This window comes from Sulfophobococcus zilligii, assembly GCF_055398255.1.
The window spans coordinates 1,268,775-1,326,445 of sequence record NZ_AP042406.1 but is presented as its reverse complement, the minus strand read 5'-3'; the positions used below and the strand labels follow the sequence as shown (position 1 = coordinate 1,326,445).

General features: G+C 38.7%; 55 protein-coding genes and 1 pseudogene (2 of these 56 cut by a window edge). 29 read left to right on the top strand and 27 right to left on the bottom strand.

Annotated features, from left to right (window positions below):
- The 4 genes in view from ACZ5YP_RS07500 to ACZ5YP_RS07485 are tightly spaced (at most 59 nt apart) and all read right to left on the bottom strand, a layout consistent with a single transcriptional unit that may run on beyond the window.
- Positions 1–1,479, bottom strand: the 5' portion of a protein-coding gene (locus ACZ5YP_RS07500; protein WP_464835122.1) for a glycoside hydrolase family 57 protein. 69 nt of this gene lie to the left of the window's left edge; only the first 1,479 of its 1,548 coding nucleotides appear in the window; it begins with the start codon at positions 1,477–1,479; its stop codon lies beyond the left edge, outside the window.
- A gap of 59 nt (positions 1,480–1,538) precedes the next feature.
- Entirely contained in the window at positions 1,539–2,969 is a 1,431-nt protein-coding gene (locus tag ACZ5YP_RS07495) for an alpha-amylase (protein ID WP_464835121.1), read from the bottom strand.
- Between the two features lie 18 nt (positions 2,970–2,987).
- The gene (locus tag ACZ5YP_RS07490; RefSeq protein ID WP_464835120.1) at positions 2,988–4,229 is read right to left on the bottom strand and encodes an ABC transporter permease; all 1,242 of its coding nucleotides are present in this window, start codon (positions 4,227–4,229) and stop codon (positions 2,988–2,990) included.
- Positions 4,226–4,948, bottom strand: coding sequence for an ABC transporter ATP-binding protein (locus ACZ5YP_RS07485; RefSeq protein ID WP_464835119.1), 723 nt, complete (start codon positions 4,946–4,948; stop codon positions 4,226–4,228). Before ACZ5YP_RS07485 ends, ACZ5YP_RS07490 begins: the two co-directional genes overlap by 4 nt.
- A gap of 67 nt (positions 4,949–5,015) precedes the next feature.
- On the opposite strand from ACZ5YP_RS07485, the gene ACZ5YP_RS07480 reads away from it, so the two are divergent.
- The 4 genes from ACZ5YP_RS07480 to panB are packed head-to-tail and all read left to right on the top strand — an operon-like array spanning position 5,016 to position 8,329.
- The gene (locus tag ACZ5YP_RS07480) at positions 5,016–5,714 is read left to right on the top strand and encodes a hypothetical protein (protein ID WP_464835118.1); all 699 of its coding nucleotides are present in this window, start codon (positions 5,016–5,018) and stop codon (positions 5,712–5,714) included.
- Positions 5,650–6,528: a thiamine-phosphate synthase family protein gene (locus tag ACZ5YP_RS07475; protein ID WP_464835117.1), complete on the top strand. Its 879-nt coding sequence runs from the start codon at positions 5,650–5,652 to the stop codon at positions 6,526–6,528. The genes ACZ5YP_RS07480 and ACZ5YP_RS07475 overlap by 65 nt, the downstream gene beginning before the upstream one ends.
- Positions 6,521–7,450: a ketopantoate reductase family protein gene (locus tag ACZ5YP_RS07470; RefSeq protein WP_464835116.1), complete on the top strand. Its 930-nt coding sequence runs from the start codon at positions 6,521–6,523 to the stop codon at positions 7,448–7,450. Before ACZ5YP_RS07475 ends, ACZ5YP_RS07470 begins: the two co-directional genes overlap by 8 nt.
- Positions 7,451–7,510: 60 nt before the next feature.
- Positions 7,511–8,329 (top strand): 3-methyl-2-oxobutanoate hydroxymethyltransferase, encoded by an 819-nt coding sequence (panB, locus tag ACZ5YP_RS07465; protein WP_464835115.1) that lies wholly within the window; start codon positions 7,511–7,513, stop codon positions 8,327–8,329.
- A gap of 2 nt (positions 8,330–8,331) precedes the next feature.
- Here the strand turns inward: panB and ACZ5YP_RS07460 are convergent, their stop codons facing one another.
- The 6 genes from ACZ5YP_RS07460 to ACZ5YP_RS07435 form a co-directional block, all read right to left on the bottom strand.
- On the bottom strand, positions 8,332–9,609 hold the full coding sequence (locus ACZ5YP_RS07460) for an ABC transporter permease (protein WP_464835114.1): 1,278 nt from the start codon (positions 9,607–9,609) through the stop codon (positions 8,332–8,334).
- A gap of 6 nt (positions 9,610–9,615) precedes the next feature.
- Positions 9,616–10,215 carry a phosphoribosyltransferase gene (locus ACZ5YP_RS07455; protein ID WP_464835113.1) on the bottom strand — a complete coding sequence of 200 codons (600 nt, stop codon included), beginning with the start codon at positions 10,213–10,215 and terminating at the stop codon, positions 9,616–9,618.
- Between the two features lie 29 nt (positions 10,216–10,244).
- Positions 10,245–11,663 carry an NAD(P)/FAD-dependent oxidoreductase gene (locus ACZ5YP_RS07450; RefSeq protein ID WP_464835112.1) on the bottom strand — a complete coding sequence of 473 codons (1,419 nt, stop codon included), beginning with the start codon at positions 11,661–11,663 and terminating at the stop codon, positions 10,245–10,247.
- On the bottom strand, positions 11,660–12,673 hold the full coding sequence (locus ACZ5YP_RS07445) for an adenylosuccinate synthetase (protein ID WP_464835111.1): 1,014 nt from the start codon (positions 12,671–12,673) through the stop codon (positions 11,660–11,662). The genes ACZ5YP_RS07450 and ACZ5YP_RS07445 overlap by 4 nt, the downstream gene beginning before the upstream one ends.
- A gap of 13 nt (positions 12,674–12,686) precedes the next feature.
- Positions 12,687–14,252, bottom strand: coding sequence for a glutamine-hydrolyzing GMP synthase (gene guaA, locus ACZ5YP_RS07440; RefSeq protein WP_464835110.1), 1,566 nt, complete (start codon positions 14,250–14,252; stop codon positions 12,687–12,689).
- A 114-nt stretch (positions 14,253–14,366) separates the two neighbouring features.
- Positions 14,367–15,110 (bottom strand): ABC transporter ATP-binding protein, encoded by a 744-nt coding sequence (locus tag ACZ5YP_RS07435; RefSeq protein WP_464835109.1) that lies wholly within the window; start codon positions 15,108–15,110, stop codon positions 14,367–14,369.
- Positions 15,111–15,202: 92 nt separating this feature from the next.
- Here ACZ5YP_RS07435 and ACZ5YP_RS07430 point away from each other — a divergent pair, with 92 nt between their 5' ends.
- The 5 genes from ACZ5YP_RS07430 (at position 15,203) to ACZ5YP_RS07410 (ending at position 19,381) form a co-directional block, all read left to right on the top strand.
- Positions 15,203–16,474, top strand: a complete 1,272-nt coding sequence (locus ACZ5YP_RS07430) for an alkaline phosphatase family protein (RefSeq protein ID WP_464835108.1) — start codon at positions 15,203–15,205, stop codon at positions 16,472–16,474.
- A 37-nt stretch (positions 16,475–16,511) separates the two neighbouring features.
- A complete protein-coding gene (locus ACZ5YP_RS07425) occupies positions 16,512–17,384 on the top strand; it encodes a pantoate kinase (RefSeq protein WP_464835107.1) in 873 nt (290 codons plus the stop codon).
- Positions 17,335–18,111: a 4-phosphopantoate--beta-alanine ligase gene (locus ACZ5YP_RS07420; protein WP_464835105.1), complete on the top strand. Its 777-nt coding sequence runs from the start codon at positions 17,335–17,337 to the stop codon at positions 18,109–18,111. The genes ACZ5YP_RS07425 and ACZ5YP_RS07420 overlap by 50 nt, the downstream gene beginning before the upstream one ends.
- 144 nt (positions 18,112–18,255) lie before the next feature.
- Positions 18,256–18,384, top strand: coding sequence for a hypothetical protein (locus ACZ5YP_RS07415; protein ID WP_464835104.1), 129 nt, complete (start codon positions 18,256–18,258; stop codon positions 18,382–18,384).
- 67 nt (positions 18,385–18,451) lie between these two features.
- The gene (locus ACZ5YP_RS07410) at positions 18,452–19,381 is read left to right on the top strand and encodes a hypothetical protein (protein WP_464835103.1); all 930 of its coding nucleotides are present in this window, start codon (positions 18,452–18,454) and stop codon (positions 19,379–19,381) included.
- Positions 19,382–19,424: 43 nt separating this feature from the next.
- Here ACZ5YP_RS07410 and coaBC read toward each other — a convergent pair whose 3' ends face one another.
- Positions 19,425–20,675, bottom strand: a complete 1,251-nt coding sequence (gene coaBC, locus ACZ5YP_RS07405; protein ID WP_464835102.1) for a bifunctional phosphopantothenoylcysteine decarboxylase/phosphopantothenate--cysteine ligase CoaBC — start codon at positions 20,673–20,675, stop codon at positions 19,425–19,427.
- A 42-nt stretch (positions 20,676–20,717) separates the two neighbouring features.
- Here coaBC and ACZ5YP_RS07400 point away from each other — a divergent pair, with 42 nt between their 5' ends.
- The 8 genes from ACZ5YP_RS07400 (at position 20,718) to ACZ5YP_RS07365 (ending at position 28,607) form a co-directional block, all read left to right on the top strand.
- Positions 20,718–21,257 carry a GNAT family N-acetyltransferase gene (locus ACZ5YP_RS07400; protein WP_464835101.1) on the top strand — a complete coding sequence of 180 codons (540 nt, stop codon included), beginning with the start codon at positions 20,718–20,720 and terminating at the stop codon, positions 21,255–21,257.
- 232 nt (positions 21,258–21,489) lie between these two features.
- Positions 21,490–22,248, top strand: coding sequence for a phosphoribosyltransferase (locus tag ACZ5YP_RS07395; RefSeq protein ID WP_464835100.1), 759 nt, complete (start codon positions 21,490–21,492; stop codon positions 22,246–22,248).
- A gap of 200 nt (positions 22,249–22,448) precedes the next feature.
- The gene (asnS, locus tag ACZ5YP_RS07390) at positions 22,449–23,747 is read left to right on the top strand and encodes an asparagine--tRNA ligase (RefSeq protein WP_464835099.1); all 1,299 of its coding nucleotides are present in this window, start codon (positions 22,449–22,451) and stop codon (positions 23,745–23,747) included.
- 87 nt (positions 23,748–23,834) lie between these two features.
- Positions 23,835–24,521, top strand: a complete 687-nt coding sequence (locus ACZ5YP_RS07385) for an endonuclease III domain-containing protein (RefSeq protein WP_464835098.1) — start codon at positions 23,835–23,837, stop codon at positions 24,519–24,521.
- Complete coding sequence (locus ACZ5YP_RS07380) at positions 24,518–25,375, top strand: class I SAM-dependent methyltransferase (RefSeq protein ID WP_464835097.1); 858 nt, start codon at positions 24,518–24,520, stop codon at positions 25,373–25,375. Before ACZ5YP_RS07385 ends, ACZ5YP_RS07380 begins: the two co-directional genes overlap by 4 nt.
- 95 nt (positions 25,376–25,470) lie before the next feature.
- Positions 25,471–26,862, top strand: coding sequence for a transglutaminase-like domain-containing protein (locus ACZ5YP_RS07375; protein WP_464835096.1), 1,392 nt, complete (start codon positions 25,471–25,473; stop codon positions 26,860–26,862).
- Positions 26,863–26,890: 28 nt separating this feature from the next.
- Entirely contained in the window at positions 26,891–27,604 is a 714-nt protein-coding gene (locus ACZ5YP_RS07370; RefSeq protein ID WP_464835095.1) for an ERCC4 domain-containing protein, read from the top strand.
- The gene (locus tag ACZ5YP_RS07365) at positions 27,597–28,607 is read left to right on the top strand and encodes an MraY family glycosyltransferase (RefSeq protein ID WP_464835094.1); all 1,011 of its coding nucleotides are present in this window, start codon (positions 27,597–27,599) and stop codon (positions 28,605–28,607) included. The genes ACZ5YP_RS07370 and ACZ5YP_RS07365 overlap by 8 nt, the downstream gene beginning before the upstream one ends.
- Here ACZ5YP_RS07365 and ACZ5YP_RS07360 read toward each other — a convergent pair.
- Complete coding sequence (locus ACZ5YP_RS07360; RefSeq protein WP_464835093.1) at positions 28,570–29,826, bottom strand: MFS transporter; 1,257 nt, start codon at positions 29,824–29,826, stop codon at positions 28,570–28,572. The two genes, ACZ5YP_RS07365 and ACZ5YP_RS07360, sit on opposite strands and share 38 nt — an antisense overlap.
- Before the next feature lie 22 nt (positions 29,827–29,848).
- Positions 29,849–31,135 (bottom strand): hydroxymethylglutaryl-CoA reductase, degradative, encoded by a 1,287-nt coding sequence (locus tag ACZ5YP_RS07355; RefSeq protein WP_464835092.1) that lies wholly within the window; start codon positions 31,133–31,135, stop codon positions 29,849–29,851.
- 57 nt (positions 31,136–31,192) lie between these two features.
- Here ACZ5YP_RS07355 and hypA point away from each other — a divergent pair, with 57 nt between their 5' ends.
- The 4 genes from hypA to ACZ5YP_RS07335 all read left to right on the top strand — a co-directional run bounded on the left by hypA (position 31,193) and on the right by ACZ5YP_RS07335 (position 34,777).
- The gene (gene hypA, locus ACZ5YP_RS07350; protein WP_464835091.1) at positions 31,193–31,585 is read left to right on the top strand and encodes a hydrogenase nickel incorporation protein HypA; all 393 of its coding nucleotides are present in this window, start codon (positions 31,193–31,195) and stop codon (positions 31,583–31,585) included.
- Complete coding sequence (locus tag ACZ5YP_RS07345) at positions 31,578–32,309, top strand: P-loop NTPase (RefSeq protein WP_464835090.1); 732 nt, start codon at positions 31,578–31,580, stop codon at positions 32,307–32,309. The genes hypA and ACZ5YP_RS07345 overlap by 8 nt, the downstream gene beginning before the upstream one ends.
- 20 nt (positions 32,310–32,329) lie before the next feature.
- Positions 32,330–33,301, top strand: coding sequence for an alpha/beta fold hydrolase (locus ACZ5YP_RS07340; RefSeq protein ID WP_464835089.1), 972 nt, complete (start codon positions 32,330–32,332; stop codon positions 33,299–33,301).
- Positions 33,302–33,580: 279 nt separating this feature from the next.
- On the top strand, positions 33,581–34,777 hold the full coding sequence (locus ACZ5YP_RS07335; RefSeq protein WP_464835088.1) for a PLP-dependent cysteine synthase family protein: 1,197 nt from the start codon (positions 33,581–33,583) through the stop codon (positions 34,775–34,777).
- A 317-nt stretch (positions 34,778–35,094) separates the two neighbouring features.
- On the opposite strand, the gene ACZ5YP_RS07330 is transcribed toward ACZ5YP_RS07335, so the two are convergent.
- From ACZ5YP_RS07330 to ACZ5YP_RS07270, 13 genes and pseudogenes are all read right to left on the bottom strand, one after another.
- A complete protein-coding gene (locus ACZ5YP_RS07330) occupies positions 35,095–36,369 on the bottom strand; it encodes a hypothetical protein (protein ID WP_464835087.1) in 1,275 nt (424 codons plus the stop codon).
- 73 nt (positions 36,370–36,442) lie between these two features.
- Positions 36,443–37,810 (bottom strand): adenylosuccinate lyase, encoded by a 1,368-nt coding sequence (gene purB / locus ACZ5YP_RS07325; RefSeq protein ID WP_464835086.1) that lies wholly within the window; start codon positions 37,808–37,810, stop codon positions 36,443–36,445.
- Between the two features lie 19 nt (positions 37,811–37,829).
- Positions 37,830–38,945 carry a formate--phosphoribosylaminoimidazolecarboxamide ligase family protein gene (locus ACZ5YP_RS07320; protein WP_464835085.1) on the bottom strand — a complete coding sequence of 372 codons (1,116 nt, stop codon included), beginning with the start codon at positions 38,943–38,945 and terminating at the stop codon, positions 37,830–37,832.
- Positions 38,923–39,939, bottom strand: a complete 1,017-nt coding sequence (locus tag ACZ5YP_RS07315) for a phosphoribosylformylglycinamidine cyclo-ligase (protein WP_464835084.1) — start codon at positions 39,937–39,939, stop codon at positions 38,923–38,925. The genes ACZ5YP_RS07320 and ACZ5YP_RS07315 overlap by 23 nt, the downstream gene beginning before the upstream one ends.
- Positions 39,940–39,945: 6 nt before the next feature.
- Positions 39,946–41,355 (bottom strand): amidophosphoribosyltransferase, encoded by a 1,410-nt coding sequence (purF, locus tag ACZ5YP_RS07310; protein WP_464835083.1) that lies wholly within the window; start codon positions 41,353–41,355, stop codon positions 39,946–39,948.
- A 3-nt stretch (positions 41,356–41,358) separates the two neighbouring features.
- Positions 41,359–43,542 carry a phosphoribosylformylglycinamidine synthase subunit PurL gene (purL, locus tag ACZ5YP_RS07305; RefSeq protein ID WP_464835082.1) on the bottom strand — a complete coding sequence of 728 codons (2,184 nt, stop codon included), beginning with the start codon at positions 43,540–43,542 and terminating at the stop codon, positions 41,359–41,361.
- Between the two features lies 1 nt (position 43,543).
- The gene (gene purQ / locus ACZ5YP_RS07300; protein WP_464835081.1) at positions 43,544–44,236 is read right to left on the bottom strand and encodes a phosphoribosylformylglycinamidine synthase subunit PurQ; all 693 of its coding nucleotides are present in this window, start codon (positions 44,234–44,236) and stop codon (positions 43,544–43,546) included.
- Positions 44,214–44,486, bottom strand: a complete 273-nt coding sequence (purS, locus tag ACZ5YP_RS07295; protein WP_464835080.1) for a phosphoribosylformylglycinamidine synthase subunit PurS — start codon at positions 44,484–44,486, stop codon at positions 44,214–44,216. Before purS ends, purQ begins: the two co-directional genes overlap by 23 nt.
- Positions 44,487–44,901: pseudogene (gene purE, locus ACZ5YP_RS07290) on the bottom strand (5-(carboxyamino)imidazole ribonucleotide mutase).
- A 5-nt stretch (positions 44,902–44,906) separates the two neighbouring features.
- Complete coding sequence (gene purT / locus ACZ5YP_RS07285) at positions 44,907–46,136, bottom strand: formate-dependent phosphoribosylglycinamide formyltransferase (protein WP_464835079.1); 1,230 nt, start codon at positions 46,134–46,136, stop codon at positions 44,907–44,909.
- The gene (purD, locus tag ACZ5YP_RS07280; RefSeq protein WP_464835078.1) at positions 46,133–47,641 is read right to left on the bottom strand and encodes a phosphoribosylamine--glycine ligase; all 1,509 of its coding nucleotides are present in this window, start codon (positions 47,639–47,641) and stop codon (positions 46,133–46,135) included. The genes purT and purD overlap by 4 nt, the downstream gene beginning before the upstream one ends.
- Positions 47,638–48,897 carry an amidophosphoribosyltransferase gene (locus ACZ5YP_RS07275; protein WP_464835077.1) on the bottom strand — a complete coding sequence of 420 codons (1,260 nt, stop codon included), beginning with the start codon at positions 48,895–48,897 and terminating at the stop codon, positions 47,638–47,640. The genes purD and ACZ5YP_RS07275 overlap by 4 nt, the downstream gene beginning before the upstream one ends.
- Positions 48,898–48,909: 12 nt before the next feature.
- Positions 48,910–49,620, bottom strand: coding sequence for a phosphoribosylaminoimidazolesuccinocarboxamide synthase (locus ACZ5YP_RS07270; protein ID WP_464835076.1), 711 nt, complete (start codon positions 49,618–49,620; stop codon positions 48,910–48,912).
- 102 nt (positions 49,621–49,722) lie between these two features.
- Between ACZ5YP_RS07270 and ACZ5YP_RS07265 the strand changes: the two genes are divergently transcribed.
- Both ACZ5YP_RS07265 and ACZ5YP_RS07260 read left to right on the top strand, forming a co-directional pair.
- Positions 49,723–50,790, top strand: a complete 1,068-nt coding sequence (locus tag ACZ5YP_RS07265) for a formate--phosphoribosylaminoimidazolecarboxamide ligase (protein WP_464835075.1) — start codon at positions 49,723–49,725, stop codon at positions 50,788–50,790.
- 115 nt (positions 50,791–50,905) lie between these two features.
- Positions 50,906–52,051, top strand: coding sequence for an MFS transporter (locus tag ACZ5YP_RS07260; protein ID WP_464835074.1), 1,146 nt, complete (start codon positions 50,906–50,908; stop codon positions 52,049–52,051).
- Positions 52,052–52,135: 84 nt separating this feature from the next.
- Here ACZ5YP_RS07260 and ACZ5YP_RS07255 read toward each other — a convergent pair whose 3' ends face one another.
- Positions 52,136–52,771, bottom strand: coding sequence for a hypothetical protein (locus ACZ5YP_RS07255; RefSeq protein ID WP_464835073.1), 636 nt, complete (start codon positions 52,769–52,771; stop codon positions 52,136–52,138).
- A 59-nt stretch (positions 52,772–52,830) separates the two neighbouring features.
- Between ACZ5YP_RS07255 and mpgS the strand changes: the two genes are divergently transcribed.
- From mpgS to ACZ5YP_RS07225, 6 genes are all read left to right on the top strand, one after another.
- Positions 52,831–53,997: a mannosyl-3-phosphoglycerate synthase gene (gene mpgS, locus ACZ5YP_RS07250; RefSeq protein WP_464835072.1), complete on the top strand. Its 1,167-nt coding sequence runs from the start codon at positions 52,831–52,833 to the stop codon at positions 53,995–53,997.
- Between the two features lie 189 nt (positions 53,998–54,186).
- Positions 54,187–54,381, top strand: a complete 195-nt coding sequence (locus ACZ5YP_RS07245; protein ID WP_464835071.1) for a hypothetical protein — start codon at positions 54,187–54,189, stop codon at positions 54,379–54,381.
- On the top strand, positions 54,368–54,745 hold the full coding sequence (locus tag ACZ5YP_RS07240) for a hypothetical protein (protein WP_464835070.1): 378 nt from the start codon (positions 54,368–54,370) through the stop codon (positions 54,743–54,745). Before ACZ5YP_RS07245 ends, ACZ5YP_RS07240 begins: the two co-directional genes overlap by 14 nt.
- Before the next feature lie 302 nt (positions 54,746–55,047).
- Positions 55,048–55,485 carry a hypothetical protein gene (locus ACZ5YP_RS07235; protein ID WP_464835069.1) on the top strand — a complete coding sequence of 146 codons (438 nt, stop codon included), beginning with the start codon at positions 55,048–55,050 and terminating at the stop codon, positions 55,483–55,485.
- Positions 55,486–55,600: 115 nt separating this feature from the next.
- Positions 55,601–56,572, top strand: coding sequence for a DHH family phosphoesterase (locus ACZ5YP_RS07230; RefSeq protein ID WP_464835980.1), 972 nt, complete (start codon positions 55,601–55,603; stop codon positions 56,570–56,572).
- A 14-nt stretch (positions 56,573–56,586) separates the two neighbouring features.
- Positions 56,587–57,671 carry the 5' portion of an amidohydrolase gene (locus ACZ5YP_RS07225; protein ID WP_464835068.1) on the top strand. Its footprint extends 487 nt past the window's final position, so only the first 1,085 of its 1,572 coding nucleotides appear in the window; the start codon lies at positions 56,587–56,589; its stop codon lies beyond the right edge, outside the window.

Genomic DNA, 57,671 nt, shown 5'->3' with positions numbered 1-57,671 from the left:
TTTTCTAATTTCTTCTATTGCTAATGCTAGTTCATCTAGGAAGAATACGTTTCTAATCCATGCTTCAATATCTCCTCTATTCAAGTGGAATAATATTGACTCTAATGGTGCTTTATCTAGTGTATTTAGAAACTCTATTATTGACCTAGCTGATAAACCAGTGTATTCCCCTGTTGATAGATTGAAGTGGAAGGCTTTGTTTTCTGGTACTACTAGTCTAGCTAGGATTTCACGTGGTTTCTCCTTGATCTTCTCGGCTATTTTAACTATTAATGCACTAAGAGCCTCCATGAATAATCCATGAGCTATTGCAGCGTTTTTATATGGTGAGAAATACGCGTGGACTTCTCCAATACTTCCAAATTTTGTCGCCATATAGTAGAAGTGGTCGCTTATCGTTAATAGCTTCCATAGTTTTGTTATCTCTGGATCATTTAGTGCTTTTACAAAGGGTCTGAGCTCGGTTAGTGCTTTAAAGGCCTCCCACTGCAACTCGTTGCCAAGCCATGCCGAGATATCTCTTTCATCCGCCCAGCTAATAGTAGCCCATGGAGGTACATCATATACGTCTCTTGGAGGATATTTCTCGACTACTTCACGTGGCGTTGAAAACTCTAGGTTTTGGTGTTTTCTTATCTCGCCTGGTAGCCACTTGAGAAACTCGTAAATACCTGTTTCAGGCCAGTGGTGTTCACCAAAGGTTTCATAGTCTATAGCTATAAATACTACATCTCCTGGTGTTGCAGAAAGCCATGAAGCATATTTATCGGCTGTTAACGGGTATTGATCCCACTTTCTATCACTAAATCTAAATCCAACATCATCACTCAATCTATAGTTTCTCGTTAAAACCCTTATGTCGCAGTCTCGTGTTTTATACACGTAGTTCGGGCTTCTCCAGCCTAAAACCCAGTCAACACCCTCTGTTAACATTACTTTATAACCCATGTTGTTAAAGAAACATGCTATATCGTTGTTATATGTGAACTCGGTGTTTTCTATTGAAACAGGGTTGTAGTTGAATAATTCCTGTATTATTTTTCTATGCTCTAATACTTGCTCTCTGAGCTCGTCAAATCCATAACCAGGCATGAATGCAGCTATACTATGATAGTATGTTTGCTCGGCTAGTTCAACCATACCTGTATCTACTGCTCTCTGAAATACTTCTACTACATCTCTCCTCCACTTTAACGCCTGTTCGAGGAGAACGCCACTAATACTAAATGTTACTTTAAAGGGTTTTTCTGTGTTTTTATATCTCTCGATATTCTCTGTTATTATCTTTGTAGCAGGTATATAGCATCGATCTGCTACTCTATTTAAAACATACTTGTTTAATTCCTCGTCGAATATAGCTTCTTCAACGTCTTTAACTTCCAATCTACCCTTTAACGCTTTTTCAACTAGTTTAACATGAATGTTTTTTCTAAGTCTATATGGCTGGTGAACCTCAAAGAAAAATACAAGACTGGGCATTTACTCACCAAGTTGCTTCACGTATAAAATTAGAAGACTTTTCTAAAAATACTTTATTGTTAAATCTTCAATTTAGTATAGATTTTTGCTTCATACAGCCCAGTAATGGGTATTGAAGACCATAGAGGTCTGTATAGGGATTCATAATAGAATTCATAGACAGCTCTTTCAACAATCCACGGGTAGAGGTAGAACCATATTGTTTTAGGAGATGAGGCTTCCTGGGGCATTAATATTGTTTTTAAGACTCTGGCATAGTAGCTATAAGTCATTGCTTTAACGTGTCTTATTCTCCATTCAAGTGAAGGATCGTTTTCCATCATTAAAAGAGATGTTTTATGTCTAGTGAGTGATAGTGCATTCATTATTCCAGCATGTGATAAATAGTGGAAACTCCTAATCATTGAAGCAATATCTCTTAAAACGGGTTCTTTTTCCAATCTCTCCTCGTTTGTTCTGCCCGGCTCGCCCTCGAAATCTGTAATTACAAAGTCTACTTCTCCATCTCCAGTATATATCATTTGACCTAGGTGTAAGTCTTGGTGGATACGTGCTTTCACCGCGTCTTTGTATAGTTTGGATAGTAAGTCTAATGCTTCTTCCACTATGGGCCTAGCCTCTTCTGCTTTTCTACGCCAGTATTCTAGTTCTTCTCTCTCTGTTTCTCCTAGAGATGCTTCAACTTCATCTAGTCTTTTTAGACCATTACTATACATTTTCTCTATTCTAGCCTCCCAATTAGATAGGTCTCTGCCAGTAGTGTTTTCTACTCCAAAAAATGAATCCTCGCTCTCTCTATTTAAATACAAGTGGAGCTCTCCGATAATCACTCCTAGCTTTGAGGCTAATCCTATTTCACCAGCATTTCTATTTCTCTCTAAGTATTCGAGTAGAGAATAATAGAATGGCGTTCCACCATCCCCCCTACCAGCCACATAGTCCATTATAATACTCGTTGCACGTCCTTCATAGAACAATAGGCCGTGGATCCTGGGAATGTATCTGTAGCGTAGTCGACCAAGATGCTCTAGTATTTTAACCTCGATGTTTACACCTGGTAGCAACCTATAACTCTTAAGTACTAGTTTACCATAATTGGATTCATAGACTGCAATTGTATTCGTAGATTCTAGTGTTAAAGGTTTTGAATTGTAAACACTGATTTTCTCTATTGGAGTCGTTATCTCTCTATAACTCGTCTTAGATAGTTTTCTAATTAAATCGAGGAATATAGTTGTATACTCGGCTTCTACATAGCATTTTCCACTAGTACAAAAACCCCTATTCTCCAAGCTGGATGGCACATTGTCTACTTCCACTAGTGGGAGTTGAAAGACTAATCCATTGCTTTCTATTAACAGGTAGTGCAATCTATCGACGTGGTCGTAAACCAATATGTTTACTTCTTGCCTCGTGTTTTTCCAGGGCCACCATCGAGCTCTAAGAAGATATTCTTCTAATTCATTTTTGAATTCTAAAGTTGATTCCAATTCAATCTCCATATTCTACTATTTTTCACTAGCTAATAGTATTTTCTCTCTGTCGAGGAGTTTAAGCGAGATATATAGTATGGCGATTGATACCAGTGTCAATACTAGTATACACTGTGCTGTTAAAGCGTAGTCTCTATATACATAGCTTTGAATAGCTAGAATACTGTGTGTATATGGTGAAACATACAGTATAGTTAGAATATTTGGCGGGAGTTTGTAGAAGTCTACTATCCAACCCGACACGAAGAAGGCCAAGCTGATTATTGAAATCAAGCTGGCGATACTCCCAGCTGATTTAATGCTCTTAGCACGGGTTACAAATGGTAGAGAAATAGAGACTGTTACCAGTATTGATAGAAATGCCGTGAGCGCGTGGAGTACAATGAGTATAACATCTAGTGCTCCACTAAACCACCCGCCAAGAACTACTACTAGTAGACCATAATATACTAGTAAACCAGCAATGTCTGATATAGACGCAATTAACCCTATAATCGAAGAAGCAATGATTTTAGAAATAACTGCATCTCTAATTCCAGCGGGTGAAGAGAGTAGCATTTCAATGGTTTTTCTCTCTCTTTCACCAACAATACCATCTACAATATATGTTGCTGCTGGTGTAACAATAAATGTAAATGTTAAAATTAAAAGTCTAGCTATAAAAGGCCTTAAAATATCTTCTGGTTTAGCTGGTTCACCAGTAGGTGCTATGTATATAGGTATTTTAATTTGAATAGGATCTCTTATAGCATTTGGATCTATTTCCTCCATACCAGCTCTAGAAGCCAACTCTTTAATTCTCTCAAGTGATAACACAGTAGATAACCATGATATAATGCTTCTAACATCTCCTTCAGCTCTAGAAACCCTTTCTTCTGACACGCCAGCTCTCTTAACGATTTCTACATACATAACTCTATAATTCGTATAGTTCTCTGTAAATCCACGTGGTACAATAACTATTAAGTCGAAAGATAGGTTTCTCGCCACTAGTTCATAATTGCTTGTCTCATATACAATATATCCTTTTTCTACAAGTGATTTCCCCAGGGCTTCAATAAACCAGTTTGACACATCTCTATTATCCATATCTACTAGTGCAATATTTACTGGTTGATAAGAGAGTAGTATAGCAGTTAGAAATGCAATTGCTGTTAGAGACAGTATTGGTGATAGTATAGTTGTTGCTAGTAGTTTTCTATCTCTAGTTATCTCTTTAAACTCCTTCCATAAAACAGCATTTAACGTCTTCTTCATACATATCCACTCGTTGCTTTCTCAAAGACCTCTTCTAGGTTTTCAGCACTATATTTTTCTAGTAGTTCTCCAACTGTTCCCTCTGCAACTATTCTACCATTGAAGATCAAGCCAACTCTATCACATAAATACTCTATTTCCAGCATATTGTGGCTACTAACAATTACAGATGCTCTGGTTTCCTCAACGTACTTCTTTATCACTCTTCTAACATTGAGACTGGCATGGACATCTAATCCAGCTGTTGGCTCGTCGAGGAGTGCCAGTCTCGGTTTTCTCATTAATACAAGTGCTAGTAAGAGCCTCCTCTTCATTCCCTTACTATAACTCCTTGTGTAATCTCTAAGTCTCTCTCCCAGTCCAGATAGTTCAATACCATACTCAATACTCTCTTTTTCCAATCCATATAGTTTTGAATAGAAGTAAAAGTGTTCATAACCAGTTAGAAAATCATATGTTCCAGCTTCCTCGGGGAGATAACCGATAATTCTTCGTGTTTCACTGAAGTTTACATAGGGGTCTAGTCCAGCTACCCTGACTGTTCCACTAGTTGGTTTTACCAGTCCAGCTACAATTCTAAGAAGAGTTGTTTTACCAGCTCCATTAGGGCCTACAAGACCATAGATTTCTCCTTCTCTAACTCTAAGTGTAATACCTTTAAGTGCTTCTAGACGCCCATATACTTTTCGAACACCTACGACTTCAACAATAAAACTCATACTATCAACCACTATGTAAAAAAATATTTAACTGTAATACCCTTATACTTAAACTCCGGGTGTACTATTGCCACTAGTAAACCCTAGCGAAGCGCTACGATTATTCATTGAGAAATATGGTGAAAAAGCCCTCTTTATTTTAAGGGCGATGTATGAACTCTCACAAGACCCTACTATAGACCACAGACTTGGAGACTTCAGCTATAAACACTTGGTTTTAAAACTTGGATCCATGGGTTTAGTCTATAATCCAATAAACATGCTTAGACTCCTCGAGAAAGAATTAGGGATAATCGAGAAATCCTATGTTTCAAGTAATCAAACATGGTGGAGAATAGTAGATTTAGAAGCGGTTAGAAGCGTTCTCGGAGAATACTTTGGAGTAGAGGTTGAAGACCCCCGTGTAAAAGCACTACTCATCAAATATCGTAGCCTGGAACCTAGAAGCATACTCGAGTCTTTGAGACGAATGGCACTTAAAGAAAACCTTTCGAGACATGAGAGAGAGGAATTCAAGAAATTTGTCTTTAACACACTCGACAAAATCATTGAACTACTAAGTGAAATGGAGAACTATGAAGAAGTATTTACAGCTGAAATCACCGTGTTAAAGGAAATCCTTGGATTAGCTGACATTGTATCTAGTAAAATAGATAAACCAAGAAGTAGAATAATAATGAAGAAGACCGGTGAAACTCTAGATGCTGATACACGAATTAATACAGTCGAAAATCCTACCAGCACTGAGAGGGATTATAGCGCATAGACTAAACGAACACGGTATAAGCCAGCGTAGAATAGCCCGCTATCTAGAAATAACGCAACCCATGATTAGCAGGCTATTAAAGACTAGTATAGACGAGTACTATAGAATACTATTGGAGTTAGGGATACCACGAAGCATTCTAGACCACTATGTAAACATACTCGTTGATTTAATAGTAAACGACCAATATGAGAGATATATTACAACATCATTTACAATAATAAATCAGTTGGCAATGAAGGCAGCGTGTATAAACTATAAAGAGTTAACTAGTATCTGTCTAGAAGGCGATTTAAGAGACCCAGATATAGAGTACTATAGAAGTATACTTTATAGAGTTCTCTCAATACCAAACCTTGCATCTTTAATTCCCGAGGTAGGGAGTAATCTAGCATATGCTCCACGCCCACCTAGAAGTCTAAGTGATATAATTGGATTAACCGGTAGAATAGTAAAATCAGGGGGTGGAGTATCATTCTATGGCTTCCCCATGTATGGTGGAAGTAGACACGTCGGACGCATTCTCTTATTGGTTTCAAAATACAAGTCAAACACGAAATTCTGTATTAATATAAAGTATGATAGGAGAATACTGGGCAAACTAGAATCACTTGGATTAAAACTAGTTAAAACAGGGCCTCATCAAAACGAAGATGAGTATTGGACTGCTATTGAAAACAGTAGCGTGGAAAAACCAGATGTAATATGTGATGCCGGCGGGCTGGGACTTGAACCAATGATCTACATTATAACAGAAACACCCAGCCAGCTAATTGAATTACTCGAAAAGATAAGGGTGGAGGTAGTTGAATAGCGAGATATGTATTATTGGTGGAGGAGCTGTTGGAGGTGTATTAGCTTATTACTTATACAAGAGCGGAGTAGACTACATACCCGTCTACTACTCTAATATCGACTCGGTAAAAGAAGTATCTAGAAATAAAGGCATTAATGTAGTAGATAGAGTGCATGGTTTCGAAGTAGTGGTTCCCATAACACCAAGATGGATTCAAAACCCCATAGACAAATGCAGGTTTATATTCAATGCTGTTAAAGCATACCAAGTTCCAAGCACTCTAGCCTCAATGAAGAAACTCTTAGAACCAGGTGGAGTAGTATTAATGCTTCAAAATGGATTTGATAGTTTGGAGTTAGTAGAAGAACAAGTAGTACATGGTAAAGTAGCTGGTGGAGTAGTATACTATGGAGCAGAAAGAATTTCACCGACAACTATCGCATATACTGGTGGAAACACTATTATAGCTGGCTGTAGAAAAACAATATGCCCCGAGATAATAGAACTCAGCAGATTACTGAGACTTGGTGGATTAGACTTCAGATATACAAATGACATAGACTACTATAGATGGCTTAAACTAGCATTAAACTCCGTTGTAAACTCAATAACAGCTATTACAAGCTCTAAAAACAAAATAGTCCTGGAAGTAGAAGCACAAGAACTAGCTAGACAAATACTAATAGAGTTTATTGAAGCAGCCAGGTTGAAAGGCTACAACTTCGAACTAGACAAACTACTAGAATACATTAATCGAAATGTTAGAATAGTTGCTGAAAACACTTCGAGCATGCTACAGGATTTAACCCGTGGTAGTAAAACAGAAATAGACTATCTCAATGGATACATTGTATCTCTTCTAGGAGAAAAAGCACCCGTTAATAAAGCCATTACACTCCTAGTTAAACTACTGGAAAAAACACGGCAGAGTAGGCACTAACATATACTTCTGATAATAATTATTACTTTTATTATTCAATACTAAAACCTGGGATTAAAAATGAAAAATAAGATTACGGTAAGAGACATTTTAAAAATGAAGGGCGTTGAAAAAATAGCGATGATCACTGCTTACGACTATACAATGGCTAAACTCGTCGACGCTGCAGGTGTAGATATAATCCTCGTAGGAGACAGTGCTGGAATGGTTGTCCACGGTTTTGAATCAACACACCCAGTTACAATGGAAATAATGCTTTTTCATGTTTCAAGTGTAGCGAGAGCTAGGCCGAGGGCACTAGTAGTAGGCGATATGCCATTTCTAAGCTATGAAACCAGTATCGAAGAAGCCGTGAAAAACGCTGGTTTATTTATTAGAGCTGGAGCAGACGCCGTTAAACTCGAGGGTGGATTAGAATACGTGGACGTGGTTAAAGCACTTGTTAGAGCTGGTATACCAGTAATGGGGCATATTGGTTTAAACCCGCAGAGAGCACTACTCATTGGAGGCTATAGAAAAAGAGGCGTTAGCGACGTCGAAAGAGAAAAGATAATAGAAGATGCAAAAGCACTAGAAAAAGCAGGAGTATTCTCTATTGTAATAGAGTATACAGCCGCAGATGTCGCCGAAGAAGTAACAAGAGAAGTCAGTGTTCCCACAATATGTATTGGTAGTGGACCATACTGCGACGGCCAAGTATTAGTTTTACACGATGTTCTAGGATTAACCGAGAATCCACCACCATTCGCGAAGAAATACGTTGATTTATCACAAATCATTAAATCTAGTATTGAAAAATACGTAGAAGAAGTAAAGAAGGGAGTGTTTCCAAGTAGAGAACACTACTTCTATTCATATGAGAAAAAACAAAAACAATAAATCTACGGTGCTTCCCGCCTCCCAATTTTTATTTTTACACCGAGTATCACTATATCTCTATTAAATATCATTATGGCTACAATAACTAGCAAAACAGTAATTAATACATTTAACGCTACTGGAATCAATAGATTGATAATAGAGCCTGTAATTAACGAGACTAAATATATTGCTGGTAGAATTAGAGGGACGAAGCCGGCCAGTATACTCGTATAGATATTTACTTCTAGACCAATATACATCGTTATCATGGCAATAGCGATATATACAAGAGTAATAGGCGTAGAGAGCACACTAGCCGTTCTCTCATCTTGAGATAGAGAGCCGAGAATTATACCCATCGCACCCGACTGGAAGAGCCCCAATAAGAGTGGAATTATAAATGAAACAGCTAGGTGTAGACCCACATCAAATCCTAGTTCTCTACTCATATCCTCGAAGACCGATCCTATTTCAACGCCTTGTTCTTGCTGTATAGGCATTGAACTATAGATCATTCCAAATATTCCTCCGAAATACACGAGTCCAAATATAATAGTGGCTACAGAGGCCCCAATAATCTTGGCAGCCACTATTCTACTCCTCTTAATTGGCTGTGCCAAGAGCATTTCAAATGCTTTTTCTACTTTTTCATATGCAACTAGTTGTGACGCGTAACCAGCGTTTAAACCCATAACTAGTCCTAGAATAAACGGTATAAAAGAGCCGAGTACAAATAATCCAAACAATATTTGTTGACTCACTTCTCTCCCGTAAAATAGGACTCTATTGTATCTAGTAGCAACTTTGATTTGTAGGGGTTGCTCCACTCCATATAATTGAGCAGTTACTATTGGTATTAACGATTCAAATGCTTTAACTACTCCATCTACTAGGGCTGCTTTAGCTTGTATACTACTCTGTGAGAAAGAGTCTACTTTAAACATAGCATCTAGAAATACTATTGGTTGCCCCGTAGTAGAGTTCTCTGTAAAGCCCCTTGGTATTGAGATCCCGATTCCATATTTTTCCACTGCTTCAACTAGACTACTACATTGTTTAATCCTCCCGTTAAAAGACTGATTTAAGTAGAGTATAAGGGTCTTTGTAAACTCTGTTTCTTCCTCTAAAACAACTCCAACTTCACTTGTTAAAACGAGTTTTTGTGTTTGTTCTATACTAGTCCTAGTCACCGAGCCTATAAATACAAACATTACTAGTAAGAGAACTATTGAGATTATAAAAGCAGGGTTTTTGAGAAAAGCCTTTATTTCTCTTTTAACGAGTTTAATAAAGACCATTAATCACTACCTTTCTGTATTGTATCTCTCTAGTGATAGTTTTATTCTCAATGGGTCTAAATATATTTCACTAGCATTTATTTCTCTGAGAATAGTAAAAGCGTTTTCAACAATGTTTTCTCCTCTCATTTTTGCTAGACTATATAGTGTTTCACTAAAAGACCATGGATAAAATATCCAAACCCATCTATCTAGTTTCTCCACGTAGTAGTCTGGTTTAAACGCACTTGTAGATTTATAGTGGAGAACAGCTGTTTTAACCTCTACAGCTCCATAATCATAGAGTATTCTTACTATTTTACTCATAGTTGAACCTGTATCAACTACCTCGTCGACAACGAGTATTTTCTTGTCTTTAAATCCATGGCTTTTAAACGACTCTACGACTGGCTCATTATGTATTCTTCCCCCTATCCCCCAAAACCTTGATCTTACAACGACTAGTTCATCGACTCCTAGAATATCACTTACTATTCTAGCTGGAATTAATCCACCTCTAGATATAGCAACTATGACTTCGGGTGATTCACCAGCATCCAAGAGAAGAGAGGCTAGTTTATAACAGTATTCTATTGCTTTACTCCAAGAAATATAATGTATCTCCATGATCCCCCCGGAAGCATTGATTAAAGTAATCATAAGGTAGCCGCTATACTACGAGCGGCAATAATGCCTGTTGCCGCTGCTCCATTTATTCCACGTGATAGCCCTGCTCCATCTCCAGCCACGTATAATCCCTCAATATTGGTCTCCATATCTCTATTTACTTCTACAGCCACACTATAGTATTTGATCTCGGGAGCGTAGATTAGTGTTTGTGGTGAGGCTATTCCAGGGTAGATAATGTCCAATCTACTAATTGCTTCTAAGATATTTGCCAATACTCTATGTGGCATAACAAGGCTTATGTCACCAGGTGTTGCATCTCGCAGTGTTGGTGTAATAGTGCTTCTAGCTATTCTCTCCCATGTACTCCTCCTACCTTTTTCTAGGTCGCCTAGTCTCTGTATTATTGGTTTTCCAACTCCTACTCGAGTAGCCATTCTAGCAATAGATTTACCTAGTTCCAATACATCTGTATATGGATCTGTAAGTCTGAGCCTAACGAGTAGTGCGAAATTAGTGTTTTTTGTCTTTATCTCTCTATAGCTCTCGCCGTTTACTCCGACTGTTCCATCAGCATAGTATTCTTTTATTACAAATCCCTGTGGATTAGTACAGAATGTTCTAACCATGTCGTCGTATGTTTTAGTATACATTATTATCTTGGGGTCGTAGTTTATACTTGTAACGTGTTCTGTAATATAGTGTGGAACCTCTACTCTCACACCAGCATCTAGAACTCCTGGCTTAATGTCAACACCTAGTTTCTCAGCTATTTTCCTCAACCAGTCTGCTCCACCCCTACCCGGCGCGATCAATAATTTCCTAGCGTGGAATTCACCCCTATTCGTTTTTAGTTTAAAACCGCCTTCTCCGCGTTCAACGTCTTCCACGCTTGTAAAACTATATATTTTAACGCCTTTGTCTTCGAGGTAGCTGGTTATATTGTCAACGATTTTAATTACGACTTCTGTTCCAAGTATTCGTTGAGGTGTTGGAATATATTTTGCTCCAGCTTTAGCGGCTAGTTTTTCTATATGTTTCGCCCTCTTGGGGTCTGGTGTAAAGAGGCTGTCTTGTGGTGCACCGAACTCCAAGAAGAATTCGTCTACTCGTTTAATGACTTCTTCAGCGGCCTCCCAACTACCCAGTAGTTTATCTAGGTCTCCACCTACGTCTGGTCTTAGATTAATTATTCCACTACTAAATGTACCAGCTCCTCCAATACCGTGGAGTACATGGCATATACCACACGTTTTACAATTGACTACGTTTGCCGGCGATCTCCACCAATCTGGTGATTTAATTGCAATTGGACACTTTCTCTCAGTTACCCTTCCACCCTTTTCAAATAAAGCTATTTTCAAGTCGTTTCTCAATTTTGTTAATTCAATTGCTGCAAATAGTCCAGCTGGGCCTCCACCAATAATTGCAACATCATAATCTCTCATAATTCCACACCTAGATCACGCGTTCTATCAACGACATCTTCTAAAAACTCACCTGTACCAATTAAAACCACTGGTTTCTTCAAAACCGACTCCACTTCTTCAATCCATTTCTTGGCTTCTCCTGGTAGTTTATCCCAGCTTCTAACATGGCTCGCCTCGGGGAATAAAGCGTCGAGTTTAGTAATCGCTATACATGTAGCAGAATTCAACATCACCGCTCTCTCAGCTAGTTTAAAGTTAAATGGAGCCGCTCTCCTTAATCTACCGGTTACAGATGCTTTTTCAACCCACCCTCTCTTCTCCGCCTCTTCGGGTTTTAACTCGCCCTCCAAAGGACCCTCACCAACTCTCGTTACATATGCTTTAAAAACAACTACTATGTTGTCTACGCGTTTTGGTCCAATACCGATCTCTGAGAGTATACCTGAAGCAGTTGTATCTCTACTCGTTACATATGGATATGTTCCATGATAGAGAGATAGATATGTTCCCTGTGTACCCTCAACCAATATTTTTTCTCCATTATCTAAAGCCGTATTCAATAATAACGCTGTATCAACAAGGAATTCTCTCAGCTCTACAAAGTCTCTTGCTAGTTTTAATCTACGTGCTACTCTATCCATCATTGCTGCTCCAACTCCTTGGAGAGTAGAACCAATACTCTTTAAAACAGCGTCTTCTCGCTCTCTTACCACGTGCTGTTCTTCTATTACACCTGTTTGATAATCAATAAACACTCTGTTTCTCGTATTTGTCTCTTCTATTTCTTTAGAGAACACGTCGAGCCGTATGAGTGCTCCTGGTGGTATTACTAGCTTAGTTGATGGATTAATAAAACTAGTTGGAATACACCTTAACTTATAGGTTTTTCCATTATAGACAATTGTGTGTCCAGCGTTAATAGCTCCTGTTCTAACAGCGTAATTATAGTTCTTGGCTAATCCAATATACCCAGCTATCTTGCCCTTTCCTTCATCACCAAAGAATCCTCCAACTACAACCGTGAGCACTTCCACCACCTCTTTAACATGGTTCTATTGTACTAGGTGGTTTAGTCGTCACAGCATATGTAACCATTGTAACTTCATCTATTTCCCTGGTAATTCTACTCGAGATCTCGTCTAGTACATAGTATGGTATTTTCGAGTAGTCTGCAGTCATGGCGTCAGTGCTTTCAACTATTCTTATTGTGACAATGTAGCCGATTCTCCTCGAGTCTCCTTTAACTCCAATCCACTTGTCATCTCCAACCACGGCGAAGGCCTGCCATACCTTGTCATATAACCCGTGTTTTCTGAGAGCTTCTTCAACTATGTATGTGGCTATCCTACAAATCTCTAGCTTCTTCCTGTTGAACTCGCCAATAACTCTCACTGCTAGTCCTGGGCCTGGAAACGGGTGTCTCTTTACAAAGTAGTCTGGTAGTCCGAGCATTCTCGCTATTTCCCTTATTTCATCTTTATAGAGGTATTTCAATGGCTCGACTACAACATACTTTTCTCTAAACCAACCGGGTAAACCAGCAACATTGTGGTGGCTTTTAATCTTGTCTGCTACACCAGTCATTCCACTCTCTACGATATCTGGGTACGTAGTTCCCTGAATAAACAACTCTGCGTTTTCCTCCTCCATTATTTCATCAAATATTTTTGCGAATTCCTCGCCTATAATCCTCCTCCTCTCTTCACAGTCTCTAACACCCTCTAGTCGACTGAGAAAGCTCTCGGAGGCATCTACTACCATTGGATTTAATCCAATTCTACTCAGCATTTCAACTACTTCTTCTGGTTCATTATACCTGAATAACCCGTGATTTACAAATACTGGTATTACTCTATCACCCAGTACTCTTCTAGCTATATAGGTGGCTATTGTTGAATCTATTCCACCACTAATAGCCGATATCACTGGGCCGTCGACAGACTTGTATTTTTCTAGTTCACTCACTACTGTGTTAAAGTAGTAGTCTCGTGTCCACTCTCTCTTTAAACCAGCTATATCAATAAAGTTGTTTAGTAAATCTAGTCCTTTAACAGTGTGAGAGACCTCGGGGTGGAATTGAACAGTGTAGACTGGTCTATTGTTTACAGTGTATTTAACGGCTGCAATATAGTTGTTTTCAGAATAAGCCAATACCACTCCATTGTCTGGAACTTCTTCTACACAATCTCCATGACTCATCCAAACATATTCACTTCTACTCCAATTTCTAAATAATGCGTCATCTACAACTATTTTTACTAGTACTCTTCCATACTCTCTACAACCACTTTTAACTCGTCCACCAAGTATTTTGGCAATTAACTGGTGTCCAAAGCAAATCCCTAGAACAGGTGTGTTTGTGTCGAAGAGTATTTTTCTAGCTACTTCTTCGACTAGTGGATCGCCTTGTAAGCTACTTCTGTGACTACCCGATAATATAATAGCTGAATACTTCGAGAGATCAGTGTTGAATATGTTTGTATATGGTTCTATAAAGGATAAAACGCCCAGTTCTCTTAGTCTCCTCGCTATTAAATGAGTGTATTGCCCTCCGTAATCAACTATTAGCGCAGTTCCTCCTTTTATATAAATTGTGTTGTGTTTCATATGTAGGTTAATGTGGGGTGGGGTTAAAATAATTATTGTGGTGGAACGAATTTCCCACTATATAAAACAAATAGAATGAATTATATGTTACTCCAAAATCTATATTTTTAAACATTACTTTGTTTCTGCAGTGGATTTTAGCTTTATGAATACTTCTTCGAGGTTTTGTGATCGTGTTTTTTCTTTTAGTTCTCCTGGTGTTCCCTCGCCTATGATTTTCCCCTTGTATATTATGCCTACTCTGTGTGCCAGGTATTCTACTTCTAGCATGTTGTGGCTACTTAAAAGTACTGTGATACCGTATTCCCTATTGTACTTCTTGATTAATTCTCTTATGTAAACAGATTTCTCTACGTCTAATCCAGCTGTTGGCTCGTCGAGTATTAGTAGTTTTGGCTTGCTTGCTAATACCACGCTTAGTGCTAGTATTCTCTTCATACCCTTACTATATGTTCTCACAGGCCTCTTCAAGTCTCTACCGAGCCCGCTTATCTCGACTGCTTCACTAATTGTTTTTTCTAATTCTCTTCCTTTAAACCTCGTTGACAACATGAATTCTATAAAGTCTTCGCCCGTGAGGTCTCTGTATGCACCCGCCTCCTCGGGGAGATAATTTATTAACTCTCTGACCTTCAATGGTTCTTTTACAACGTCATAGCCGAATACAAGTGCTTTACCACTTGATGGTTTTATCAGTGTTGCTAGTATGCGTAGAGTAGTTGTTTTGCCAGAGCCATTAGGCCCTATCAACGCATATATTTCTCCTTGTTTAACACTAAATGAAAGACCATTCAATGCAATAGTTGATTTAGCATAGACCTTGTAGAGGTTTTCAACATACACGGCCAGTGTATCCAACTATACCCCCATTAACCACTATAGAATACTATAATACTTAGACTATATATAACTCTAGAGTAGTTTGAATTCAAAGGAGAGGTGTATTTAGAGTGAAGTATAAACTAGTATATCTCGTAATAGATGGTGCTCCAGACAGCCTCAACGACCCTGCAACAACACTAGAACTAGCTGTAAAACCAGGACTAGATGAAATAGCTCGTAGAGGAATATGTGGAGCAATGTATACAGTGGGTAAGGGTATAGCCCCTGAAAGCGATGAAGCTGTAATCTCGATACTAGGCTATGACCCACATGAAGTCTACACGGGGAGAGGCCCTCTTGAAGCACTTGGTGCTGGATTAGAGTTTAGAGAAGAATACGAGGTCGCGTTTAGAGCCAACTTTGCAACAATAGACCCTGAAACAATGAAGATTATTGATAGACGTGTTGGTAGAAATCTCTCTACACAAGAAGCACGAGAACTAGCCAAAGCCCTTGATGGATTAGAACTCGGAGTATACGATGGATATGCAAGAGTAGTAGCCACTATTGGTCATAGAGCAGTAGTTGTAATCGGTAGTAGGAGTAGAAAGCTATCCCCTATGGTTAGCAACAACGATCCCGCATACGAGAGAAAAGGCCTCGCGAGTATTGCAGTTCCAAATCCAAAACCATATGTTGAACCAATAAAGCCATTGGAAAACACTGAAGAAGCTAGAATAACAGCTGAACTAGCAAACGCGTTCTTTAAAAAAGCAGTTGAAATACTTGTAAACCACCCAGTAAACATTGATAGAACAAGAAAGAACATGCTACCAGCTAATGCACTGCTCCTCAGAGATGCTGGTGGAAAACTACCACACGCTACACCACTAGGAGAAAAATACAAGTGTAAATTCGCTGTTCTAGCTGAAATGCCAGTAGAAGTAGGTATTGGTAGAGCTTTTGGAGCACACGTAATACCACTAGAACCACCCACTGGAGACCCCAGAAAAGACTATGAAAAGAGACTAGAAGCAACACTAAAAGCACTTGGAAACTACGACATAGTATACGTCCACTTAAAGGGGCCAGATGAACCGGGACACGATGGAAATGTAGAGTTGAAAAAGAAGAAAATAGAAGATATAGATGCATACTATGTACAGCCACTACTAGACTACTTAAATAAATATGCTATACTAGTAACATCAGACCATGCTACACCACCCAGTAGAAAATCACACACCGACGACCCAGTACCACTAGCCTTCTACGCGCCGGGTATACAGGGCGATAGTGTATCGAGATTCACTGAGAGAGAGTGTTTAAAGGGATCAATAGGGCTATTAGAGCATGGATGGCAATTACTACCAATGCTAGTAGAGAAATACCTGTCTTAACCACTACACGTAATTAAATCTTAAATTGATGGTTTTTATGAAGATACTTACACCACTACATGTCTCTGGTGTTTGGATACCTAGATATACCAGCAACCCCCTTGAAACGGGGAGTATTGGTGTAGGATTAAACCTAGCATTATACTCTATTGGCGAGTCTAGACCTGGGCCTTGTAGAATAGTATTCAATGAGAAGAGCGTACTAGATAAACAAGCAGAAATTATTTGTAGAGAAGCAGGGAGAGCCGTAGAAACCAGAATAGTCTCCCCAGTAGACCTGGGAGAGGGGTTTGGAGTATCTGCAAACATATTAATTACACATACACTAGGCTCATATCTACAAGCTGGTAAACCATCACTCAAAGCACTACAACTAGCCCACACATTAGAAGTAGAGTATAAAACAGGCCTGGGCGACGTAATTGCAGAGTATACTGGTGGAGTAGCAGTTAGAGTAGAACCTGGAGCTCCAGGCGTTGGGAGGGCTTATAGATTAATACCTAGAGAATACGTGAATCTACTAGTTGTAAGAACTGGTCTTAGAGAAGATACTGGTAGAATGCTTAGTAGAATGAATAAAGAACTATTGGATTACGGGGTATTCTTGTTAAACCGTTTTATTGAAACAGAAGATCTACGTGTATTCTTTGAATCAGCCCGTCTCTTTACTAGTAGATTGTTTGATTACTCATTGATCCAGGATGTAGTAGAGTCTTTGAAGGGAGTTGTAGACTACTACATGAAGAAATCAGCGTTGATAATTTGGATTGAGAGAGAATACATAGATGAAGCAGTATCAATACTGGAAAAGAGAGGGTATAAACCCCTCTCTACAACTATATCGCATATTGGTGTTACATGTGTTTATTCCACCAAACCACCCGAGAAGAACGAGTCTATTAATACGTGAAAAACTAGTAGAAGGATTTAAGAAAGGGCTAGTTGCCCCTGAAGGATTAATTGCACATGGTAGAGGAGAGTGTTTTGACTACTTAATCGGCGAGTCTACACAGCCCTTTGCAGTAAAAGCTATTGAAGCAGCTGTAGCAGGACTACTACTAGCCAAACACCCGGTTATATCAGTCAATGGAAACACCGCTGCACTAGTACCAGGAGAAATAGTTGAGCTAGCCAGAGAGTTAAATGCAAAAATAGAAGTCAACTTGTTCTATAGAACGAGAGAGCGAGAAGAAGCAATTGCAAAATGGCTTCGTGAGCACGGTGCACAAGAAGTGCTTGGTGTAGGAGAAGACGCCTCAGCAACTATTCCAGAGCTCTTCAGTGAGAGGCGTAGAGTAAGCCCTCGTGGAATACTAATAGCAGACGTTGTACTAGTCCCACTAGAAGACGGCGATAGAACTGAAGCACTTAGAAAAATGGGTAAAACAGTCATAGCAATAGACTTAAATCCACTGTCAAGAACAGCTAGAGCAGCAAGTATAACAATTGTAGATAATGTAGTAAGAGCAATACCACTAATGATCGAGAAAACCCGAGAATTCAAATTAAAACCCAAGAGCTACCTTGAAGAAATACTAAGGAACTATGATAACAATAAGATTCTACAAGAAGCATTAACACACATAAATGAGAGATTAAAACAATTATCAAATTCCAACCTAGTAATTCAATTCTAGCTCTGTCTCTACACTAATTCTAAACCATTACCATTATATAATTCAGCTATCCCACTAAAATCCCATCAAAATATATACTGTATTACTAGATATATATTCAAGTATAAAAGGGGTTGTTGAAGATATTTACTTAAGGGTATGGATATGAATCCATACATATTGATCTACATGATGTATGTAGGGATTGTGAATTCACGAGAATACCAGGAAAAATACTGTATATCTCAAGGTAAAGCGTTTAGTGAGTGTTTAGCTGAGTTGATGAGAGACTAGTTTACTCGAATTAATTCACTTTTTTTATTTTTTATTCCTCTCTGAATTAATCATTATAGGGCTTGCTTTGAATGGATTGGAAATACTAGATGTATGTATTGAAGTATACCATAGGGATTTTAATACACTATATAGTGCTTTTACAACTGATTTTGCTAGACGCTATCTTCCACGACTAAGCTCTACTTCTAATTGTAGTTCACCAGTAGCTACTATATACTGGCTTGAGGGTAAGGGGTTTGAAGTATTATCTACTAGCTTCTCCTCTGATAGAAACGATTTATATATTGTACAAGGAGAACCTCCATCTCCCTATATAAATGAATCTCCTGTTTTCTTTCTACTCCAAGTACTAGCTAGAGGACTTGCAAAGAAAGGATATGTTATGATCACTGATTCAATCTCTATTGGATTACCAGGTAGAAATATATTAATTCTTGGATACCCACACACTGGAAAGAGCACTATTACAACACTAGCAGTTGCAAAAGGATTTAAAGTATACTCAACTGAAAACACTATTCTCGGCGTCGATGAGGGCTCACTGAGAATACTTGGAGGTTCACGCGTACTCGTCTACGACCCTAAAGTCAAAGAGTTATTTAATATACATCTCGAGCCGACGAGTAGAACGAAACACGGATATGAAGTAGTAGACCTCGAAGAAAAAGTCATTATAGACCTAGATGAAAATATAGTAGACGAAATATACATTGTATACTCATCATTTAGTTCAAGGGGTTTCTCAGGCCAGCAGGTTAAAGGTAGAAAGGTAGAGAAGACACTATGGGTGTTTGCAACTAGTTTGCTGAAGGGATTGGACTACTATGCTCCAAGACCCCTAGATACACCACTAGATCAAACTGTAACTAAAACACTTGAAAAATTCATAGAAGTAGTTAAATCAAAGTATAATGGTAGATTCTACGAGGTATTTGGCTCGCCAGTTGAAATCCTCGAGGGAATAGTAGAAAACAAACTAGAATGTAGTAGCTAGTCAATGTGTGAAGTTGAATCCAAGTGGAATGGGAAAACGATAGCTACGTGTCTAGTTTCCTATGTTTTATAGTTGATACAGCTTTATCTAGTATTAATCTCGCAATTTCGTATTTTGCTAGTAGTCCGCGTGTTATTACACCAGTTTTATCTAGTATTACTGCATCTAGAAAGTCCTTGCCGAAGCCAGCGTGTTCTGATAGAATATTGTTTCCTACTATGAGGTCTGAGCTGTAGTCGTTCATTTTCTCCTGGATTTTTGCTAGTAGTTGGTCGCCGCCTACTGTTTCAGCTGCAAATGCAACAATATATCTCGGCTTGTTTACAATGTTCTTTATTACTTTTGGTGTTTGTTCTAATTCAACTACTAGTTTTGGGTGTTCTCTAGTACTAATCTTTGTTGTTTTTGTAGATACTGGTTTATAGTCTGCGGGAGCGGCTGCAAATACCGCTATATCGAATACATGGTTTGTAGTAATTTCTCTTACAGCTCTAGCCATGTCTTCTGTCGACTCTATTCTAATTGTTTTAACCATGTATGGTGGTTCAACCGACATATTACCATGTATTAAGACTACATCTGCCCCGCGACAAGCCGCTTCACGTGCAACTAGTACGCCCATTAAACCAGAACTTGGATTAGTAATTACTCTGACCGGATCTATATGTTCCACTGTTGCTCCAGCTGTTACTAGTACTTTCAAGCCCTCTAGATCTCTACCACGATTAACTACTGCATCAATACAGTGTGAGAGGTCTTCGAGGGGTGGGTATTTCGCCTTGTCTTCTTCGATTTTGGGTGGTATGACTACAACTCCCTCTTCGCGGAGTATATCTAGTGCTTTTTTGTATTGTGGTGAATTCATTAATCTAGTATTCATTGCTGGAACAACTATAACTCTCTTTCCATCTCCAAGCATTGTTACAGCTGTGAGTGTTAAAAGCTCATCGAGTATTCCATATGCTATTTTACTCATAGTGTTTAGTGTTGCAGGAGCAATAACCATCGCGTCGGCCCACTTAGTTAAATCAATGTGTTCTGTTTCACCAGTCATTTCCACAAATGGTTTTTGACCGGTTGCCCAGTAGAAAAGGTCTGGTGATATAAACTTTGTTGCAAACCTAGTCATAACTACTCTTACAATACCACCCATACGAATAAGTCTACGTGCTAAATCAATCGATTTATATATAGATGAAGAGCCAGTTACACCTAAAAGTATTTTCTTGTCTCTAAGCGGCTGTGTTGCTAGAAGACCTAGTTCTTCAACGGTGGGCGTACGTGATAATACCATAAATTATCCCTCTACCATATATTCAGAGTTGAGGGGGTATTTATGGAGGCTTTACACGTATACAACATCTTCGAGGAGGCTCAGAGAAAACTGCGCGAGAAAGCTCCTGGATACACTATTAGAAATGCTACTCGAGAAGACTTAGACAGCGTTATCAAGATCAACGAGGTATCACTCCCAGAACACTACCCCAGAATATTCTATGAGGAACTACTAGAAGACTGGGGCAAGGCCTTCTATGTCGCAGTGGCTCCAACCGGTGAAATTGTCGGCTATATCATGAATAGAATAGAGACAAAACCAGGCTTTTTCAAGCACTGGCTAGTAAAATCAGGCCACGTTGTAAGTATAGCTGTTTTAGAAGCACACAGAGGTAAAGGCCTGGGTTACGCACTAATGGCCTACGCGATGAAGACAATGTATGATGAATACAAGTGTAGTGAAACATACCTCGAAGTAAGAGTATCAAATAAACCAGCTATAACACTCTACGAAAAACTAGGTTATAAAGTAGTAAAAGTAGAAAAAGGCTACTACCTAGATGGAGAAGACGCATATGTAATGGCTAGAAAACTACCATAGTAACCCTTATATTGAAATCACGCCACTCATTAATCAAAATAGTGTTTTTACACTTAATAGAGAATTAGAGACATGCATTACTGTTCTCTCAAAGAACACCACTCACAGTATTCAATCACCAGCAAAAAACAGCTCTCTCAGAGCTAGAAATAAAGCAAGCTCTGCAATTTAAACATTTCTCAATCATCAACATTATTAAGTGGCCGCTTTTAAAAAACCATTGTGATTCAAAATGCCCATCTACCCTGTTAAACACGTTTCGTGGAGTGAAGTAGAAGACTGGAGTATGCGGCTAGCAGAGAAAATAGCATCTTCGGGTTTTAAACCAGATGTAGTTGTAGCTGTAGGCAGAGGTGGATATATCGTTTCAAGGTTGCTGTGTGATTATATAGACGTAGATAAACTCATAGCTGTTCCAATAAAATGGAGTGAAAAAGAAAAAAGAGAGGGAGAGAACTATCTAGCTGACTTAATAAGGTGTTTTATGACTAGAGAAGTAGATTCCTGTATAGCCAACGTCGTTAGAAACCTCTCAATTACGATCCCAGTAGAAATACAAGCAGACTTGAAAAACATGAAAAGTTTAGCAGTAGAAGAAGTCACTGCCACGGGTTTACATCTTGCAAAAGTTAAACAAATACTATTGGAGTGGGGGTCGTCAGAAGTAAAAACAGCTACACTAGTATGGAAAGCACAAACATCAACGCTAAAACCAGACTATACGTTTATAGAGCCAAAGCGATTTGTCTGGTTTCAATTCCCATGGTCGAGGATATCTGATTATCAACAATTCGTAAAAATACTCGTAGACGAATACAAGAAACAAGAAATACGATCAGTAGACATAGATAAACTAGTACATGATATTAAAAACTTCTATGGTTTTGAACCAAGCACAATACATCTCAAAAAAGCATTAAGAAACCTCGAGAAACACGGCATTATAAAAGTATTGGATAACAAAATACTGTTAATGAAAGGGTGTAATTAACAATTTAGAGTTTTAGCGTAAACCCTCATCTACTTACAGCTGGTTCGTTTTTCATTCCACTATGTTTCCATATAAATCGAGAGAAAACCCATCTATGTAGACTCCGCTAACAAGTAATATTTCAAAACACCGGGTCTACTTTAATCCTTAATAACGGCTTCTCTTTTAAGAGTATTTGAAGCTAGTAGTGGGGATAATGGGTGGAGTTTAAACCTATTAGTGATTTATTTAGAGATGAAGTGGTTGATCAGAGGGTCTGTATACGGGGCTGGATTTATAGGAGGAGTGTAGTTGGTAAAAAAGCGTTTGTTCGTGTAAGAGACTCATCTGGTGTAATACAGGTAGTAGTTGAAGCAAGCAAACTTGGAGAGGAGTTAGTAGATGAATTAAAGAATATTGGGCTAGAAGCAAGCGTTGTAGCGTGTGGGGTCGTCAAGAAATCCGAGAAAGCGCCTGGTGGATACGAAGTAGAAGCGGATTTATTCAGTATTGTAGGTTATAGTAGAGACTTTCCAATCAAGGGAGGAGAGGGTATAGACTACCTCTTAGACAATAGACACCTAGCTATTAGAAGCCCCAAATACTCCAAGCTATTCAAAATAAAACACAGTGTTCTCAAAGCTGGAAGAGAATACTTTATTAAACAAGGCTACTGGGAGGTAACACCACCAATAATTACAGCCAGTGCCTGCGAGGGAGGAGCTACACTATTCCCAGTTGACTACTTTGGAAGCAAAGCATATCTAAGTCAGAGCGCCCAGTTATACCTAGAAGCATTAATCTACGTGTTAGAAAAAGTATTTAGTTTAACACCGAGTTTTAGAGCTGAAAAATCCAGGACAAGAAGACACCTCGCTGAATACTGGCATTTAGAACCAGAAGCAGCATGGTATCACATGGACGACATGATGAAAGAAGCTGAGGGGCTAGTATCATATATTGTTGAAAGAGTACTAGAAGAGAGAAAAAGCGAACTAGTAGACCTTGGAAGAAACATAGAAGTATTAAAGAAAGCATTAAACACACCATATCCACGTGTAAAATACGATGAAGCAATAGAAATACTACAAAAGAAGGGAGTAAACATCAAGTGGGGTGATGACCTCGGCGCCGACGAAGAAAGAATTCTAACAATGGAGTTCGATACTCCTATATTCCTAACACACTTCCCAAAGGAAATCAAGAGCTTCTATATGAAGATAGATAGGTCTAGACCAGAAGTAGTCTTGGGATTCGACCTACTAGCACCAGAAGGATATGGCGAGATAATTGGTGGTGGTGAAAGAGAAGACGACTATGAAACACTATACAAGAGACTAGTAGAACAGGGATTAAACCCAGACGACTACAAGTGGTATCTCGACCTTAGAAGATACGGGTCGGTTCCACACAGTGGCTTCGGACTTGGAATAGAGAGAGCTGTAATGTGGATTGCGGGACTAGACCACATTAGAGAAACAATGCCATTTCCAAGATTTAGAGAGAGGGTTTATCCATAGAGTACTCGAAAAACAATATAATTCAATTATGAAGAAATCATGTTTTTCCGCTCTTCTTCCATGTAGGTAAAGAGCGTGATATGAATCGTGGATGATAGGTTCATTGGTGATATTATATATGAGAGACTTGTAAACACATATAGTATTGATTTAGAAGACTTCGTAGCACCTAGACTACGACATACAAATCTCTTTGAGTTTACTGTAGCCGTTATTCTAAGTCAAAACACTAGTGATGTAAACGCGTGGAGAGCATATAGTAGACTCCTAGAAGTAGCAGGCGAGATAACTCCAAGTAAAATTTTAAACACGAGTATTGATCAAATAGCAGAAGCAATTAAACCAAGCGGTATGCAATACCAGCGAGCAAGAAAAATCAAAGAACTGGCAGGGGCCTTCATAGAACGAGACATTGTAGGCGAAGTAGAGAAGACACTTAGAGAGAAGGGTGTAGAAGAAGCCAGGAGAAAACTATTAGAACTCCCGGGTATAGGTCCTAAAACAGCTGATGTAGTATTACTCATGTGGTTTAATGCCCCTTCATTCCCCGTAGACACTCATATTACAAGAATAACACTTAGACTGGGATATGTAGCTAGAAGAAACTATGAAGAAATAAGGCGTTTCTGGATGGAAAACACCAATCCACAACTATACCTACCACTACACCTACTCCTCATTACACATGGTAGGAAAACATGTAAAGCTAGAAAACCAGATTGTATAAATTGTGTAATTAGAAACCACTGCTCCTACGGTGCTAGCAGTAAATGACTAGAGGAGAACTACTCAAACAAATAGCTAGAGAAGTTATGGGGGAAGAATACGCTGAAAAACTCTGGCGTAGAATTGAATTCATAGGAGATATTGCATTAATAAGAACGCCCCTAGGCCTAGACCCTCTCGAATTAAAACCAGTTGCAGAAGAGATATTGAAGAGAATACCATATGTTAAAACAGTGTGGGCGGCAATACCAGGAGTTGAAGGCGAGTATAGACTGAGAAAAAACGTGTGGCTAGCTGGCGAGCAGAGGAGTGAAACTATATACCGCGAACACGGGTGTTTATTCAAAGTCGACATTAACAAAGTCTATATTTCTCCCAGTCTCAACTATGAACACATTAGAATAGCTAGACTTGTAAAACCAGGAGAAGTAGTAGTAAACATGTTTGCCGGTGCAGGATTGTTCAGTATAATAATAGCAAAACATTCAAAACCGAGTAGAGTATACAGTATTGACATAAACCCCTACGCCTATGAATACATGGTTGAAAACATTAAACTAAACAATGTAGAAGACGTAGTCATCCCCCTTCTGGGAGATGCAAAACAAGTAGTAGAAGAAAAACTCGTTGGAGTGGCAGATAGAGTATTAATGCCATACCCGGAGAAGGCACTAGAATATCTTTCAACAGCATTAAAAGCACTAAAGCAAGGCAGAGGTTGGATCCACGTATACCTCCATGTTTTCACCGAGAAAGGAGAACACTGGAAATCCAAAGCAGAAAAAATACTTGTAGACAAACTACGAGAATTAAAGGTAGATGATTACAAAATACACCAGGTAAGGAAAATAAGGAATGTAGGTCCGAGAACACACCAAGTAGTTTTAGATGTAGAAGTATAGAGTTGTTTTTAGATAAAACCACGTAGTTTCTTCTATATAAGTTAATTATCCTCTATGCTATAGTGGATAATATTGAATCAACGTGGTGTTATTCCATGAATACCAAATACATATTGTTTACAATGGTACTGTTAGTAGTCTTTACACCTCTATCTACTATTCAATCAATTCAAGTAGTCGAGAAATTACCCGAATGCCACTCATTCTACTTCCTTAATGGAATAATAATTACGAATTCCACTATAAATGAAACACTCTATCTTGAAACACCTCGAAATACTAGTTTAACTGGAGGATTTATTCAGAGTGTTACTCCTATACTAGCATATAATACTGTATTAAACGAGTCGAGTGGAGTATATGTATTTAACGTGTCTCAGAGCGAAGAATATGAAGGATTCTTTATAGTACGCGTAGAAATATGCTATAAAAACTCTACTCAATCACTAGCCCATTTAATTCAAGCACTTGAAGACCCCAGATACGACCCGTTTAATGAAACCTATATACCTGAATACCTAGTAAAACAATACATAAGAGAGCCTTATAGCAGAGTAGTAGAAGTAATTGTACCAGCATACGAGGATTGGATTAATAAGAATTACAATATCAGCATATCATCTATGAGCAAACTCGGATTGCTTTCAACAAGTGCTTTCTTTGTCTACAACTACATAGAATATAATGCAAGCGCTCTCCCAAGAACCCTTGATGAAGTAATAAAAGATAGGAAAGGCGATTGTGACGACATATCTAGAATACTCGTCAACCTTCTACACTATTATGGAATACCAGCTGTAATAGTTTCTGGATATGTATTTATAAATGGATTTGAAATATCCATACCCCTCGAGAACGTTACATATGTATTCAATAATAACGGCCCTCACGCTTATGTTATGGCTTATCTACCTGGATATGGCTGGATATCTCTCGACTATCTGGCAGGGTCTATGCTCATGTATCCATTTATTATAGATGGGTATACAATTGACACTAGTGTTCAACAAGAAGCAGTAGAAGAAGTTGTAGAATTCCACAGGAAGATCAATGGTACACAAGTAATAGCTGTCTATACTGAAAACGAATTTAGAAAAATATTTGGCGAGCAAGCCACAGTTAACAAGACACTAGAGTACCTGTATGTAAAAGCAGGAATAAAAAAACAAGTTGGAGGGCAATCAAACACTACAACACCCACCATTATACCCACCACTACTCCAACACCCACGACGAAGCCTACTACTAGTACAACACCAACAAGCACCACGCATTATACTCCGAGTCAAACAACACAACTCCAAACAACCGAGAAAAATGAAACAACACCTACAACTACAATGATTAAAGAAACAAATACTATTACAACGCCATCTACAACAGTAACTAATAGAGAAACTAGTATACTAGACACGGGTCTAATACTACTAATAGCTATTATAGTGGCGGCTTTGATTTCAATACTTGTCATTTTAATAAAACGCTAGTATAAACCCGGTTCCACGGTGCACATCAATGTCTCTTAAACTACTCACCCCTGTAGACATAGTTATTGATAGTAGAGAAGACGCTAAACACCCAGAGTTTAGACAGTTATTTATGAGAGAGGGTTTAAGAGTAGCTGTTCAAGCACTTACAGCTGGAGACTTCTTACTACTCGCCCCGCCCGGGAAACAATCTCTTTTAATAGAGAGAAAAACCGTCGATGATTTCGCCAATAGTATTAGAGATAATAGGATATGGGAGCAGTCTAAACTACTACAGAAGTCAGCCGAGGTTGATGGCCACAGACCCCTTATTATAATTGAGGGTTCTCTAGCAGTACTTGAAAAATACAGGAATTGGAAAATCCAGAGTATTCTTAGAGTTATAGATACACTACTACTAGAATACAATATACCAGTACTTCACACACCACACAAAGAAGCCACTATTGCATGGCTTGTAGCTAAGGCTAAAAGCCTAGGTAAAACCGAAGAGAAAAAAGTATTGAGAATGCGCGTTGAAAAGAAACCTATGAATATACAAGAGCGAATACTCTACGTTGCAGAGGGATTGGTTGGCCCAGTACTCGCCAGGAGGCTTCTAGAGAAATTCAAAACACTTAGAAATATAGCTAATGCATCAGTATATGAATTAATGAGTGTAGAAGGTATTGGTGAAAAACGTGCTCAGGAAATATATGCTATATTCAACACAGAGTGGAGGGGTGAAGTAGAAAATGCTTGATCTAATAGTACCGTTAGTTGTTTCAAGTATAATAGTCAAGTTGTTTATGGATTGGTGGATTAATACAGCGTCGAAACTAGGTTTTAAAGGTAGAGATATGAATAAACCTGGAGAAGTATACGCTGTAGAAGCTAGTGGCGTATGGGTTATTCTATCAATAGTTTTCGGTATAATGTCTTATATCGCTATTGAGAGATATGGTGATGCTAGAACAGATGTTATTCCAATACTCTCTATTACATCCACGCTACTATTAGCGGGTCTACTAGGGTTTTTCGATGATATACTGGGGTGGAAGAAGGGTATTAGCCCACTGAAAAGAGTAGTCTTTACAATTCCTGTTTCACTCCCCTTAGTCGTTGTAAAAGCTGGTAGTAGTACAATAGAACTACCCTTTATTGGCGTTTTAGATCTAGGTTTAATCTATCCACTCGTAATTATACCAATTGGTGTTTTGGGTGCTGCAAATGCTTTTAATATGATTGCTGGCTATAATGGACTAGAGGCGTCTCAATCAATAATACTATTTCTCTATATGTCTATTTTATCATATTTAACCGGTAGATTCGACGCGATATATATTACTGTCCCAACAATAGCGGCAATTACAGTCTTTTTACTACTGTACAATAAATACCCGGCTAAAGCATTCCCTGGAAACTCTTTTACATATGGTATTGGAGCACTATATGCAACAATAGCGATATATTGGAACTTAGAGAAGTACGCTGTTTTATCTTTTACACTTTACTTTATCGAGCTACTATTATTCCTTAGAGGTTTGAAAAACGGTGTTTACAAAGAGAATTTTGGAATACCACAAGAAGATGGCTCGTTAAAACCACCCTATGATAAATCATATAGTTTAACACACATAGCAATAAGAGTAGTTACGAGAATTAAGGGTAAATGCTATGAAAAAGACGTTGTATTGTTCATTGCACTATTCCAAACACTAGTATGTTCTATTTCCCTCTTACTCGTCTACTCGAGAATACTATAACATACAAGTAGAAAGTACTAGCTAAACCCATTAAACCCGAGACAATAAACGAGTCTGAAGGACCTAGATAGGTGTATAGTAATCCAGCAATTTGCGCGCTTATTGATGCACCTAGATTATCTAGTACTCTCTGTATACCTACTGCTCTACCTCTGAGTTCTACTGGTAAAATCCTTGTTTGTAGTGCTGAAAGCCCTGCTCCCATTATATTAGATGCTATATTCGACAGTGATGCTACTAGGAGTATAATGACTAGTATTAGTAGCTTGTTCTCTATGTGTGATGGAAGCGAGTAGAGCATAATACACGTTGAAACCACAATTGAAGACCCGATGATGGCTTTTTCAATATTTAACTGTCTTCCAAGGAGGTAGAGTGATGATATAATAGTGCTTAACGTAGAAACTCCCGAGATTAAACCCCATGTGGGTTTTGATAATTCTAGTTCTTCTATTACATATAGCGCCATATACGTGTTTACTACTCCAAGTGCTATCTGCCATAAAATAGATGTAAAGATATATAGCTTAATTGCTTTCGTTAATACTCCTCTATAGCCAGCTAGTTCAAGAATAATTCTACTCAGCTCTCTATCTCTTGGTTTAAAGGTTTCTCTTAGAGATCTAACTCTCAAAATCAATACTACTAGAGAAACCATTCCCTGCGCGAGGAAACCATATCTAATTCCACTTGTTCCAATTACATCGTAGAGAATACCACCAATAATAGGCATGAATAGTCCTGGTAGAGCTGTAACAATGTTTAGTGCTAGAAAGCCCTTGAATTCACGTCCTTTTCCCAGGGAATCCATTACTATGGCTGTTAATGCTGGTTGATAGAAGTGTGCAGCGTTGTCTAGTATATAGACTATTGTGAGCGTCTTCCAGTCTGGTGCCAGTGCATATAGGAATTGAGCTAGTGTTATTAATCCTGTACCTATCAGTATTATTTTTACTCGTCCAAAGAGATCAGTTATAATGCCCCCTGGTAGAATTGATAGTGCTAGTGCTAGTGTACCTAGACTTCTCATAGTAGCTATATCGTAATCGCTTGCACCAAGGTCTTTAGCGTATTTTGGAAAAAAGGGATTTATTAATGAACCAGTGAGAGAAAATAGAAACCATGAAATAGCCATTACACCAACGTTTCCACGAAAAACTTCTTTTAGCTCTTTAAAACTCTCTTTTAATGCCGTGTATGTTGAAGTCTCACTCCTCATAGAGGGTTCCGTAGAGTGTTTTCTATATTGGTTCTCCACGTAATGCTTTTTCTACTAGTTCTTTGGCATAGTCGAATCTTATTCTACCATCTTTGATCATTCTCTCTGCTACTTTATCAATGAGCTCGCCTGTTGCACCCGCCATTACTGCTAGGTTTCTAGCGTGTAGTCTCATGTGTCCTTTTTGAATACCCTCTGTTACAAGTGCTCTTAGAGCTGCTAGGTTTTGTGCTAGTCCAACAGCTGCCATTACCTCGGCTAGTTCTTTAGCTGTGTTTACACCTAGGATTTTAAGTGCTATTTTTGCTATGGGGTGTACTCTTGTAGCACCGCCTACTATGCCTATTTGTAATGGTAGTTCGAGGTATCCATTGAGGAAGCCTTCTTCATCTACCTCCCATGTGCTTAGTGGTTTATACACTCCTGTTCTCGCGGCGTATGCGTGCGCTCCGGCTTCTATTGCTCTATGGTCTTGAGCTGTTGCAAGAGCAACTGCTATAATGCCATTCATTATACCCTTATTGTGTGTTACTGCTCTATATGGGTCTGCTTCGGCTAGAATACTTGCTTCTTCTATTCTCTTAGCTATTTCTAATCCACCAATGTTTTCTGCTGGTGTTCTAGCCCATGCTCTAACTATTCTCCTAGTTGCATAATTCGAAATTATTCTTAGTCTAGCCTGTCCACCAGTTAGCTTTTCTAGTATTGGTGCTATTGCCTCGGCCATGGTGTTTACAGCGTTAGCACCCATAGCGTCTCTCACGTCGACTATTAAGTGTACTATTATAGCTGGGCCTTTTCTAGTATCTACAACTCTGACTTCTAGGTCTCTTGGTCCCCCACCATATTTGACTAGAACCGGGTCTTGTTGAGCAGCGTGTTCAAGTATTTCTTGTTTGTGTTCGAGTATTCTAGCTGCTTTAGCCTGTGGAGCTGTTACATTGACTATGTGTATTTGTCCAATCATTTCCTGGGGACCGGCCTCGGCCACTATCCCCTTTTCATATCTAAGCATTCTAGCTGCATTACTAGCTGCTGCTACAACACTTGCTTCTTCAATCACCATGGGGACCAAGTAGTCTCTACCATTAATTAAGAAGTTTACTGCTACCGCGAATGGATAAGACATTGCTCCAACAACGTTTTCAATCATTCGCTCGCCAATATCACGTGGGAGATTACCGAAGTTTAAGAGTAATGCTACTTCTTCGTCTGTTAACCCGGCCCAGTCTTTAACAATTTTAATTTTTTCTTCAAGGGGGAGTTTGTAAAACCCCTCTATTCTACTAGTTTTCTGTTGCCCAGTCAAACCTTACACCAGGTTTATTTTTACAATAAACGATAATTTAAACACGGTGTTTAAGTAATGGTTCACGAATGGGCTCTTGCAGAGTCAATACTCTTATATATTGAAAACCAGGGAGTTAGAAGGGCGAGGAGGGTTGTTGTCAAAATAGGTGTTCTTCAATCAATAGATAGAGAAATACTTGAATTCGCACTACGAGAAATTAGTAGAGAGCGTGGATTAGAAATAAACGAGTTTACTATTCTCGAAGAAGAACCCTTGTTAAAATGTAATCGTTGTGGATTCCAGTGGAGTATAGATCCCTCCAAGATAAGCGAAGATATTAGAGAAGCAATACACTTCCTCCCAGAATCAATATATGCCTACTTCAGATGCCCCAACTGTGGAAGTATAGACTTTGAAATAGTTAAGGGTAGAGGACTCGGAGAAATAAAGGTTGAAAACTATGAGTAGAGACCCCCGTGTCCTCAAAGCAATAAAAAATCTAAGTGAAATCCAAAGAGTATACTTGGTTATTAGTAGTAAGGGAGGCGTAGGTAAGACAACAATCTCAACTCTTCTAGCACTGTATGAAGCAAGTATGAATAGAAAAACAGGGCTACTAGACCTAGACTTTGTAAATCCATCTACACACATAGTTCTAGGTTTAAAACCCGAAGAACTCGAATACGAAGAGGAAAAAGGAGTTAAACCCTATACTGTAAAGAATAATCTATTCTATTTCTCAATAGTATCATATACCAGGGATAAACCAATAGCGCTAAGAGGAAGAGAAGCCGTTAATGCTCTATGGGAAATACTAGCTATTGTAAACTGGGGACCTCTACACTCGTTATTCATTGACACTCCACCAGGTATAGGTGACGAACACGTTGAACTACTATATACATTGAAAGACAAGACAAAACCAATAGTCGTATCAACGCCGAGTAAGCTATCATTGAATTCAATAGAGAAACTAATCCAAATACTCAAAGAAGCTGGATTTAGAGAAATATATCTACTAGAAAACATGGGAGATGGTAGTTTGCAGAACTATGCAGAAGAAAACAAACTAGTTTATCTAGGCTATATTCCAAAATCTAGTAGACTAGAGGAATCCATAGGGGACACGGAGAAACTTCTCGAACTCGACGTAGCCACCTATATCTACAACATACTGTCTAAACTCAGCTAGTGTTAACACAGGTGTCTCGAGTGCTACGATTACCCAGGAGAATAAAAATACTGATAGCAGTATTAACCACTCTCATATTGATCTATGCTACCCCAATACCAAGAGTTGGTATTCCAGTAGAAGAATTAGAATTGGGAGAAGGGGGATTTATCGAAGTAGATGGATTAAAAGTATACTACGTGGAAAAAGGAAGCGGTAATATAACGTTTCTACTCCTACATGGTTTTGGTGCAAGTACATTCTCATGGAGGTATGTAGTAAACGAGTTTTCAAAGTATGGAAGAGTAGTAGCATTTGATAGACCTGGATTTGGGTTAACCGAGAGAAAACCACCGGGATCTATGGGGATAAACCCGTATAGCGTAGAGGGAAGTATATACATTACTTGTAAACTAGCAGAGATATTAAATATTACAAGAGTAGTTATCATAGGCCATTCAATGGGTGGTGGTCTAGCCCTACTGATTGCAGATAAATGTAATTTCCAAGTAGAAGGTGTAGTACTAGTAGCACCAGCTTGGAAGCAACAACATAAAGGCATTACTACCTACTTCCTACTCCACGCGCCATTATCAAATAAGCTGGGACCACTATTAATTAGAGGACTTGTTGGACAATTAGAACAAGTCCTATATAATGCATGGTATAATAAATCCAAGTTGACAAATGAGGTCTTAGAAGGCTATAAATACCCATTAAACGCACTAGACTGGGATAAGGGACTATATTGGATTATAAAATACTATGAATTCCCAGGTATAGATGGAGTAGTCTCTAGAATAAAATATCCTGTATTAATAATACATGGACGTCAAGATGAAATAGTACCCCTAGACAGCAGTATAGAATTAACAAATAAACTATCTAGATATACGAAGACCGAGTTGAAGATGATTGAAGAGTGTGGACACCTGCCCCACGAGGAAAAACCAGAAGAATTTAACAAGTTACTTTTAGAATTCATTAATTCATACATACTTACTACCCACTAGTACTCTTTATTATATGCCTCTAAAGATCGTGTTTCTACAAGTCGGGGGAGTTGAAGACGCCTTGAAATAGTTATCAATAGGATTATCACAATAGAATTAGAGTATTCAATGAAAGAGTTAGATAAGTGTGAATAGAAGCATTACTATAGCTTTAAAAATAGAAACACTAGATACTCTCTTGAAATCTCTCGAGTAAATATACATTGATTAATTAATACTCTCTATTAAAAGATGGTTTTATAATGGTAGGAGAGACAAGAATGTTATTAGGGGTTTGAGATGGTTGAACTCGTTAGATTAGATAGTCTTAAATGCAACGATGTAAGTTTTGAAGTCTTTTTAAAGACATCTGCTGAGTTATTGAGAAATGGCTTTGTCTCTAGTGCTATAGTAGTTGATGAATCCGGCAGAGTGGTCGGTAATAACGAGCTGTGTGCTGTCTTGAAGAAGTTAGGATGTGTTAAAGCTCCAGTTGTTTACCATGGCGAGGTGAATCAACCATTAAGGATATCCCTGGAAGAGCTGGGTTTCTACGAGGAGATCAATCCAGCGCCAATGAGGGTTTTCAAAGACACACTGGAATTACTTTACCGTAATTTTCCAACTCCACTCGTTAGACTTAAACACTCTTCTACGGAGTCTATTAGCATATGGGGGAAGTTGGAGTGGTATAATCCCTATAGTTGTAGTATCAAGGATAGAACAGTATGGTATATATTAAAGAATACTATTGACAAACTAGGAAGAGTCAGACTTATCTACGAAGCAACATCTACTAATACGGGTCTTGCTCTAGCATCTCTTTCCAACATCCTGGGATTTAAAACCCGTATATATCTACCATTAACAACACAGCAATGCATAGAATACATCTTCAAGTTAATGGGAGCTGATGTCGTGAGGAAAAAAGCTTTACTTACCGTGGAATTACTCAAAGATGTTGAAAATGATGCATTGAGAGATGGAGCACTCTTCCTTAATCAATTCGGAAACGATTTAAATTTCGAAGCACACTTGAGGTATACTGCAAAAGAACTGGATTTACAAGTTAAGAGTGCAGGGTTAAAGTTATCGGCTATTGTTGGAGGACTAGGTACATCAGGTCATTTATCGGCTCTATCACACTACTTTAAAAACAAGTATGGAGAACACATAAAGATAATAGGTGTACAACCAGCACGTGGAGAGATAATTCCTGGTCTCAGAAGAGTAGAAACAGGCATGAAGTGGGTATACATGGTTAAAATAGACAAGATATACGAAGTGGATCTCAAAGAAGCCCTCGAAGAGGTTATAATCACAGCTAGAAACAATGGAATACTTGTAGGTTTGAGTAGCGGGGCTGTTCTAAGAGCTGTTTCAAAAGCAATCAAAGATAGAGTAATAGATGAAGGTGATGTAGTAGCCATACTACCAGATCATGGTTTAAAATACGTTGAGCTAATAGAGAAATGCATAGACTATCAAAACTTCTAGTAATCCACGACTAAAAGTCACATTCTTTAATAGAGGAATAGTCTTAAAATTAAATAAAGATAAGATAATCAATACTACAATAGTAACCACTACTATAAATATATCTGAAACCATGGAATTGATTACGTGGAGACAAGCAAATAAAAACACTAAAACAAAAAAGAAGGGCTAGAAATATTATAGATAGAAATCGAGACTAGTCATTTGAAGGGAAGGCATGCACCTACCAGGTTTACAGAATACCTGGAGAAAAACACGTATACTTCTGCAAATATAATGGTTTCTCAATATAGAGGATACTACTTGAAAAACTTTAATTATTTTTTACTACCGACAACTTTGCTGTAGTCTACATAGTCTATTCCTAGTAGCCAGGCTACCGCTTTAAGTTCTCTTCTAATATCTCCTGGTACTAGTACGTGGTGGTTTGCTGGGAGATATAATGGTAGTTCTTCTACATCGTAGTCTAGTTCTACAATAGCCTGTGTTCTACACATTGTATTATAGAGTAGTCCACTAGTCGTTATTTTTCCCAGTCCTCCCATTATAATCGAGTAGTCTCTACTAATTGATGCCAGTGTATATGTTGATGGTACTAGTCTACCACTCAGTGCATAGGGATATCCCGATTCAAAGTGCGTTACGATCTTTCCACTTAGAATCATGTTTGTAGCTATTGTGCAATGAGAGAAGTATATTTTATTTCCACGGAACACAGAGGCGTTTGCTATCCAGCCGGTGAGCCCGGTTAACTCTTTATAAATCATCATTAGTAATAGTGATCCAAGGTCGCCCTCGCAAGCTACAACAACACCTTCTGCATTTAATACTGCGAGTGCTAAACAAGGTGTTACTCTATATTTAACTAGGTATGGAAAACAATCTACTGCTATACCTTTATATCCATTATTTACCGCCATGGATTTTACAATAGCGTAAAATCTAGCAACATATTCCAAGCTGTCTTTGGGTATAGTGAACTCGTATATCTCGAGTGATTTGTAAAAGCTCTCTATTAGAGCTGTATCCGCCTCGCCTAGTTTTGAAGCTATCGTATCCATTGAAACAACATCTACTACTCCTCCTAGAAGAGCTTCTAATTCTTCTGCTTCATCGGGTTTCTCCTCTCTTTCAGCTATTAATAGTATCTTTGAACCTAGTAGTGAAGAAACTGTTTTTGCAATAATCAATGTTTTTTCTACTATTGAACCACACTCAGGGCTCTCGGGTCTCTTACAGTGTTCAATCCAAGTATATACTCCATCAGAGTCTAGTCTAGACCTCGCTGAAATAGTTGATGGAAGACTGTTATGGTCTCCGTGTCCAATCAATAATACTCTTGGAGAACCAGTTGCTTTTGCAAATTCATACATTAGCTTACTAGTTCCACCCGTGAGCGATATTAATACTGGGAAATACTCTCTATATTTTTCTCCAAGCGATCTCGCTTCCTCGACACTTGTTATTGGTTGAGTAGCTTCTACTACAATACCTGTTTTTGAAACGTGTTTTTTAAAGATCTCGTAGAGGTTGTTATAGTAGGATTCACCGTGTAGTTTGGTTGCAAAATAAGCTATAACGATTCTAGTCAATACTTACACCAATTGACATTATTGATTTATTGGTATTAATAAATTTCTATTAAACGAATCATTGAATAACATATTATGAACTACTACAGTTTCTAATTGCCTCTTCAGCGTATTTCATTGTTCTCTCTATTAATTCATTGATGTTACCTAGGTATTTCTCTGGGTCTACTGCTTCTTCGATTTCACTCTGCGATAGGTATTTGGATACTACTTCATTTCTCAATAGTGCTTCTTTCAGTGTTTCGCCTGGCTTCATATTCCTCGTTATATCAATTAATAGTTTATGGGCTTCATGCCTCGCCATACCCTTTAATACAAGTCTCACCATGACGCTTTCGGCCATAATAGCTCCGCGTGTTAACTCGAGGTTTTTCTTTATTGCTTCTCTATCAATGTATATAGTATTCAATAGCTTCAATGTATCTTCTAGCATTTGGTCTACTACGAGGAATACGTGTGGTATTAATACTCTTTCACTACTGCTATTCGTTAAATCTCTTTCATGCATTAGTGGAATGTTTTCTAGTGCGGCCACAACCAGCGACCTAGCAATTTTAGCCAAACCACATATTCTCTCAGCTGTAACAGGGTTTCTCTTGTGTGGCATAGTACTACTACCAACTCTTTTTGTTGCTTCGTAGATTTCGTTTATTTCTGGTCTTGAAAGCTCTCTTACTTCGAGGGCTAATCGGTCTAGTTGGGAAGCTAGTATTGCTAGTGTTGAAACCAGTTCGGCAAAACCGTCTCTTGGTGCTATTTGAGTAGATATTTCGTGTGGTGGTAGACCTAGATGCTCGCATACTCCTCTTTCGACTATTAATCCTTTTCCAAGCCATCCAGCCATTGTTCCAACGGCTCCAGACATTTTCGCTTTGATTAATCTTTTCTTTAAATCACATATTCTCTCATAACTACGTGTAAATTCATACACGTAGTTAGCGAATTTAAATCCAACTGTTATGGGGACAGCGTGTTGTGCATGTGTTCTACCAACCATTACTAAATCCCTGTATTCTACTGTCAACTCTTTTAATCTATTAATAACTCGGAGTAGCTTCTCGGATACCAGTCCAAGAGCTTCTCGAAATACAAGGGCCCATGCAGTGTCGACGATGTCGTAGCTAGTTGCTCCTAAGTGGGCGTATCTCCCGCATTCACCACACTTCTCTCCGAGTAGGTATGCTAGACCAGCTATATCATGGCCTATTTCGGCTTCTTTAGTATAAACCTCTCCCGGTGTAACCGTTTCAGAGCACTTTTCAAATACTTCTATACAGTGGCTGGGTGCTATTCCAGCTTTAGCCAGACCATATATTAAGGCTTTTTCGACGAGTATGTATTTCTCGATAAGGGAATTCACGGAGAAGATTCTTTTCATTTCGCTTGATCCATACCTCCATTCAAACGGACATATTGAGGATATATGTGGCTGGCTACTCATACACACACCCCGATCTAAACTAGGTTATAACTTCTTCTAAGCACTTGAATTCCAAGCATTCTTTTACCTCGATAGCTATTCTTCTACCCATACTTATTGGTTTACCAAAGTATAGCTTGCTATACTGACTTCCAATACCCATGTATGCATTTGTTCCTCCACCAATTCTTGGAGATACATCGTATACTACTATCTCTAGGTCTTTTGTTACAAGTAGTTGGAGTGTGAATGGACCAATAATGCCTGGTGGTTCAATCTTCTTAGTAGCTTCTACGAACTTCTCGCCTGCAATAAATAGTTTTTCAAGCAGACTCTCTCTTATAGTGACTGGTACGTGTCCAACTTCTATCATTTCTACATCTACGTAGTCTTTTAACTCCAATTGAATATCAGCTGTCAGCCTTAGAAAGCCGTCTAGATTACTCTGTATTCTCCTATCAATACTGAGTATTTCTAGTCTTCTACGTGCAATAGAGTTAAAGTAGTTTACATTGAAGTGGGCTCCAATAACTAGTTCTTCTATTGAGGCTTTAGATAAATCCTCATATCTTATTACTCCTCTATCCGCTAGTAATCTAGCTTTTTTAAATAATTGATCTCTATCAATAGCGATAAAAAAACCTCGTTCTACGCGTTTTTTAGCGTGAGGGAGTTTTACTATTACTGGTCTATCTACTTCTTCAATACTAGTGAAGGTTTTTGGTCTTTTAATCCCTGCTTCGTCAAGTAGTTTATAGTAGTTTTTATCTCCTGTTCTCTCTTCATATCTCAATAGATATCTATTTCCAAATATTGGAATATTGAATTTTGATTCTATAGCATCATATCCAACGTATACGGCAAAGCTTCTATTTGGTATGAAAATAGTGTTTCTACTCCTTAAATCTGAGATTATATTGGGTTCTACGACTTCAGAGAATTTATTTAGTATTATAGTGTAGTCTATTACTCGATCAAATCTTAGATACGTCTTTTCTCTCCCCTTTTCACAAACTGCTATGGTTTTAAACCCCTCGTCTTTCGCACCGTCGAATACGTCTAGTGCTGAATGACTAGCTATTGCAGAGATAGATATTGACTGTAGATTATATCCTTTCAACAACTCGCGGGGTTCAAATCTGGATTTTAACTCCATATTCCTCCACCTCTAAGTGGATTAATCCACTACCAGGAACAACCCGCCCTAAAACATGAGGGTTAAAACCCATTTGATGTATGAGTTGTACGAGGTGTTCTAGGTTTTCTGGGCGAGTAGTTAAAATCAATCCAATCCCCATATTGAAAACCCTATACATTTCATCAATGGATACTCCTCCAATACTCGATAAAAACTCGAATATTCTGGGTGGACGTGGAGGCTTGAGAACCATATCTAGGTTTTCTCCAAGCGCCCTCTTGGCCTTGCTCCAGCCCCCTCCAGTTACGTGTGTAGCAGATGATATTAATCCACGTTTACCAGCTTCTAACACGAGGTCGTGGTATATGGCTGTTGGTTTTGTGAGTTCTCTAGCCAAGTCTAGTCCATCTATTACTGCATCATACCGCCCTATTTTCTCCTCAATGATCTTTCTCACCAAGCTAAATCCATTGGCGTGAAGCCCCCAGCTCTCTACACCAACTACTACATCTCCCTCGCCGGCAACTCCGGGTATTTGTGCATGTTTCACACCTATTGCAAAGCAGACCACGTCCACTCCATTCAATAGTCCTGGTAGAATGGCTGTTTCACCCGAGATAATTGGAGCTTTAACGTAGAGGGCGGCTTTAGCTAAACCCTTCATTACTTGTTCAAATAGTATGGGATTAGATTCCCCTATTGCTATATAGTCTGATATTGCAATGGTTTTAAAGCCCCCGCATGCTAAGTCGTTGACGTTCATTGCTATACAATCCCATCCAGCGACTTCTAGGGCCCCGAGTTTTTGTAGAATAATGGTTTTAGTACCAACACCGTCTACGTGGAGTGCTAGTTCACTACCTCCTAGTAAAACGTGGGGTGCAAATCCACTTATTCCTCCCAGTTTGGCTCCCAGTTTTTCGGCTACTTCTTCTATGGTCTTCAATGCTATTTTATGCATTTCTCTGTGTTTAGACAAGTCTACTCCCGCTTTTGCATAGTTTACAGACATAGAATCTCACCTTCTAACCATTTCTTCGAGTTCTTCCATGGTCACACCGTTGAATGGATAAGAACATGAAAAACAAGCGTGGCAAACCCGGGAAAGTCCAACTGCTTTCACTAGTCCATCTAGGGTATTATAGTTCAATGAGTCAGCGCCTATTTCTCTACGAATATCATCGATACCCCTCGCCCTCCAAACAGCTAGTTCTAAACGCGAAGCAACGTCTATACCCATAAAACACGGGCATTTAAAGGGAGGGCTTGATATACGGACGTGGATTTTACGTGCACCACTCTTTCTAATCTTGGATATTAAATACTTCATTGTAGTTCCACGAACAATAGAGTCATCTATTAACACAACTCTCTTGCCCGCTACTATATCTTGTACTACTCCATATTTTAATACAGCGAGTTTTAACCGTGTAATTGGAGGGTTGATAAATACTCTTCCGATGTATTTATTGGCGATTAAAGCCTCTGCTATTGGAATACCCGTTGCTCTACTATAACCGAGAGCAGCAATACGCGCACTGTCTGGTACGGGCACTACAATGTCTCCTTCAACTGGAAATTCTCTTCCAAGGATCTCTCCCATTCTATACCTCGCATTGTATACACTTATACCATTAAACACCGAATCGGGCCTGCTAAAGTATACATATTCGAAAATACATGGTGCGGGCTCTCTTTTCACGGGGAAACTAGTTCTTTCAATTGACTTACCATCATATGAAATAATCTCTCCTGGTTCAACCTCCCTCCAATTCGTAATTCCAAGTGTTGTAAGGGCACCGGTCTCCGATGCAATGTATAATTCGTCTCCTTCAAGAGCGTATGCTAGTGGCCTGAAGCCCCATGGATCACGAGCAATTATAATTCTCGGCTCTGATGTAGCCACTAAGACACTATATCCTCCAATAATGTATCTCGACAGCTCCTTCAACCCCTCTACAACGTCTTTTTTAAATTCTCTAGCTACATGGTAAAGAGAGAGTGCGAGTGATTCTGTATCTGATTTTACATTTTTTCCATGGCATTCAATACCGCACACTTGCTCCATTACTCTTTTATGATTTGGAATAGTTCCATTAAATGCTAGAGCTACTTTGAAGTCGTCATCTCCAACTATAATGGGTTGTACAACACTATCCCAGTATCCACCAGTAGTTGAATACCTGACATGTCCTAATACGGCGAATACTTCTTCGCTCTTTTCCCTTATTACATCGGTTTTAAATAGTAGGTTTGAAACCAGGCTTCTTGCATGTAATTGTCTAAATTCTCCGTTTTTTGTAAGTAGTACTATTCCAGTGGCCTCTTGTCCTCTATGTTGTAATTCTACTAGTAGTGATAGAAGAACATCTATTGCACTCGTTAAATCAACGTGATTACCGCTAGCATAACCAGCTATTCCACACATACATTATCCCAGTTGCTCTTCAAATGCATTGTAGTATAGTTGGGAGAGTTTGTCTAACGGTACTTCAATGAGGGATTGATGTGCTCTGAATCTAACTACGGGTTCTTTAATGGTATAACCTATTATTCTTGCATCAATATCCATTTTCTCGGCGAGCTTCAAAGCGATCTGTGCTTTATCTGGTTTTAATTCAACTATATATCTAGCCTGGGTTTCTGAGAATAATATTTCATCTTCTCTTTCACACCCTCTACATAGAACACTATTTAAATCTACTTCTACTCCAATACCTCCAAGAACACTCATCTCTGCTAGTGCGACTCCTAGTCCTCCTATACTAATATCGTGTGCTGAGAGGATAAGATCTCTCTTTACTAGTTCTATTAGATATTTTGCATTACGGATCTCCGAAGAGGGCCTTGGTCTCGGTATTTCACCAGTTTCTAAACCAAAAACTCTGTAAAGGTATTCTGAACCGCCTATTTCAGTGTATGTTACTCCAATAACCATTACTGGTGAACCGTAGTGTTTAAACTCCATTGTTAAAGCTTTAGAGACATCTTCTACTACGCCGACACCAATAATTGTTGTAGTTGGCTTTACTTGTCTACCCATGTGGTCCTCGTTGTAGAAACTGACTTTTCCACCCACAACCGGTATTCCCAGCTCGTCTGCCATCCATGCAATTCCCTTTAACATCATTTCGAAATACCAGTAGTGTTCGGGTTTCTCTGGGTTTCCTGCATTCAATTCGTCTACAATAGCTATTGGCTGTGCTCCTACTGCAATGATATTTCTATAGCATTCCGCTACGCTATTTGCTGCTCCATTAAATGGATCTAGACTAGTATATCTTGGATTAGCATCTCCCTTTACAGCTATACCTCTTGGATCAGTAGCGTCAATTTTGAGTACTGCAGCGTCTCCAAATCCTGGTTTAATCACGGTTCTTGCTCCGACTTCATGGTCGTATTGTTCGTAAATCCACTTTTTAGATGCGACATTGGGTGAAGAAATCAATTTTAACAATGCATCTACAGGGTCTACTCTCGGTAGATCATTTATCGGCGTTAAACCTCTAAGTGCTTCTAGTGGTGGTTTAGACGGCCTTCTCATACTTCTTGGTTTGGCTAGTTCTCTAGCTGGAACATCTGCAACTACTCGTCCTTTAAATCTCGCAGTAATTCTACCAGTAGTATTAAACGCTCCAATTACACTATATGGTAATTCATACTTAGCAAGTATTTTCTCAACTTCGCCGAGGTTTCTTGGATCTATAATTAACATCATTCGCTCCTGGCTCTCGGAGACAAGTATTTCAAGTGGTGTTAAATCTAGTCGTAGGTGTAGCTTGTCGAGTTCTAGTTCTACACCGAGATTGAATTCTGCTGCTACTTCACTAATAGCGGTTGTTAAACCACCACCTCCAAGGTCTTTAATGTAGTTTACTAGTTTACTCTTCACTAATTCACCAATAACATCTATTAGCAACTTTTCTGTTAGTGGATCTGCTATTTGCACAGCACCTATATCACTATCTGTATCTTCAGCCAATGGTTTAGATGCAAAACTACTTCCTAGTAATCCATCACGACCCGTTGGATTCCCTATTATAACTACGAGGTCGCCTGGTTTTACAACACCCTCAAGTAATTCACTACTTCGTGCTAATCCAATACAGCCTACGTTGACTAGTGGTTGTTTAGTAAATGATTTATCAAACCAGACGTCTCCCGCGACTGTTGGAATTCCTATTCTATTACCATAGTCGCTAATACCCTTGACAACACCGCGAATTATCCATGATGAATGGGGTTCTCCAGGCTCGCCGAAGTATAAGAGGTCTAGTAGAGCAATTGGTTTTGCACCAAGTGTCAATATGTCTCTTACAACGCCACCTATTCCAGTGGCTGCTCCATTATATGGATCTACAGCTGATGGGTGATTATGACTCTCTATTTTTGGAACAACTAGTATACCTGGAAATGCTTCAACAGCTGGTGCATCACGCCCGGGTCCAATAACTACTCGTTTACTTGTTGTGGGTAGTAGTTTCAATAATCGCTTGCTACTCTTATACGAGCAGTGCTCACTCCATTGTGCTTCAAACATTGCTAGTTCTTCGAGTGTAGGCTCTCTCTTAAGGATTTCTCTTATCTCCTGTATCTCCTCGGGGGTAAGAGGCATTCTACCACCCCTTCTTCAACGAGAACTCAATACTCCTAAAGACTACTTCTCCACCGGGATTGAAGCCTCGTGGTACGAGTTCACGCCCCACTGCTCTCTCTGGGTGAGGCATTAATCCAAAAACCAATCCATCACGAGATGTTATTCCAGCGACATCATAGATGCTTCCATTCGGGTTATATCCTTTCATATACCTCAATATAGAGCTCTCTTTTTCAAGTAAACTATATGATTCATAGTCAATATAGAATCTTCCTTCTCCATGTGCAACCGGCATATCTAATTCTTCACCGCTACTAGCTAGTGTTAACCAGGGGCCTTTTGGATTTTCAATAACTGTTCTGGTCCATCTACATACAAACTTGCCGTGTTCATTAGGCAATAGAGCACCTGGTAGTAAACCGGCCTCGACAAGGATTTGAAAACCATTACAAATACCTAGTACCGGGATACCTTTTTCGACGCTTCTTCTAATTTTCTCCATTGTGTGGGTTCTCACCGCTATAGCTCCCGCTCTCAACCAGTCACCGTAGCTGAAGCCGCCGGGAATTATAATCGCATCCCAATCTTTTTCATTGAATTCCTTATACCACACTACTTTAGCTTCTACGCTAGATCCAATTCTCTTAAATGCATTTACAACATCTTCGTCGCAGTTTGTACCTGGGAATTTAATTACTGCTATCCTCGGCAATATTAACAACCTCTAGGACGTGAACTATGGGATTGAAGATCCTGAGTTTACTACACATTTCTTTAATGTATGAAAGTGCTTCTTCGGGAGAGTTAGTATTAACGTAGAATTCAAAATATTTACCGGTTCTCACACTGGCTACTCGATCATATCCCGTCTTCAACAATAGATCTCTTCTAATCGTTTCTCCTTCCGGGTCTCTTAACTCTCTTTTATATGTAACAACCACCCCTACTTTAAACAAAGGCATTTAATTCACCTCTTTCTCTAGGCATAAACCGAGAATTCTTATAGCGAGATAGGCAGCGTTTTCCGGATTATCTATTCCTACTGTCGCTACTGGAACACCCTTTGGCATTTGAACAATACTCAGTAAAGAGTCAAGTCCACCTAGTGCTACGTTTAAAGGTACTCCTATAACTGGTTTATTTGTTCGAGATGCAATAAATCCTGGTAGGTGTGCGGCGAGTCCAGCCATTCCAATGAATATGTCTGCATCGCTTGATTCAATGTATTTTTCTAGTTCTTTGGGATTTCTATGTGCACTTAGAACCATTATTTCGTATTTTATTCTGTGTTCTTCGAGTATTTTCAGCAGCTCTCTCCGCGTATGATAGGTCTCTTTGACTGCCCACGATTATACTTACTTTTCCCTTGCAGGCCATGCTACTCACCTCGGAGGAGTGATCGTGATCGTGATTAACTTAGCAACTCTACGTAGTTTTTCTAGTGCTTCATCAACGCTATTACCCCTTGCCAAGAGAACGGCCATTCTTCTACCGCTGTAGGTTGATGGTTTACCAAATATTCTAATATCTACTCCCTGTGTCGCAAGGATTTTGGATAATCCACATATTCTAGGAGACCACGTGTTTTCTCGTTCTGTATATATAGCTAGACTAGCACCTGGGGATATAATTCTTGGTTTTGGAACTGGTAGACCAAGAACTGCTCTTACATGAATATCGAATTCACTTAATTCCTGTGTAACCATTGTCACCATTCCAGTATCGTGTGGTCTAGGAGCGACCTCACTAAACAATATTCTACCATCTCTGGTGAGAAAGACTTCAACTCCTAATATACCGAGTCCACCCAGCCCGTTTGCTACTCGTATAGCTATTTCAGAGGCCTGTGATAATATATTAGAGCTTCTATTTGATGGTTGCCACGATTCTATGTAGTGGTATTGTCCATATCTCCAATGCTCGATTGGATCACAGTATTCCACTCTAACCTCTCCTTCATCTAGGTATCTATATGCTAAAACCGTGAACTCTGCTTCTAGATCAACAAATTCTTCGACAATAACTCTTCTACTCTTACCCCTAGAGTGTTTAATTGCATATTCGTAGGCTTCAATTACTCTCTGTCTAGATGGCTCTAAGACCTTTACGTGTCCATGTCCACTACTACTCATTTCGGGCTTTATTAGACATGGATATCCAATTTTTTCACATGCTAGTACTGCTTCCTCCGGGTTTTCAGCGAACTCGTATTTTGTTGTTGGTAGTCCTAACTCTCTAGATGCATATTTCCTCAATTCTATTCTATTCATTGCTATTTTAACTGCTCTAGCATTGGGTGCTATTACAAATCCTTCTTCTTCTAGTTCTAATAGTGCATCGACAGCTATTGCTTCGATTTCTGGAATTACAGCGTCGGGTTTTTCTCTTCTAACAATGGCTTTAACTGCTTCTGGATTCATTAAGTCTACTACGTATCTTCTATGTGCTACATGCATTGCCGGTGCCCAGTCGTATCGATCAACTGCTACTACTTCAATACCGAGTCTCTGTGCCGCTATGGCTACTTCTTTTCCTAGTTCTCCACTACCCAGTAAGAGGATTTTTGTAGAGGATTCAAATAGAGGTGTACCTATACAATCCCTTTGTTTCATTCAAACCCACCTCGAGAACTAGTTAGAGTAGAAAAAAGCATGTTTTCTACTACTCCTTTACCTGGAATCCAGACAATACTCTCGTTGACCAGGCCTCTGCTAGCTCTATATGTATATGTTTGTCTTGCTTTCTCAGCTAGTTTTATCCTCTCGTTTATTTGTTCTGGTGAACCTATATCTCTCCTATAGAAGAGAGGCCAGCCATCTAGTGATTCAATATGGGTTAGCGCGATAAGTGAGCGTTTATATACCTCGTTATAGTTTTCTCCATAACAAACTATCTCGAAAACCCTTGACCCCTTTGTGTAGAGTACACTGCCTACTTCTTCTACGCTTGCATATAATACGATGCATTTTAGTTCGTTTATTGCTTTTTCATTAATGCTTACTGGGTGACCTAGAGCTTCTTTTCTACTACTTGGATATCCTACGGGTGCTACGGCTTTTACAATACTTACTACATTGTCTTTAACTTCTAGTTTTGCACCAGCTAGTCTACCACTAACTGTTCTCTCTATTATTTCTAGAAAGTCGCTTTCTATTCGTGGTATTAAACAACCTATTTCTGGATCTCCAAATCTACTATAGAATTCTATTACTGTTGGACCCTGGATAGGAGTCAGCATCATTTGTCCAGCTATTACACCCGTGTATTTCTCGCCCACTTCTACTTCCAGCGCTCTAAGTACTTTTTGAATAATGTCAATTGTGGTATTGAATTCATCGCTTGTTATAAAGGGTAGGAGGAATCCCGGCCCTGAAATACCACCCATACCGCCTGTTTCAGGCCCTAGATCTCCTTCAAATGCGTGTGGATTGTCTTGTACTAGTGGTAGTGGTAGAATACTCGATCCATCTGTTATAACTTGAGCAGTATATTCAACTCCTTCAACTCTTTGTTCTATAATGATCTTGTATTCTATGTCTTGATACCTAGATAATTCATCGAATATTTTTGATGCAGCTTGTATTTTTACATCTGTTTTATCACTGGTTAAATAGGCACGTGTATCTCTTATTACTCTAACTCCTTTACCACCAGCTTGTCTAGCTGGTTTTAATACAACATCTCCAGCGTGTTTTAGGTATTCATAGGCTTCTTCGAGGTTTTTAAATGCTTTAAAGTATAGCCTACCTGGAATACTATGCTTCCACATTAGAGTTCTAGCAAACACCTTGCTACGTTCTATCATTGAAGTCTTGGATAGAGCACCAAATACTGAATATCCTTTTTCTCTTAGTAAATCTACTACTCCAGTAAATTGTGGTTCTTCGGGTCCTACAACTATTATATCTGGTGAAACCAAATCAGCTATTCTAGCCACTTCTAACGGGTTTACTGTATCGCCAGTATAGAGTTTTCCACCACTAGCTTCAGCTTCTCTCTTCAATCCGGGGTTGACGTAGTCTGCTAATACGAATAATCTTGGTTTCAACGCACTGTTGAAAAGTAGTTTTGCTAATGCATGTTCTCTTCCACCTGAGCCAACAAGGAGTATTTTCATTGGTCTACACCTAGAACTTCTCTTCCAAAGCACGAGCCACATAGTTTACAATTATACATTCTAGCTACATCGTTGAGCGACTCTAAATCCAACCAGTTTACACTGTCTACTTCTAGGTATTTTCTAAGTAATTCATCATCCAAGTTCGCTGAAATTAAGCAGTCTTTGTTAAACTCGAAAATCCTATATGGGCATTCTTTTATTATTTTGGGACTGGCGATAAATAAGTGGAGTTCTCTAACACCAACTCTATTTCTAAGTATTTGCGATACAGATTTTAGTGTGGCACCTGTTACCATGCTGTCGTCGACAACGGCTACTCTTTTGCCTTCAAGCACTGATTTAACTGGGTTTAGTTTTAGATGTATTGCTATGAGTCTCTCTAGAGGATTATTTTTAAGCATGGATCTACTCCTAACGGGTGTGGGGATAAAGGCTTGTTCAAATGGTTTACCACTGGCTTGTGCTAATCCAATAGCGTAGGGAATAGCTGTCTCTGGAACACCGAGAACTATATCAATGTTTTCACTTTGTAGTTGCCTAGACAGTCTTGCTCCAAGTGTTTTTCTAAATTCATAAACTCCTATACCATCAATAAGTGAGTCGTGTCTTGAAGTGTAGAGTAGTTCAAATGCACAGATCTTCCAGATTCGAGACCGTTCTACTTGGAAAAACCTTAGATAATTTCTTGAAACAACTACTCCTTCGCCTGGTTTTAAATATCGTCTTACATCTGCATCTAATACTTCTATCGTTGAAGACTCTGAAGAGGCAATCAACAAGTCGAATCCATACCCGCCTATTGAAAGCGGTGTTAATCCAAGAGGTGATCTATAAATTACTTCATCTCCATTCTTCGTTATAGCTATAAAACTAGGTATTTCTTTACCATTGAAATCACTCAGTACTTTTTCAATGCTTCTCCACAATGCGTCTTCACTAATTAGTTTCTCTATAGAATCCGCTAATTCACTGATTTCCTTGAATCTTCTATCGGTTATTACAGCTAGTTTATCATTCCAGTATATGTAGCCATCTAGGTCTACGCTATTGAAAACCCCAGCTATAAAACCATTGCTTATATTCTTTGTTGAAGACCACTCGTAGAGATCTCTACATTCGACTCCACTATTTGCATTCATACACAAGATCTTTTTCTCTTCTCCTCTATTCTGTAGAGTAAGCAATCCATATTTTGCATAAACATATAGTGGCCATCCAGGCTCAAATGAAAAAACAGAGAGGAGGCCCGGCATAAAATCACCTCTCTATCCTAGTATGCCGAGTCTAAGGGCTAGTTCACTATAGGCTTTCAATAATTCATCGACGCTTTTAGACCTCCTGAAAACTTCTTTATCTAAATGTCTCGATTGATCATCTATTACTCTAATAGTGTCTCCACTTATTTCATCAGCTAGATATATTTCTCCATTGTAGAATCCAAATTCGAATTTTGCATCTACTAGTGTTAGTTTCTTGGACGAGAAGAGCTTTGATAATTCACTATTTACTTTCATAGTCATATCAACGATTAGATCTAGTTGTTCACGTGTAACTATATTTGTTCTCAAAATATCATCTACGAGTATTAACGGGTCGTGGAGAGCATCGTCTTTATAGTGGAATTCTATGAGTGGTGGGTCTAAGGGTTGTAGTTGTTTATACATGGGCATTCTCTTTAATAGCGATCCATACGCATAGTTTCTCACTATTACCTCTATTGGAATAATTTTTAATCTTCTAACTACTAGTCGTCTATCACCATCATAGCCTAGTAAGTGGGTTTTAACTCCTTTCTCTTCTAGATATTTAAATAAAAATACAGATGTAGCTGCACAGAGTTTTCCCTTGCCAGGAGCACTTGCACGGATAGCGCCATCGCCCGCTGTTACTTCATCTTTAAACTCCATTATTAACTCGTTATCGTTTTTTATGTAAATACGCTTGCTTTTCCCCTCATAATAGATTTGAGAATTCATTGCTCCCACGTTAATTTGTAAAAAGGATTGAATTTATATATTTACTATTTAAATCCCACCCAACTATATATTAAAAGTTTGGGCGTGTTGAGATGATTGGCCATGTTTATAGATGATCTACTTTTAAAATACGATTCTGACAAAATATCTATCGGTACTCTTGCGAGCCACAGCTCGCTTCAAATAGTACATGGTGCTAAACAAGAAGGATTTAAAACAATTCTGGTTGTTTTAAAGAATAGATTGTGGTTTTACAAGCAATTTAATCACATAATAGATAAGTACATTGTTGTCGACCACTGGAGAGAACTGTGTAGTGAGAAAGTTGTAAACGAGCTACAAAGTGAAAACACTGTTTTCATCCCACATGGAAGCTACGTGGAGTATGTTGGATTAGATTGTGCTTTAAATCTACCCATACCCATATTTGGACTGAGAAGCCTCCTCCAGGTTGAAGCTAGTCAGCAAGCCAAAATGAATTTGTTAAAAGAAGCCGGCATACCAATACCGAGAAGTTACGAATTAGGCGAGGAATTCGATAAACTAGTAATTGTTAAACTACCTGGTGCAAAAGGTGGAAAAGACTATTTCATCGCGAAAAAACCGAGTGAAGTAATAGAGAAACTAAATAAACTAGTATCTCAAGGTGTTATTAGAGACCCGAGAGAGGCAATTATACAAGAATACATTATTGGTGTAACAGCATACTACCACTACTTCTATAGTCCAATACTCAACAGACTTGAAATACTCGGTGCCGACATTAGATACGAATCTGATATAGATGGATTAAAGAGAATTCCACAGAACTTCACCGTAGAACTCGGATTAGAACCAACATTTACAGTTGTTGGTAACATCCCACTCGTATTGAGAGAAAGCCTCCTCCCGGCAATACTAGATATGGGTTTAAAATTCGTAAAAACCACGCAGGAGAAACTACCACCTGGAATTATAGGTCCATTCTGTCTAGAAAGCATAATTGACAGAAATATGAATATAAAGGTATTCGAATTCTCTGGTAGAATAGTGGCTGGAACAAACCTATACTTGAATGGAAGCCCATACTCATACCTATACTGGAATGAACCAATGAGTACAGGTAGGAGAATAGCGAGAGAAGTAAAATTAGCAGTGGAGCGGGGAGAATTAAATAAAATTGTAACGTAGTTTATCTCTCTTTCAAACCATGCATTTCTTATCCTTTATAATACACGTATTACATACAATAAATTTCTAGCAAACACAGTGCAGTGGAAACGAGAAGACTAATGGTGTAAGTACTATGAAGAAATTTCTAGTAATGGTGCTTGGTTTAAGTATGCTTGAAGTAGTGTATGGTATGTACTATACTATATCACGCCCATACTTTGGTGTCGACTTATATGGAGCTTGGATGGTGGTTTACCTAATTGGCGCGGAGTATACTCCTTCCTTGTTTTCATTTATGCTGGGTGCTTTAGGAGACTCTATTGGTAGAAGGGTATTAATGGCTATTGGAGGTCTTGGCGTAATACCTCTTTTCCATATATTTACACTTACTGATTGGCGTCAAGTAGTGGTTTCCGTGGGCTTATTCAATTTGTTTTCATGGCTGGTTTTTACATTCGCGATGAGCAGTATTATTGAAGATAGAGCTAGAATAGGCTCAAAGTACTCTGTAGCGGGATTAGGCATGGGATTGGGTTGGGGGATAGGTGCACTTATAGCATGGCCTTTATTTAACTATCTTGGAAACTACTTGTTTTCAACTACTCTGAGTACTATCTATGCATTGAGCTCACTACTAGTCATTATTGGTTATAGTGGAAAGGAAAGAGAGAATACTACTCCAATCTCAGCTCTAAAAACAGTATTTAGTGAATTACACTGGTTTGCACCAATTATACTCTTTTCATCTATTGGTTTGTCGATAGCTTCAAGTATGACTTCTATTCTACTAGATTATAAAATACGAGAGCTACCCATATTAAACAAGAGTTTTGATTCAAGGCTGTTTTACGGTTTATTTTATGGAACTATACCAGTACTCGCTGGTACACCAGCGAGAATTATAGCGGGTAGACTGGTTGATAATAGAAAAGAAGAAAAATTGTTGTTGACTGCTCTCTCCTCCTATCTAGTATTATTTCTAGTTCTCCCATTTACCCCTCCAATACTATACATCCTTCTATGGTTGATTCCAATATATCCATTCTACGATACGAGTATATATGCTATATTATCGAGAAATACAAATAAATACGAGGCAACAGCAACTGGTTTTCTAGCATCTATTAATAGTTTAGCCGGAGTTCTCATAATAATATTAAATACAATTAAACCACTTGAAAACACCATTGATTACCTAGTTAGAATATCGTTCTTTCTCGGATTCTCCCTTATATTCACAATCTATAGAAACCTGAGATATCGAAAAGAACATGAATAAACCCTCGATCTATAATTACACAGTGTGTTAGTTAAAGCACTCCAAATACTACAAACTCGTGTAAAAACTATTATTAATGATCCACTATTGAGTTACACGTGAAGTTCTAATCGAAATAAGAATAAGGTATATTGTAAACAATACTATCAGTATTGTTATTCCCCAAATAAGCGGCATTAAAAGCATTGGTAGAACACCCACACCGAGCCCACTTTGTTCGACGGCGTATGTTACTACGGCTATATAGAGGGTTATTCTAATATACTCGGCCATGGGGTAGAGGATTTGCATTTCTGCTTTTAACTCTGTACTCTTATATATGTATCCAACAAATACATCTATTAGTGTAAAACCAATTAACACTATTAAGAGTAGTTTTAATCCACCAGCTATGTACACGTATATTACTGTTTCAGCAATATCTATTATGAATTTTACTTCTAGTTTTACACCTGCAATATATAGACCTAGAAATGCAAATAACAAGTATATGATCCATGCAGTTAAAATTCCGAAGAATTCATGCCCCATTAACCCAGTTCTTCTTATAGCTCTACCTAAACCCGTTCTCTTTACAAACTCGTCTACTCCTAGTTTTCCAAGTATATTAGTAATAATGTATTTAGAGGCGTGTCCAAGAAGATATCCTAGTACCCATATTACAAAAGTGTATCCAATAGCCTCGAGTATTTTAATGAAGTATGCTATGATCTCGTTCAAACCACTCAGCCCATATATAATACCGTAATAGTGTTTTATAAACTAGGACAGTGAGAGCAATGCTCATTAACTACCCTGTTAGATTTGAAGCTTATGGTGCAGTAGAAATATATGAACTGTCGAGAGTCCAATCCCTCTTCTCAATAAGTAGTAGTGGAAGGCCGGGCGGCTATAATATCTCCAGTTTTAGAGAACTAGAAGACGTGGCGAGCTCGACTGTATTTATAGTTCCAGTTAAAAACGAGGATCTATTAGCATTAGAGGGTGTTTTAAGGGCTATACCATACTATTCACCAATCATTGTGGTTTCAAACTCTGCAATCGCTCCTTTCAACCTATATAAACTAGAATTAGACGTTGCAAAAACAATTTATAGAAGTACTGGTCGAGAAATCATAGTAGTACACCAGAAAGACAAGTGTATAGCAGATAAACTAAGAGACCGTTATTCATCTCTAATTGACGATAATTCCCTAGTACGAGATGGAAAAGGCGAGGGTATGCTTATAGGAGTTTTATTAGCTGATGGACTAGGAGCTAAAAACATTGCATTTGTAGATGCCGACAACTATATTCCAAGTGTTGTATTAGAGTATTCTTTAATCTATTATACAATGCTTTCCATGAGCGAGTCTAAATACAAAATGGTTAGAATCTACTGGGGTTATAAAGCATGGATGGCCTCTCAGGAATTCTACTATAGAAGACAGGGAAGAGCATCGAGCACGGTTAACGAAGTATTTAATAAAGTACTATCGTTAAAGAGGAGGATCGAAACCGATATAATTAAAACGTCGAATAGTGGAGAACACGCTATGAGCATTGATCTAGCGAGGGAATTAGTATATGGAAGTGGTTTTTCTATTGAAACACAGGAATTAGTTAGTATACTTGAAAAATGCTATGTTAATGTAGATAGAGGTTTGTGTCCATCGCTCCCCGGACATGTTGAAATATACCAAGTTGAATCTCTAAGTCCACATATACATGCAGAGAAAGGTGAAGCACATGTTCTAGAAATGATCCTTGAAAGTATTTCTTCAATATATCACTCACAAATACCTGATGACAGAGGGAGAGAATTCATTTTGAAAACTCTTAGAGAATTAGGGTATTTCGATGAACCACAACCAACAAGGAAATACGAGTATCCAAAAATAAACCCGAAGGAGCTACTAGACTCCATTCTAACAGAGAGTAATTTAAGTATTGCACTCGGGCTTTAACACTTGTTTTCAACTCCTCTAAGACGCTGTTGAAAAACACTTGGGAGAATCAATAATACTGTCAATACTTATATATCTCTTCTATCTTTCTACATGGTGAATTATACCCAGCAGTGTCTTTAAGAAATATTTCCATTAATCAAAAATAAGGTAGCCCTTATTCAAATTTTAACAGCATAGGTGTGTTTTTTGCAGCAAAACACCATTAACATTTGCGATAAACTACGAGGCTTTGACGCGGGAAGATACTATTTTATAGTAGAGGGTAATAGATTAATCCATATTTCACGGTATACCAGTATAAGAGAGAAAAGGGGAAATGAATACTGCTACACTGTCAGCACGGATTTAGTTAAATCGAAGCAAATACTTGAATTTCAGTAGACTCCGACAATTATATGATAGGGCCAAGAGACTCCTCCGTCGAGAACCAGGAGACCTCAAAGTAGACTTGGTCTTTACACATGCTGGTACATGTGAGGATTTACCCACTGATCCAAGTATTAAACTAATGATAATAACTAATACACAGGACTATAATACATGGGCTAAAGACGTAAAGAAAATACTATTAGTTAAAGATATACTACAACCAGAACAATCAATAATAGCATCATTGAAAAGCATACCAGGACATATTAAAACCTGGTTAAAAAGCCAAGGAGTTATTGTAGTAGACAATGTCTACCCTGGATCACCCGGGGACAGCGAACTAGCTACTTTGGTGAAATCAATACTAGTTAAATAATATTTAAATCACATGATTTACGAGCATTTAAACAACGTATATTATTTAGCCTCGAATTAAAACCTACAAGTGCTTCTCTATTAGCTAGTAGTTTATAGTTGCTACCATGTAATACATGTAAAGGATTAAACACTATGCATAGCATGCAAATCCCACATATTTCCCGTCAGCGTGGAAGTAATAATTGGATAATAAGCGAATCTTTTTTATTTACAATATATATTTATTTATATATTTATTTAAGAGGCCTATAATACAATAAAACTAGGGTGCTTACTGGTGATGTATCTTGTCGACCAGAAGTGAAAGAGGAGTCACCAAAGGCCAGGGTAGAAGCGAAGCCGCCCACTACACCTCCCCCGCCGCCGAGCGTTGAAGCAAAACCAGCACCACCTAAGCCACCAACTCCACCTAAACTAACTGTTTCACCCGAGGAGGCATTAGACCTTGTAAATCTAGCGATGACTTTGCTTAAAGCACCACTAGTAGCATCACTAGATTTAAAACCAACGTGGACTATTGAAGATCTACTCTCCTTCTTTGTAGTGTCCTCGAGTAAATTCAGAGATTATAACTATGTAATAGCTACACTTAGAAGTAATGGAGATCTAGACGTTTCAATACTATTGGATCAAGACGGAGGAATAGTGGCGTGGCGTGGATTTGTCGGTGGAAGAGAATACGATATCTCTGAGAGAATAAAGCTAATAACACTACTTCCAGCATTTTACGGCAAATAAGTAAAAGTAAGGATTTGGGGAGTTAAAAAGTAAAATTCCATTTTTACTACTGCTCATCTGCTAGCTACTAGTCTAAGAGTTAGACATATATTCTTTATTAGACTAGAGATCCATGGTGTTATACTTGTCTAATTGTATTGTATTAGCACATGGAGATGGAGATGGCGTTTGCTCGGCCTCACTCCTCCTCACGTATTTAAGAGATAAGTGTAATACAAGGGTCTTCTTTACACATCCAGTGGGATTAATAGGAGATCTCAGGGAGACAACTAAACCCGGAGACAATGTATTCATAGTAGATATTGCAATTGATGAAATAATGGCAAACGAGTTGGTAAAAACCCTCGAGGAATATAGTCGCCAAGGACTCGTCGTATACATAGACCACCACCCACTACCAGAAGGCTTTGAGCCCCCCAGAGGCATTGAGTGGGTTCACAACACGTGTTGTTCGGCATCCGAGCTGACATATCGATATCTCTATGAAAAAGGCCTTTCAAACGAGTATGGACGTGTTGGCTTGTATGGAGCTATTTCAGACTATCTCGATGAAACGCCATGGGTTAAAGAGGAATTGTGGAGATGGGATAAAAGAATGATCTATCTCGAAGCAGGTGTTTTATCCCAGGGGCTTGAAGGCTCTAGAAGAGACCATGAATTCAAGAGAACAGTAGTAGAATACTTGTCGAAGAACGCTCTACCAAGTCAATACCAAGAACTAGTCGCTAGAAGTATTAAACAAGCAGAAATAGATGAAAACATGCGGATATGGGTTAAAAACAATCTTAAAATCCACGGTAAAATCGCATATGTTATAAACCCACCTGGCAGTATAGGGCGAGCTGCAAACTACGCCCGGATCTATGGAGGAGTAGAAGTGGGGCTAGCAATAGAAGAGAGAAGAGATCTATATGTAATAAGCCTACGTGGGAGTGGAAAACACGATTTAAACACTATACTGAGAAAACTAAGTAGAAAACTAGGTATTCATGGTGGAGGACATCCGTTTGCCGCTGGCGCTAGACTTCCACGTAGTTTATTTTATTTATTCCTGGTGGAGTTAAATAAAATGCTTGGAGAGGATTAAATGGTGTATTGAATTTGATTAGAGCTTTTATAAATGGACGTATATATATATCTTTTAAACCATTGAGAATAACAGATGGCATGGTTGTAAGCAATAATAGAGTGCTCTATGTTGGCAGTTCTAATAGAGCACTTGAACTAGTAAAAACACTTGGTGGAGAAGTAGTAGATTTAAAGAATAGAGTTGTACTACCTGGATTTATAGATTCACACTTACACATAGACACACTTGGACTAGCAATTTCCACCCTTGATCTAAGGGGAGTGAAAAGCATAGCAGAAATCAAAGAGAAGCTACGTGAATATGCTTCAAAAACAAGATTTAAATGGATTCTAGGACACGGCTGGGACCACGAATTACTAGAAGAAAAAAGATGGCCAACCCGGCGAGACCTAGATGAAGTAGTAGAAGACAGACCAGTATTGCTAACAAGGGTCTGTCTACATGCTGGTGTAGTAAACACCAAGGGGTTAATAGAATCAGGCATTATAGATAAACAAGTTGAGGGAATAGATAGAGACGAGAATGGAGAGCCTACTGGAGTATTATTTGAAAACGCACTGAGATATGTAAGAGAAAAAATAAAAAACGACCTAAGCGAGGAAGACTATCTACACCTCGTTAAAACAGCACAAGAACACTTGTTGCAACACGGTGTGACCAGTATTGGAGTAGCAGGATGCAACCTCCGAGTGTTGAAAGCAATAGTGAAACTATGGTCTCTTGGAGAACTCAAAATCCGTGTTAGACTCTACCTATACCACCGCGACGGCGAGGAAAACACACTCGATTTATTGAAGAATCTAGGTGTTAAATCTGGATTTGGAGATGAATACTTGAAGATAATGGGTATAAAATTATTTGCAGATGGATCGCTTGGATCTAGAACAGCGTGGCTTAGTGAGCCATATAGTGATGATCCATCCAATAGTGGAGGGCCTGCATTAGACCCAGAGGAATTAACTAGGATAGTAGTAGACGCAAGTAGACATGGACTACAAGTAGCAGTCCACGCAATCGGTGATAGAGCACTCGACACCGTACTACAAGCATTTAGAGAAGCTGGTTCAAGTAGAGTAAAACATAGAATAGAACACGC

Bases quoted from the DNA above. Each gene is read 5' to 3' on its own strand.
- purT (WP_464835079.1), bottom strand. From the start codon at position 46,136: ATGAAACAAAGGGATTGTATAGGTACACCTCTATTTGAATCCTCTACA.
- ACZ5YP_RS07425 (WP_464835107.1), top strand. From the start codon at position 16,512: ATGAAGATACTTACACCACTACATGTCTCTGGTGTTTGGATACCTAGA.
- ACZ5YP_RS07315 (WP_464835084.1), bottom strand. From the start codon at position 39,939: ATGTCTGTAAACTATGCAAAAGCGGGAGTAGACTTGTCTAAACACAGA.
- ACZ5YP_RS07265 (WP_464835075.1), top strand. From the start codon at position 49,723: ATGTTTATAGATGATCTACTTTTAAAATACGATTCTGACAAAATATCT.
- coaBC (WP_464835102.1), bottom strand. From the start codon at position 20,675: ATGGTATTATCACGTACGCCCACCGTTGAAGAACTAGGTCTTCTAGCA.
- ACZ5YP_RS07400 (WP_464835101.1), top strand. From the start codon at position 20,718: ATGGAGGCTTTACACGTATACAACATCTTCGAGGAGGCTCAGAGAAAA.
- ACZ5YP_RS07320 (WP_464835085.1), bottom strand. From the start codon at position 38,945: ATGGAGTTAAAATCCAGATTTGAACCCCGCGAGTTGTTGAAAGGATAT.
- ACZ5YP_RS07485 (WP_464835119.1), bottom strand. From the start codon at position 4,948: ATGAGTTTTATTGTTGAAGTCGTAGGTGTTCGAAAAGTATATGGGCGT.
- purB (WP_464835086.1), bottom strand. From the start codon at position 37,810: ATGAGTAGCCAGCCACATATATCCTCAATATGTCCGTTTGAATGGAGG.
- purF (WP_464835083.1), bottom strand. From the start codon at position 41,355: ATGTGTGGAATAGCTGGTTATGCTAGCGGTAATCACGTTGATTTAACG.
- purD (WP_464835078.1), bottom strand. From the start codon at position 47,641: ATGAAAATACTCCTTGTTGGCTCAGGTGGAAGAGAACATGCATTAGCA.
- purS (WP_464835080.1), bottom strand. From the start codon at position 44,486: ATGCCTTTGTTTAAAGTAGGGGTGGTTGTTACATATAAAAGAGAGTTA.
- purL (WP_464835082.1), bottom strand. From the start codon at position 43,542: ATGCCTCTTACCCCCGAGGAGATACAGGAGATAAGAGAAATCCTTAAG.
- mpgS (WP_464835072.1), top strand. From the start codon at position 52,831: ATGCTCATTAACTACCCTGTTAGATTTGAAGCTTATGGTGCAGTAGAA.
- panB (WP_464835115.1), top strand. From the start codon at position 7,511: ATGAAAAATAAGATTACGGTAAGAGACATTTTAAAAATGAAGGGCGTT.
- ACZ5YP_RS07275 (WP_464835077.1), bottom strand. From the start codon at position 48,897: ATGCCGGGCCTCCTCTCTGTTTTTTCATTTGAGCCTGGATGGCCACTA.
- guaA (WP_464835110.1), bottom strand. From the start codon at position 14,252: ATGAAACACAACACAATTTATATAAAAGGAGGAACTGCGCTAATAGTT.
- ACZ5YP_RS07370 (WP_464835095.1), top strand. From the start codon at position 26,891: ATGTCTCTTAAACTACTCACCCCTGTAGACATAGTTATTGATAGTAGA.
- ACZ5YP_RS07375 (WP_464835096.1), top strand. From the start codon at position 25,471: ATGAATACCAAATACATATTGTTTACAATGGTACTGTTAGTAGTCTTT.
- ACZ5YP_RS07260 (WP_464835074.1), top strand. From the start codon at position 50,906: ATGAAGAAATTTCTAGTAATGGTGCTTGGTTTAAGTATGCTTGAAGTA.
- ACZ5YP_RS07455 (WP_464835113.1), bottom strand. From the start codon at position 10,215: ATGGAGATACATTATATTTCTTGGAGTAAAGCAATAGAATACTGTTAT.
- ACZ5YP_RS07345 (WP_464835090.1), top strand. From the start codon at position 31,578: ATGAGTAGAGACCCCCGTGTCCTCAAAGCAATAAAAAATCTAAGTGAA.
- ACZ5YP_RS07415 (WP_464835104.1), top strand. From the start codon at position 18,256: ATGAATCCATACATATTGATCTACATGATGTATGTAGGGATTGTGAAT.
- ACZ5YP_RS07270 (WP_464835076.1), bottom strand. From the start codon at position 49,620: ATGAATTCTCAAATCTATTATGAGGGGAAAAGCAAGCGTATTTACATA.
- ACZ5YP_RS07450 (WP_464835112.1), bottom strand. From the start codon at position 11,663: ATGAGAGATTATGATGTTGCAATTATTGGTGGAGGCCCAGCTGGACTA.
- ACZ5YP_RS07395 (WP_464835100.1), top strand. From the start codon at position 21,490: ATGCCCATCTACCCTGTTAAACACGTTTCGTGGAGTGAAGTAGAAGAC.
- ACZ5YP_RS07360 (WP_464835093.1), bottom strand. From the start codon at position 29,826: ATGAGGAGTGAGACTTCAACATACACGGCATTAAAAGAGAGTTTTAAA.
- hypA (WP_464835091.1), top strand. From the start codon at position 31,193: ATGGTTCACGAATGGGCTCTTGCAGAGTCAATACTCTTATATATTGAA.
- ACZ5YP_RS07335 (WP_464835088.1), top strand. From the start codon at position 33,581: ATGGTTGAACTCGTTAGATTAGATAGTCTTAAATGCAACGATGTAAGT.
- ACZ5YP_RS07490 (WP_464835120.1), bottom strand. From the start codon at position 4,229: ATGAAGAAGACGTTAAATGCTGTTTTATGGAAGGAGTTTAAAGAGATA.
- ACZ5YP_RS07365 (WP_464835094.1), top strand. From the start codon at position 27,597: ATGCTTGATCTAATAGTACCGTTAGTTGTTTCAAGTATAATAGTCAAG.
- ACZ5YP_RS07460 (WP_464835114.1), bottom strand. From the start codon at position 9,609: ATGGTCTTTATTAAACTCGTTAAAAGAGAAATAAAGGCTTTTCTCAAA.
- ACZ5YP_RS07475 (WP_464835117.1), top strand. From the start codon at position 5,650: ATGCTGATACACGAATTAATACAGTCGAAAATCCTACCAGCACTGAGA.
- ACZ5YP_RS07380 (WP_464835097.1), top strand. From the start codon at position 24,518: ATGACTAGAGGAGAACTACTCAAACAAATAGCTAGAGAAGTTATGGGG.